Genomic DNA, 57671 nt, shown 5'->3' with positions numbered 1-57671 from the left:
AGATGTTATCGGTGAAGAGGAACTCCAGCGTATTGTCGTCGACCTCGTATACTTGCTTGACCTTACCGGTTCTGACCAATTTCATTCTGGTCTCACTCTCGCCCCAAAGTAACAGGAAGGGATGACTTATCACTTTTGGTCCGGCGGCATACCTGTCAGCGATTATTCGTCGTCTTTCACGAGGATGCGTACAAGGCCCCAACGGCCATGTCGGCGGCCTGCAGCCCGCCGCGCGAGGACATAAACGCGGGCGGGCGCGCTTTTTCTGTCGCTGAGGATGTATCTAGGTCGATTTTCAAACGGATAGAGTTATATCATGTTTATCCAATCGTTAAATCCACATGGGTGTCGAGATCGAAGAGATCCGGACAGTCGACAGACTTTCCCGCCTTGCCGAGGAGTGGGAAGAGGTCCTTGCGAGCAGCGGGGGGGATCCCATTTTCCTCGGGCTTCCCTGGCTGTTGTCCTGGTGGAGCACCTTCGGAGAGAAGAGGGAGCTCATGGTGCTCCACGCCATCGAGGGCGGCCGATCCGTCGGTTTCGCTCCATTCATGGTCACCCAGAGGGGGAGGCTATCGTGCTGGCGGAAGATGGAGTTCGTCGGCTCCGGACCGTCCGACAGGCTGGCCATCATTGCCCGGGACGGGCGCCTGGACGTGCACCGTGCGATCTGGGACTATGTGAAGCAGAAGGACGACTGGGATGTCATCGAGCTGAGGGAGATGACCGCCGGGGAGGCCACCGAGGTCGTCGTCCGGGAGTGCTACCCTCATGCCGAATACATCCAGGCGCTGTCCCCGCACATTCTTCTTAATGGCGACTATGAGACGTACTTGAGCGCGCTGTCCAAGAACATGCGCTACAACCTCGGCCGGAACCGTCGCAAGCTGGAGGAGTCCGGGGCGATCTTCCGGACCTTGCGTACTCCCAAGGAGGTGGCCGAGGGCGTGCATTACCTCCGGAAGCTCAGCGAGGCCCGATGGGACATCGCCAGCGTGCTGATGATGCCGAATATGGTGGAGTTCATCGAGCTGGCTGCGACCGAGCTGGCCAAGAGGAGAGAGATCGTCTTCCACACCATCGAGCATCACGATGAGCCGATCGCCATCACCATGGGGTTCGACACCGACCACCGGTACATGTATTATCTGTCGGGCTTCGATCCCGAGCATTCCAAGACCTCGCCGGGATCGGTCCTGCTCTCGAAGATCATCGAGGAGTGCTGCGCAAAGCACATGACCGAGGTGGACCTCCTGCGGGGGACGGAGCAGTACAAGTACCGCTTCAACGCCGTGGACCGGGTGCTCTACCACTTCCGTGCCTTGAACAAGGGGCTGTGGCGGTCCGCCCGGTGCGTGGTCCGCGAGGAGCCGCTGAACTAACGGTAGAAGGTGCGCAGCAGGCTCGACGACGGCAGGTACAGGAACGCTTCGGCGTAGCCGTCGATAGCCATGCTCGCGGCGCGGTATCCGTTCAAACCCTGGCTCGACCGAGTGTAGTCGATCTCCCGCACCTGGGTCCCGTGGTCCCTGATCGCCGTGCTCTTCCGCTCCCACACCCCGGTGACGGGGACGAGGAGGTTTGGCATCAGCGCCCCCCATACTTCATACATGATGGCATCCGGCCCGTCCCCGCGCCCCTCCACCGCCCGGAGGAAGGACTCGAAGGTGCGGATGTGCTCGTTATGGTTCTCGAACGGGGAGGGCATGAACACCGCGTCCGGCTTAAAGGCGGATATCTCCTCGTCGATGGTGGCCGCCGCTTCCTTGGGAGATGGGAAGACGGCCGATTCCCTTCTCCGTACGTCCTTCACTCTCAGATGAGCCAGGGCGGCGTCGATCTCCTTCCTCCTGTCCTCGGGAGTGAAGTTGCCCTCCTGCATAGAGAAGTACACCACCCGGACCGCCTTGCCGGCGTCCAGCAGTTTGATGATCGTTCCGCCGCAGCCCACCGCGTCATCGTCTGGATGGGGGGACAGGACCAGGAACCGCTCCCCTGGGGGAAGGTCCATTACTTTGGGGCTCCACGCCGTTCCCTCCAACCGGTCGGGGACGGTAAAACGGTTCCTCATCTTCTCGGCGATGAACTTGAGTTCTAGCCTCGCTGCTTGGATTGCCACGAGGAATATTATGTAATGATAACTAGATTAATGTTCACGACACGACAGATGAAGGTTGCACTGCTCTCGTTCTACAGCTTTGATCAGGTCAAGGGCGGGACCGAATTGTATTCCGAGTACCTGAGGAAAGCCTTCCCGGAGCTGGAAGTCTTCACCTACCGGGACTTCAAGCACAGCGGCCTTCCCATATTGGAACGGCTCAACCTGCAGCAGCCCAGGATGGGCTTTTCCATGAGCCAGCATTTCCACCGGGAGATGAAGATCAAGGACTTCGACCTGGTCATCTGCAACTCCACCGCCGGGTGGTGGCTCTCCGTCCGCCGGCCCGAAATCCCCATGATGAACGTTTTCCACTACACCTCCATCGGCCTGTCGGAGGGCACCTTGCAGAGCACGCCTGGATACCTCCCGTCGAGGTACATGATCCCGGTGTTCGAGAAGGTCGCGGCCAGACGGAAGGAGAACATAGCCGTCAGCGCCAAGGTCCGCCGGGAGCTGGACGAGTACTACCACATCCACTCCACGGTCATCGAGAACGGGGTGGACCTGGAGAAGTTCCGCCCCTACGATCGCATGGAGTGCCGGGAGCGGCTGGGGATCGACCATGAGGGCCCGCTCGCCATCTTCGTCGGCCGGGCGGACCATACCAAGGGCTTCGAGCTGGTGCGCGAGATCGCTGCCCGCCGGGACGACCTCAAGATACTGTGCGTGACCTCCGGCGAGGTGCAGGGTAAGAACTTCATTACCAAGCGGAACGTGGCTAACGAGCTCATGCCCATCCACTACTCGGCCGCCGACCTCATGCTGTTCCCCTCCCGCTACGAGTCCTTCGGATACGCCCCGCTGGAGGCGATGGCCTGCGACGTGCCGCTGGTGGCGTCGTGCACCGGCCTGATGGAAGATCTGGACGACCCCCGGGCTGGGGAGGTTGTCCTTAAGTATGATGCCGACCTGTACATGGAGGCCATCGACCGGGTGCTGGCATCCGACCTACACCCCCGCAGAGTGGTGGGCGAACGTTATTCCCTGGATAGATTCGCCAGAGAGTATCGTGAGGCGGCTGAAAGGATCGTAAACGAATGAAGCCTAAAAACCTCGAAAAACGGACGTTTTTACTATTATCTACTTAGATTCGCAATCACGGGAACATAATTAATTTATAGTCAATAACCCAACAGGGGTGCGGGCGTAAGGATACCTCACTTTGAGGAAACCTTGCATCCGAAGACCGGGCAAAGGTCCGGTCGCCTGCCGCGGAGCGCGAGTTCCCGGCCGGTGCAACGTCCCCCAAATTGCGCCTACGGGTGGGGGGGAGTTCAAACCCAACATTGGAGGAAAAGTATGAAAAAGAAGAAGTACTGCACCTGTGGAGAGAATAGTCTCCCCACAATAGGGCAGCAGTTGCCAGAGGTGGACGCGTTCTACCGCCTGGCGAGGTTGGCATGACCATCGCTCCAGGGACCGGGGGGCCGGTCGGGGTGATCGGGGCCGGACTGAAGCGAGCTGGAAGGAAGCTGAAAAGGACCAATGTCGTCCTCCTCATCCTGATTCTCACCGTTAGCTCGCTCATACCGTTGCTCCTTGACGGGAACGGAAGCCGAACATCGGGCACCATCATCAACAGCGACAATACTGTTGCCGGTGGCTCATCTGATTCTTCCAGCAACCCGGACACATCCACGAACCAGACCTCGGACTCGAGCGACCCGACCTCCACACCTGATTCTAACTCTCCGTCAAGCGGCACTACCGAGGCGACAGACACACCATCTTCGACCACCTCGGTGCCGAACCTGAGCGGAGAGGGATCGATGGCACTTGGAGTGTCCTCGTCCAACCTGACCGTTGTCAACAATGCCGGCACCTACACGGCGTATTCCGAGAACTACAAGATCGTCGTGGCCCAGTCCGGGAACGCGGTATGCTACGTTATCAAGCCGTATTTCACCAGCGATGTCATCGAGTATGGCCGTCTCAACCCCCTCACCGGCAACGAGGGGACGGTGGATCAGTACGGCAACGACCTGAACTATGTCACCACGACCATCACTTCCTGGGGACAGAACGGCAACTGCGTCTGGTTCGTCGAGAGCTGCTCGCAATACAGCATCCGGCACGAGTTCACCATCTATCGTGACTACTTCGAGCTGGACGTGACCTACACGCCCGGGGCTTCGAAGGTCATCACCACCTACGCCATCAGCCTGAACTCGGCCAGCGGAGCCTACTATGACCTGTTCAGCGATGGGAAGGACCACCGGTACATACCCGGCACGCCGTTGAACACTCCCAAGACCAACGGGATCGGGGGCTGGTATCCCTGTTACTACATGTACGCCCCGGCCTTCGACATGAGGGTCCCGGGACGGTCGCTGGGCGTGGAGTGGGGATTCTCCGACGAGGAGGCTTACATCTACTCCCCGACTTGGATCTCCGGCAGCCCTGTCGACGGGGCCTCGGTGTTCAGCGTTAAGTACACCTCCAGCGCCGGCGTGCTGCCCGACCCCGCCCTGGGCACGGCCAAGACATTCCACATGTATGTCCGGCCGTACCAGTACACTGACGGTGAGGCGAGGGGACATTGCTCCGGGTATGCCGACTGGATCGGCCCGCAGATTGCCTCGGAGTGGACAACTGTGAGCACCCAGCAGTTCCCCCTGTCGTTCTACGACTTCGGGAAGACCATCAACGGGGTCGGCGGGCAGTGGGACTCCTCGTTCCGCAGCTTCATCGAGTCCTCCCCCATATTGCTGGCCCAGCTTTCCACCAACCCGGATCAGGTGAACTGGCACTACAAATCGGCCCAACAACTGGTCGGAGGTACGGGCACGATGCCCACCGAGTGGCAGCTGTGGAGCTCACCGGGCACCCAGTACTACCTGTCGAATGGCCACCCCGTGGCCACGGCGTCGAGCTCGGCCTTCCGCAACTACCTGATCTATCAGGACCCCAGCAACGACTGGTGGTGGTCGAGCACGGGCGTCTTCTGGGATGAGATGAACAGCTGGTACGGGGAGAACAATCTGCCCCGCAGCGACTACAACCACGAGACGGGGGACTTCATCCTCGAAGGATACATGAAGCTGGTCGAAGAGACAAGGGCCTCTGGCTACTTCTCCTTCGTCATCACCAACCCCTACACACCGTCGATCCACCTGTCAATGGTGAGCGACCTGAGCGTGTTCGAGGGCTTCGAGCCGGTGTCCTACTACGGCAACGATCTCACCGGAACGGTGGAATCGACCATGCTGTTCGTCAACGAGATGCCGTCCCAGTACCGCCCCCACCTCGTGGCGTACCAGAACTACAACGCCGACAGCTCGAGCGACCAGCTCGCGGTGTACTCGGCGCTGTTCAACTCCGCCCGGTACGGCTTCGATGTCGACCTGCTCTCCTACGAGAGCTACTCGTCCCAGATGCATAACCTGAACATGGCCATATCCATGTATACGGCCATGGGCGCCAGCCGCCACCAGGATGTGACCAACTGGCCCGCGACCATCGACCTGAGCTCGGAGGGCAACAGCCTGACCACCAACCGCCAGATGGTGGCGGCCACCGGATCGGGCACGCTGTCGGTGACCTTCACCAGCACCTACGACAGCTACACCGTCACGAACCTGTACGGTTCCGCCCTGAACGTCCACCTGACCCTGCCCGACGGCAGGACCATCTCGGGGACGGTCGCCGCGGAAAGCACCGCCAGCTTCAAGTGAGGGTGGCCCGGGAGGGCCAAAACATCTTCCCCATTTTTCCCTTTTTATGAGTGAATTCAAGACCGGCGGGCGCTACCGCCGTCCCGCCAGCCCCGGAAGATGCCCATGAACTCGGAGACCATGCCGACCATGACGAAGAACCGGGGCATGGGCTCCTCCTTCTTGGCATCGTTGTTGGGAGCAACGGCCCCGCCGGGCGCCCGGCGCTGGACGAATCCTCCGACCTGCGCTCCTATGTAGCCGGAGAACCTCACCCGGTCGCTGAAGTGCTTCCTAACCAGGTAGGCGGTGTTGCGGCCCCACATGTATCTTAGGCGCAGGTACCACTTGATGCGGTCCTTGCGGTACGATCCCTCGCACCACTCATGCCACACCACCGCTCCCTCGCGGTACTCGATCCGGTACCCGGCATGGAGGACCCCAAGGCAGGCGTCGGTCTCGTCCTGGTGGTAGCGGAAATAGGAGTCGAAGCCGCCGATCTTGACCAGCGCCGCACGGCGGAAGGACATGTTGCAGCCGACCATTACCTGAGAGAGGCCTTCGGTGCTCTCCCCCCGCGACTCGTCGAACCACCGGCCGTCCGGAGCCACGGCGTTCTTTCCCATGGTCAGCTTTCCGGTCATGTCCATGACCGGTCCGCCCACCCCGCCCACGAGCGGGTCGGTGTACGGCGACAGGATGGACGATAGCCAGCCGGGCTGGGCTACGGCGTCGTCGTCGATATAGCACACCACCTCGCCCCTGGCATTCTCCAGCCCCATGTTCCTGGCCGAGGAGATGCCGTCCAGCTTGGCCTGGCGCACCAGCACCACTTCGCCCTTCTTCTCCAGCTCCTCCAGCATCTCCCGGGTTCCGTCGGTCGAAGGGCCGTCGACCACCATGATCTCGTCCGCCCGGACCTCCTGCTGCTTCAGCGAGCGCAGGCACTTCTCCAGCCACTGGAGCCGATTGAAGGTGCATACGATGACCGTGACCGTCGGCCTAGGCGCCGGTCCGTGAAGCTCGTTGTCATTGCTCATCTTCGAAAGCACTTCCATGGTTCGCGTTGATTTATTGAATACCAGCTATTAATTTACTCCTATTCCCAACACGATGAACGAGATGACCATCCAGGTGTCGGTGAGCGCGTGAACGGTACCCACGTACATAAGGCTACGCGACCGGAGGTAGAGGACGCCCATGAGCCAGCCCAGAGCGAAGGAGAACAGGGCGAAGGGCAGGGAGCCCCACAGCAGCATGAACGCGGCGTACAGGAAGGATGAGAGCAATAATGCCCCGCGGGTACCCAACAGGGGCACCGACGATCGGAGCAGGACGCCCCGGAACAGGCCCTCCTCGATGAAACCCCAGGCTGCCAGCATGGGCACCAATAAGATGGTCGAGGAGCCGATGTGATAGCTTTCCCAGAACCGCAGGCCCAGGAACAGGGATTCGGCCAAGGCCAGACCGATAGGCAGGAGGAACACCACCGCCACCGAGCTCTCCCTCAGCCGGGTAAGGCCGATGGTGGGCATCTCCACCTTCCGCAGGTACAGCAACACCGCCCCCCCGGCGGCGACCACCATCGCCGCCTCGTCGGCGTAGATCAAACCTGAACTGGGGAGCAGGACGATTAAGAACGCCACCGACAGCACCAGGGCCACCGCCGAGGCCGAGGCCGCCACCTCTTCGCGCTGGGGGAAGAGGACCAAGGTGGTGCAGGCCAGGAGGCCGATCATGAGGAACGCAAGGGCTAGAGCCACCGCCGTTCCGGACCCCGACAGTCGGAACAGGTAGACGGAGAGACATCCTAATACTAGAGGGGCGACGAGCGTCCCCAGCACCGGCCATAAAAGCTCGCGATGGACCTCGTGGGACGTCTTCCCCTGGTAGATCAGAACAGGACGTTCCAGAGCATCAGCCCCCACAGGATGATGATCAGCGACAGCAGGCAGAGGCTGGCGGGGGCCATCTTACGGATGTTCCCTTGAGACATGAGGCCCAGCACCACCAGCCCGAACAGGCATGCCATGCTCACCACGAGCGCGGGAGCGATGTACGATGACCCGAGGCCCATCGGCGGGATGATGGCCATTGAGCCTAGGTAATAGTCAAGGGAAGCCAAAGGGTCTTCACCTCCCGTCCGTCGTTCAGGGTGAGATACAGGGTCTTCTCCCCCGTCACCGGAATAACAAAGGAGATCACCGAGTCCCACCTCTCGCCATCGTCGAGATTGAAGGAATACGATCTTGGCTGGCCGGTGGTGACCGTCACCTGTTGGGAGGGATCGAAGATGGTGCCCGTCCCCGAGGTGTTCTCCAGGGACAGCGTCAACTGGAAGTTAGCCGACGTTCCCATGTGAGAGATCACCGTGACCTTGATGAGCCCTGCCTGGTTCCTCGCCAGCACGCTGGGAAGATGCGACAGTTGGCCGTCCGACCCGGTCACCGCGAACTCCGAGTAGGGCTCCGAGGTAGCCCGGGCATTCAGTCCGTTCACGAGGACGACCGAGAGCACCATCACCGCAGCGATGATGATGACCGCCACCCCCATCTCCGCCGCCGAGTACGGCATGCGCTTCTTAATATGGGTGACTATCGCAAACTGGTCCCCCCGGGGAAGGCTGGAACGGCGCAGCAGGGCGATAAGGGAGGCCACGAAGGTGATGAGCACGGTCTCCACCCCCACCACCGTCTCGGTGAAGTTCAGAATGCCCCGGGTCAGGATCGTCCCGGCCAATGCCATGATCGCGGCGGACAGCCCGACCCCCAGCACGACGCGCTCCAGGAAGGTAATGTCGAGCAGATGCTCCTCCCGGCGCACGATGGTGGTCTGGGACAGCAGTGCCTTTCGACCGGGGAAGAGCGCCGATACGATGGCGTAACCGGGACAGAAGAACACCGCCAGGAAGGCGATGGTCCACCTCAACGGGCCAGCCGTCCCGGTGATCGACAACAGCATCGCCGCTACTACCAGCAAGCAGACGATAAGCAGGTCCCATGGCCTACCCGGCCCTATGATGACCCTCCCCGCCTTCATTACCATTTCTTCACCGTCCTTCAGCCATTGATACGTTCTAGTTATGAACTTGTCGGTCCTTGGACAGGGACGTCACCAACGAACGCAAGCGGGGAGCGACGACCTCCCAGGAGTACGAGGAGGCCACCAGTTCGCGGCCCTCCCGCCCCAGCCGCTCCGCCCTCGGGGGATCCTCCAGCAGGGCGATGACCTGCCGGGCGAAATCCTGGTGGTCCTTTCCCACCAGGCAGTTGGTCCCATGCTCCAGCTCGGGGATGCCCTCCAGAGCCAGGGGGCTGACCACGGTGGCCCGGCCGGCCGAGAGCATGTCGATGACCTTGGTGAGTATGCCGACGCCTTTCCACATGGGGGCGATGCAAACGTCCGCGGCGGATAGCCACAGGTACAGGTCGGGAACAAAGCCCAGCATCCTGACCCCGGCTGGGGCGTCCTCGCCAAGCTTCCCGGAGCCGGCGATGAACACTTCCACTCCCGCGACCTCGGCCGCCACCTGAGGATACATCTCCCGGGCGATGTATTGGGCGGCGTCGAGGTTGGGCATGTACTTGAGGGTTCCGAAGAAGAGGACCAGCTTGACATCGTCATCGACACCCAGGGCCTTCCGGGCGTCCTTCCGACTATGCATCCGGGAGTCGACGAGGGCCATGTCTGCGCAGGTCGGCAGGACCTCGAACTTCGAGGTGTCGAAGCCCAGAGCGCGGTAGGCCTCGACCTCCCGCCCGGACACCACCAGAACCTTGCTGGCCAGACGCACCAGGAAGCGCTCCAGGAGAAGGTTGCCCCGGAGGAAGAAACGGCTCTTGCCCAGGGTGGCAGAAAAGTCCTTGATGTTGCCATGGTTGTCCCAGATCATAGGGACGTCCAGTATTCTAGCCGCCAAGCCTCCGGCGAGCGAGTAGTAGGTGCCCTCGGCGAACACCGCAGACACGCCTTCCTTCTTACCCTGGCGCAGAGTGGACCAGGCGATGGCCATCTCGTTGAGGACGAACATGATGTAGCGGGAGAAGCGGTTACCCGACTGATCGAACACCTTCTTGTCCAGCGCGCCGGTCGCCACGGGAAGGACCTCGAACCACTGCGACAGCAGGTATAACAGCTTGGGAGTGCGCTCCGAGTTCACGGGGTCCACCTCCACCTTCGGTATGAACGCGATCTTCATTCCATCCCCTCCGAGTATATGCTTACCAGCCGGTCAGCTCCGACCTCGAAGCTGAAGTCCTTTAGCGCCAGCTCACGGGCCTTCGAACCCATGTGATCGAGCCGAACGGGGTCCTCCAGGAGGCACAGCAGGTCGGTGGCCATCTGTTGCGGTTCGGGGGACAGCATGGCCCCCGCACCGTGGTCCACCATGTCGCTCTTCAGCCCGCGGGCGAAGGAGGTTGCCACGGGCACCCCGCAGGCGATGGACTCGATGGCGGTGAACGGGAACAGGTCGGTGCGGGAAGTGATGGTAAGCAGGTCCGCGCAGTTGTAAAGCTTGGCCATATCTGCTTGGTCCAGCCGGTCGGTCATGATGCGGACGTTATCTATGAGGTCGAGATCCCTGACCATCGCTCTCAGGGCATTCTCCTGAGGTCCGGTACCCTTGAGGATGAGCAAACACTCCGGATCGCTGGCCTGCAGCCGGGCCATGGCCTGTACCAGCAGATCCATGCCCTTGTTCTCGTGCATCCGGCCGATGGACAACAAGACGTTGCGGTCCTCGTCTATGCCGAAGCGGGCGCGGGAGTCGCCCTTGTGGAGCGGCCGGTAGACGGCGGTGTCGACGCCGGAGTGGACGACGGGGGCGATGCGGTCCGCGGGCACCCCAGCCTGGCGGAGGTGGTTCGCCGCTGAGCAGGAGCGAGGGATCAGCCTGCGGCAGCCCCTCACCACCGCCTTCCCCAGGGTGCGGTAGAACTGCTTCTGGGCCCACCCCATGGGACCCTGCATGTAAATATCCAGCTCCTGCCAGATATACATGCCCGGACCGTCCCGGGAGGCCTTCCAGGTGAGCACCGTGCCCGGCTGGAAGATCTCTCCCGACTGCACCACGTCCAGTCTCATCCGGGGGATGTCCTTGAGCAGCGAGGGGGTCAACGGGGCGAGGGATGGCGGGAACACCCTGGCCAGGCGCGTGGGGATATATTCGATCCTGACCCCGCCGAGGTCACCGCTCCGCTCTGGACGGTACGTATCGGCGACGAAGACGGTGACGTCATGACCGCGCTTTACCAGTCTCCTCCCGGTCTCCACGATGTTGAGGTCGGTGTCGGTACCAGGACGGAGGCCCTGCGTTCGCATCACCGAGGCGTCGGCTTGGACGTCCGCGGTCTTGGTTATGAGGTTGACCAGTCCGATCTTCATCGCGCTACCTCGCCACGTACATGGCCCAGTACATCCCATTATCATATACCTTGTAATGATCAGGCGCGGTCGAGGCATAGTAGGTGTAAACATCATGTGTGCCCCATTGACGATACCACATCTCGGTGGTGTTGTCGAACAGGAACACTCCGCTCCCCATCCACGAGACGATGTTCTCGGGCGTCTGGTTCCACAGCGAGATCATCTTCACCCGGTTGTAGCTTTCACCATGGGCGCTCCACACATCGATGGGGTAATACCCTCCGGCGACCCACAACGGGTCCAGCTGTGAGAAGTAGTCAGCCGCCTTGATGCCCCGGTCGTTGGTGATGTACAACGCCTCCTGATAGAACATGGTCGAGGCTGCCGCCACCACCACTATGGCCACCAGCACGCCCAACAGGGGACGGACGTAACGCTGCCTCTTGGTCATGAGGAGGGGTACGAACACCATGGGGGCAACCAGCACGATGTACATTATACCCCGATCGTACAGCTGCCCATTGAGCAGGACGATGTCCAGGGGAATGATCGCCAGGGCCAGCAGGAACAGGGCCAGGATGTTGCTGGGCATCGGCACCGGTCCCTTCCTGCGCTGAATGAGGAACACCAGGAGGGCCAACAGCGTCAGCCCGATGAACGCCATCATCATGTACGTCCGGATCTGAGGGTATATGGGATCGAGGATGTTCTCAGAGGTCGTCCTCATCGCCACCTGTTGCTGCACCCCCTCATTGATGTTCATCAGCTGATCCAAACGCAGGGTGATGAACTCGGCCAGGTTGAGCGAGAACGATGACGCTCCGGTGAAGAACCATCCCAGCCAGATAAGGATGAACACACCCACCGGCCAGGGCCGGCCCCACTTAATGGGATGCTTGCGGGCCACCGCCACCCGGATGACCCGGGCCACGATCTCCTTGAGAGCGATGGCACCCAGGACGAAGATCAGGGTGGTGGGGTGAGAGATCACGACGTAAGCGAAGAGGAACAGGGCGGCATACAGCCACTCCTTGCCCTCCCGCTCGAGGCAGACGAAGATCAGCAGCCCGGCCACCAGGCCCATGGACTGGGGGGAGTAGTTGAACTGCAACCAGACGTTGGGAAAGAGGGCGAAGACGAACGCCAGCCGGTAATCGAGCTTGGGCACGTAGGTGCGAGCGAAGAGGTACAGGGAAGCCATGGTCATGACCGCGGCGAAGACCGGGTACAACTTCAGGAACAGCAGGGGGTCCGGGCTGCCCAGCAAGATGTACGAGGCCCCCAGGACGAAGAATCCGGGATAGTTGAAGGCGTAGGAGTTGGCATCGGTGTTCGACAGGATCCCGTTGTGCACCAACTGCAGCGAGGAGTTGTAGTGCACGTAAGAGTCCCAGACCGTGGGGTATTTCGAGAACATGGCCGGGGCACCCCATAAGGCTACGAACAGCAACATGGCCTGGACGAAGAAGACCGTCTCCGAGTTGGAGCGCAGCCCGATGCCCAGAGATATGGTCATGAAGATAATGCCGACCCAGTAGGAGAACGGCAGCAGGCCGAAGTAACCGAACGGTGTCCCTAGGGGCACCGTTTCGATCGAGTAGCCAAGGGAGGACAGCAGGCAGATAGCCATGCCTAGAATGCTCAATGCATAGAGGAACGACGGACGGACTTTTCCCTCATCTTTGCTCATTTGATATCCTCGTCGGGCAAAGTGCCGGACTATCCAAACATGGCCCATATATATCTACCTTCTTTAAGGAGTGGAAAAAACGGCCACTATTCAGTCCGGCTCGCACGAAAGAGAAGAAAAGGTTGAAATGTGGGGGCGGACCATAGACCCCGCGGCCGGGGCATGACGGCCATCATATGGGTGTCATCATGTGGTTGCCGGGCCATGTGGCTTTCTCGTTCCTCATCTGTCTCCCGTTCATCGTATATCTGAAGCGGGAGAGGGCTCTCGCCATCTCCTACCTGATGGTCTTCGCCCTCCTGCCGGACTTTCTGCACCTCGGACCTCTGAGATATCTCTCCCATTCCCTCGTAGGTCTGGGAGTGATGCTGCTGATCGTCCTGGTGCCGCTCGTGGCGATCTCTCGGCCCCGCCCGGCACTGCTGCTGTTGGCAGTGGTCGCGGCGGGCAGTCATCTGCTGGGGGACGCCTACATCGGCTCCGTGGCGCCCTTCTACCCGTGGTCTCTGGAGTGGTTCCAGATCAACGAGTTCAACAGCGCCTACGACATCCGCATGGAGGTGGTGTTCTTCACCATCGCCTTCCTCATCACGGTCATCGCCCTGCGGCCCTGGACCGCCATCCGGGACATCTCCCGATACACGAAGCGGGAGCGGAGGGGGCTCATGATCACCTCCCTCCCAGTCTGGGCGTTGTCTGGTCTGGAGGGTGTCTACTTCATCATCGTGTCCCAGGGGCCGGGGCTTAGTGGCTACCGGGCGGTTCTCCTGGCGTGCTTCGGAGCGATATTCATATTATCTACGATATTCCTTGTGACAAGTGTAAGACGATCGGACATAAAGTGTCAGACAGTGTCAGTATAGAGAATGATATGACTTAATCTAGACAAAGCTTGGCCAGTCAAAAACAAAAATTTATATATGCCTTATGACAAATAAATCCTTCGCGCGAATAGAAATCGTTGGAGCTACTGGCAAAGTAGCCATAGGGGCAACGAGAGTGAGCAGAAACGCAACTACCAGGACCAAGACTATTAGAGCTAGCACAGTGTATACGGGGATGAAATTGTGACCGCGAGCAAGATAGTGGTAATGATCCCGGCGCTCAACGAGGAGCGCAGCATCGGGAAGGTTATCGACGATATTCCACGCAAGGAACTGATGAGCAAGGGATTTGAGGTTCGTGTTGTCGTGGTCGATGGACAGTCGACCGACAGGACCCTCGCCATCGCCCGGGAGAAGGGCGCTTACGTTCTTGTCCAAAAGGGGAAGGGCAAGGGATTGGGAGTACGGCAGGCAATTGCATTGTGCGATCCCCGCGAGGTGGTACCGAAGGTCCTCGCCCTGACCGGCGGCCTGTGCGCCAAGTTCTCTGACCTTGCATCAATGCTCGACGCCAAGTACATGATCATGATCGATGCCGACGGCACCTACCCGCCCCGGTACATACCTGACGTCATTTCCGCCCTAGAGGGCGGGGCCGACGTCGTCATGGGTTCCCGCTTCAAGGGGAACATCGCCGAGGGGGCCATGACTCCCCTGAATCACTTCGGCAACATCGTGCTCAGCGACGTCGCCACACTGCTATACCAGCACCCGTGCACCGACCTGTGCACCGGCATGTGGGGCTTCAACGCCCATGCCCTGCGGACCCTCGAGCTGGACTCCAAGCACTTCGAGCTGGAGGCCGAGATGTTCGCCGAGTCGGTGAAGAAGGGGCTCAAGCTGGAGGAGATCGCAATCAACTACCTGCCTCGGGCGGGGGAGACCAAGCTGGTGCCCCTGAAGGCCGGTGTCACCATCATGACCAAGCTGATGGAGAGGCGGTTCTGGAGCGCTCATGGCGAGTTCGACATGAAGGTGGTCAGGCGGGCCGAGAATGCCGCGTCGCGGCTGTCCGCCCACCACATCTAGAGGCCCATAGATGCGCGTGGCCATGGTCACCCCAGAATTTCTCAGCTGGGGAGGGATAGGGAGCTATGTAGTGCAACTGGCCAAGAACCTGTCCCCGGACCATGAGGTCCACGTTATCTGCTTGGGCAAGGAGGGCGAGACGCCGACAGCGGATAACGTGACGGTGCACACCCTGGGCACGGCCAAGGACACCTTCATGTACAACAACCAGTTCCAGATATCTCTCTGGCGCTCCTTCGCCCAGCTCAACGATGCCTACCATTTCGACCTTCTGCACGCGAACCACGCGCAGATGTCCGACCTCATGTTCAAGGTGCTGGGAGAGAGGATCCCCTCGGTGACCACGGTGCACAGCACCATCGGATCGCAGCGCATGGGGACCAGATCGTCCGATCTGCCGCTCAACAAACTGGAGGCATCCGAAAGGATGACCTACCTGATGCTGCCCCTCCTGAAGACCATCGAGAAGGTGTACATCCGCCGGTGCAGCTCCCTCATCTTCGTGTCCGACTTCATTCGGGGGTGGTGCCAGGACCAGCTCAGCGCCGACTGCCGGGCGAGAGTGATCCACAACGGGATCGACACCTCAGTGTTCTCGCCCAAGAGCGTGGATGAGTGCCTGCAGCGCTTTCCCTCGCTGGAGGGGGTCGACAACATCGTCCTCTTCTCCGGCCGCATGATTGCGCTCAAGGGTATCCCCACCGCGCTGAAGGCGGCTACCATGGTGGACCCCGCTCTCAAGCCGACCTTCGTGTTCGCCGGTAACGGGAACGCCGACCAGTGGAAGATGATGGCCAGCGAGCTTGGCCTCCCGGCGGAGAGGTGCCGCTTCATAGGCGGGGTGCCCTATCATCAGATGCCTTACCTCTACCCCCTGGCCTCGGCGTTCATGCTCCCCTCCTACTCCGAGAGCTTTCCCATGACTTTGCTAGAATCGATGGCCTCGGGCACGCCGGTGATCGCCACTCGAGTGGGCGGGGTCCCGGAGATGATCGAGCATGGCTCGACCGGCTTGCTGGTGCCCCCCAAGGACGCGGGGGCTTTGGCAGAAAGCATTAATACCGTGCTGGGAGACCACCGGCTGGCAAGATCGCTGTGCATGCGGGCCCGCGACCGGGTGCTGGAAGAGTTCAGCGCCCGAGTGATGGCCCAGCGCACCGCGGAAGCGTACAAGGAGACAGTGGACGGATGGCATTGAAGGTCCTACTCATCAACCCTCCCCGGTTCGAGGGTATATCGGTCATTCGCGAAGAGCGATGCGAGATCACTGAACGCTACTCGGTTCTGGAGCCATACTCCCTCCTGCAGACCGCAGCCCTGCTGCGCGGCGCCGGCCATCAGGTTGGCCTGGTCGACCTCAACGGCTGGGAGCTGGGATACCAGGACCTCGAGCAGAAGGTCAGGGAGTTCCGGCCGGATGTCGCGATGTACCGCTTCACCCCCACCACCTTCGACTGGGACCAGAAGACCGCGGCCACGGTCAAGGGAGTGGACAAGGACATCACCACGGCCGGCATATGCTGGACGCTGCACACCATGCCCAAGCAGGTGCTGAACGAGGCCCCGGACCAGGACATCTACATCCGCCAGGACTATGAGGTGGTCGGTCCCGCGCTCATCGACGCCCTATCCGCCGGCAAGCCTCTGGACAGCGTGGCTGGCATCGCCTATCGCCAGGGCGGCGAGGTCAAGATCACCGCCCCGTCAGCCCCGCTGAAGGACTATGACACGATGCCCCTCCCGGCCTACGATCTGCTGCCGGATCTCAAGCCCTACTATGTCACCGCCCCCGCGGGACGGCCGTTCACCATCTTGTACACGAGCAAGGGGTGCCCGTTCAAGTGCTCCTTCTGCACCGTCGCCGGCACTCCCTGGAAGATGAGGACCGCACCCCACATCCTAGAGGAGCTCAGGTACCTCAAGGAGCACTTCGGACTGCGGACCGCATCGTTCTTCGACGAGACCTTTACCTTCAACCGCAAGCGTGTGGAGGAGATCTGCCGCAGCCTCATCGAGGAGGACCTCAAGATAAAATGGTACTGCAACACCCGTGCCCACCTGGTCGACAGCGAGCTGCTGAGCCTCATGCGCAGGGCCGGGTGCAGGGGTATCTCCTTCGGCATCGAGTCCGGGAGCCAGCGCATCCTCGATTCGGTGGAGAAACATGTCACCGTACAGCAGGCCAAGGACGCCATCCTGGCGGCCAAGGCCCAGCGCCTCAAGGTGCTGTGCTCGTTCATCTTCGGGCTGCCGGGAGAGGACTGGGACAGCGTGGAGGAAACCCTGAAGTTCGTCCGCGAGACCCTGCCGACCTCGGCCCAGTTCAACGTCGCCGTGCCGTACCCGGGAACCCGGCTGCATGAACAGATCTACGGGCTGCCGGGGCTGGAGGAGCCTGATTTCCGAAAAATGTACCAGCATGCCTCCGTCATCGGCACCGAGAAGATGTCACCCGAGGACCTGGACGAGGCCAGGAAGAAGGCATACAAGACCCTTTACACTTCTGGCAGGTGGTGGCTGTCGAACGTCAAGCACTTGGTCCAAGACCCGTCCGACCTGTATCTGGCGACCAGGTACGCGCTGAAGATCACCAACAACTACGTCTTCCACGGAATGAAGGACGCACACTAGGTTTACCATGGAGACGGAACGCATAGTGATGACCTCGACATTCTATCCGCCCTACCACCTGGGCGGGGACGCGGTGCACGTCAGGTACCTGGCCGAGGAGCTTGTTCGCCGCGGGCACGAGGTCCATGTCATCCATAGCCGGGACGCCTACGCCCTCAAGGCCAAGGGGAAGGACCCGGCGCCCATCTCCTCGGACGTCGTGGTCCATCCGGTGAGCACCTCGCTCGGGGCAGGGTCCGCCCAGCTGACCTATATCAGCGGGCGGAACCGGGCCGCGGAGAGGGAGCTTCGGAAGGTTATCGGCGAGGTCCATCCCGCCTGGGTCCATCACCACAATATCTCCCTGCTCGGCCAGGGCGTGCTAGATATCGGCAGGCCTCAGCTGTTCACCGCCCACGACCACTGGCCGGTGTGCCCTCGCAGCGACCTGGCGTACCTCGGCCGGGATACCTGCGATCGCGACCGGTGCCTCACCTGCTCTCTGCGGACCGGCCGACCGCCCCAGCTGTGGCGGGGCAACGGGTTCAAAGGGAGGCTCATGAATATCGATAAGGTCATATCTCCCTCGGAATACATGGCCCGGTTCCTGCGGGAGCGCGCCGGGCTGGAGTCCGTGGTACTGCCGAACTTCGTCCCCCCGCCCGGGCCGGTGGACGGCAAGAACGCTCCTCCGCACTTCGTATTCGTGGGGGTGCTGGAGAGGCACAAGGGCCTGGACCTCCTGCTGCAGGGGTACGAGCGCAGCGGGGTGAAGGCCGAGCTGCACGTCCTGGGCAGCGGGAGCCTGGAGCCCGAGCTCAGGGCCGTCACCGAGCGCACCGGGGGCCGGGCCCGAGGCCTCGGATTCCTGTCCCGCAAGGAGGTTCTGGAGGAGGTCGCCTCGGCCATCGCCCTGGTCGCCCCCTCGGTTTGCCAGGAGAACTCCCCCCTGTCGTGCATCGAGGCGCTGTCGGTGGGCACCCCGCTGCTGGTCTCTCCCAACGGCGGCCTGCCGGACCTCGTGGCCGGGGGATGCGGCCTGACCGTGGAGACCACTCCCACCGCCATCGGGGAGGCCATGCGCCGAATGGAGGAGGACCGCGGGTTGCGAGAAGAGGCTTCGCGCAGGGCGCTGGAACGGTATGCCAGATATCACAGCCCGGATAGCTACCTGCACTCCTACCTGGAACTGGGGAGGAAGGCGGGATGACGGCCCTCCGCACCTCGTTCTCATTCTCTGCATCATCAGGCAGGAGGAACGGGCTAATAGAGGGACCTTGCATATCGACGGGAGTAGGAAAGGTGAGCGGCCTGCCCGGAGCGTTCGACGCGGACCCTAGCGCGAAGCACGTGAGAGGCTGCGGCCTCGCTGAACCGGTGACGGACGAAAGACGCATGGGGGACCATTGATGCTCAGGACGTGGAGGCTGGACCAGACCGTCGACCTGCAGTCCATGCAGGCGGAGTGGGAGGCGGTAAGGAAGAGTACTGGAGGTTCGATCTTCACCTCCTTCGACTGGGCCATCGAGTGGCTCCGTCACTTCGACAAGGTGGCATCGCCCCGTGTGGTGTTCGTGGAGGAGTACGGCCAGGTTATCGCCATCGCTCCCTTCGTGCTCACCGAGCAGAAGTCCATGGGCCTCAGGCTCAAGAAGCTGTCCCTCATCGGTAACGGCGCCGGGGTGGCCGAACTATACGAGCTCGGCCTGCTGGTCGACGAGAACCGCGAGGACGTCCTCGAGCGCATCGTGGAGGAGATGGATAAGATCGAGTGGAACGTCCTTCATCTCAACGAGATGAGCGATGGGGCGGTGGCTCAGAGTCTGTACCGCAAGGTCGCGGAACGCTGGGAGACCGATGAGCTCGTCCACACTCCCTGCCCGGTCATCGATATCCCTCCTGAGGGAGATGTCATGGAAGTGCTATCGTCCCGCACCAAGCGCTCGCTGCGCAAGATATCCAACGGGCTGGAGGCAGAGAGCCGCATCCGGTACCGCTGCGTGGACCTGCCGAAGGAAGCGGAGGAGGCGGTGTCGATGTACACCCTCCAGCACCTGGCCCGGTGGGAGGACAAGGGCGGCAGCATATTCTCCAGCGAGAACCTCTCCAGCTTCCTCAAGCAGGTCATGACCGCCACCGTGGCCGAGGGACGCGGCATGATCTACGAGGTATGGATCGACGGATCCCTGGCTTCACAGATGCTGTGCCTGGAGGACGGGGACATCATGCGCGCCTACCGGGTGGGTATGAGCAACAAGTTCTCAGAGTTCTCCCCTGGCAACCTCGTGTCATTATACGCACTCACCGAGGCGCAGAAGGCCGGCTTCACCAAGTTCGACTTCGGGGCCGGGCCAGAGGAGTACAAGTATCGCTTCGGGGCGAGGGACGTTCCCCTGCTGAGGATCCAAGCCAAGCGGGGGACCGTGCGGGCGATGTCCAAGATCACCTCCCTGCCCGTGGTCAAGCAGCTTGTGGACCGGTCAGGAGTGAAGGACCAGGCACTCAAGGCAATGCACGAGTGAGGTCATCCACGCCGTACCTCAACTGGACCAGGCCGTCGGAGAAGGTCTCGCAGCTCACGAGGCGGAGCGGTCGCTCCGGGCCCCGTCCGAAGAGGGGGATGCCCTCTCCCAGGAGGCGGGGCACTACCGTGATGATCACCCGGTCGACCTCCCCGGCCGCCAGGAAGCTCTGCGCCAGCCGGGCCCCTCCCACCAGCCAGATGTCCTTCCCCGGGGCGGAGCGAAGCTCGCTGGCGAAGGTCTTGACGGCGCCGCTGACGAACCTCACGTTCGCATCCTGCCCCCGACGGCGGGAGGTGAAGACATAGCCTTCCATTCCTCGGTAGGGGTAGGGGCCGAAGGTCAGCAGCTGCTCATAGGTCGTCCGGCCCATGACCACGGTGTCCACGGTGCTTAGGAATTGCGCGTAACCGTGGTCTTCAGGTCCTTCGGTCGGCAACCAGTCGACGCTGCCGTCCCGCCGGGCGACGTGGCCGTCCAGGCTGACCGCGAGGTACAACACCACGTGGCGGTCGTTCTCGCTCATCGCACCCACGTGCGAGCTGCTCGCCCTTGACCTTTTCTAGAAGGCATCGGCCGCGGCGTGGACCTCGATCCCCTTGGCGGTGATGGCGTACGGCTTCACCCGTCTCGAGTGGGCGATGCGGCGCATCTTCATCACCCGGACCGTCAGCTGGACCTCCCCGCGCTCCTTGTTCTCCTCGTACCGCAAGGCGATGACACCATCCACCGCGTACTCCACCAGACCGTCGCGGGAGGCGTTGGGGTTGCTATCGTTGACCTCGGCGGTCATGAGGCATGTCGCACCGGTTTTTTTGATCATCTGGATAAGGTTGAACAGGTTCGAACGCTTCTCGTGGTCGGCGTCGAAGAGGAGGTTGAGAAGGGACACTGAATCGAGCACGATGCGCGACGCCCCGAAGCTCTTGATGAAGTCCGGGAGCTCGCTCCGGATGCGGGTGATGGTCGTCTTCGCGTCGGTCGGCTCCAGCTTGACGATGGCCAGGCTCTTCTGGTCGATGAACGGCGCGAGGTCCCACCCGAACGAGCGGGCAGCGGACAGGATCGACTCCTGGTCCTCCTCCAGACTTATGAATATGCCCTTCTCTCCCTGCTTCAAACCCTGCTGGATGAACTGCAGCCCGAAGGTGGTCTTACCCGTACCGAAGGAGCCCATGATCGCAACCGCCTGCGACTTGGGGAGGCCGCCTTCCAGCATCTCATCGAGCCCGTCAATTCCCGTCTTCACGCGATCCATTTCCACCATCATCCTATCCTTTCTGTGTCGATGACCACCAGCCCGCTCTGTGCCGTCACCACGGTCGCGAACCTGGCGATCCTTTCCTTGTCCAGGTGAGGCAGCAGCGAGATGAACTTCTCCACGTACATGTACCGCTGGCGCTTGGACGAGTTCAGGTATCGGCTCCACTCGAACACCAGGGAGCCGTCCACGCTGTCCATGAGCATGCGCTGTTTCTTCTCGTCCAGCACGTTGTTGGTGAGGACCAGGTAGATGATGCCCCCCCACCGCTTGGCCACCCGCTGCATGCCCCGCATCACCGCCACCAGGTCGGTGATCTCGATGTTGGCGCTGACCACCAGATCGGTCAGGGAGTCAATGACGATCATCGATCCCGGGGCCTTCTCCTCGAGGTAGTTGACCAGGCCCTCCAATACGCTCTCGTTCGAGCTGTCGGAGGAGAATATGGAGGTCGTCTCCCCCGTCCAGGACCGGGGCACCATGGTCTTGCGGAAGTACGCCGGCGAGAAGTCGCGGAACTGCACCACCCGCTCGAAGGCCGCGTAGAAGTCGGCGTTGAACGCCGTCTCCAGCTCCTGCAGGACCTCGTCCTTGGAACGGGAGAAAGTGATGTAGCATATCTGATCCGGCAGGCGGGATTCCTTTCCCGCTCCCAGCAGGAACGCTGCTGACTGAGGAGTCTCCTTGACCATGGCAAGCTTGGCTGCGGAGGTCAGGGCGAACTCGGTCTGCCCGGCGCCCAGGTCGCCCACTAAAAGAATGACCGAGCCAGCGGGGAACCCGCCCTTGATGATCGAGTCAAAATCGGCCACTCCCGTAGGTATCGTCTTCGCTGGCTCTCGCATCCCATTCACCTGACTCACGGAGTATCAGGCGCTTGCATAAAGAAAGTTTGCTCCTAAGATGGCCTCGGCATGGCCGTGATGCCGATCGAATCATAGCACAGGACGGCCGGCGACCTGGGGCCCAAAGCCCTAGACACCCTGCGGCGGACCTCCAGGTACATCTCCTCAGGGACGATGACGACCGCCGACAACCCATGGTCCAGCGTTTCCTCGTAGACCCTGATGCGCTCCGGCCGGAAGGAGGACACCTCCGACTCCACGTACTCGAAACCTATCACTTTGCGACCCTCGCTGATGGTCAGCACCCCCCAGTCATCGTTGATGATGGCCCATTCGATGTCCAGCTCCGGGTTGCTGGCCGACAGCATGGCGATGCGGCTCAGGATGACGCTCTCCAGCCGGTCGGTGGTCATGATACTAGCTGAACACTTATGCGATATGAAGGTTGGCAACATACCCCCGGCCATTAAAGATGCAGGCGGTACGATCATCGAAGGTGAATCGATGTCCGTATTGAAGCGCGGGCCGAGACCATGTGGGGCGGCCGATGTCGGGGTCATCATCGAGACCTCATCTTCGTCCTCAGCGGGGTCGCCGCCGGCCTCTCCTTATCTCGAGGGTTCTCTCGTAGGGCGACCTCAGGATACTGGTCAGGGCATACAACTGCGAGACCTTGCTCACCTTCCTGTTTATCTTCCGGCAGTCCCGATAGAGCGGGATTTCTGTTCACGAAACCTACTGGCTTGAGCCTGTTTTGAACCACTTACGGTTCACCGCCCCCGATAGAGAGTTGTTGAAGAAGTAAACCAAACCTCTTACTCTCTTTTTTTATGTTTGCTACAAGAGGGACGCTCTTTATCCCCATAACTCATTAACTGGCGATGGTCGGGGAGTGTTAGATCAATGCCGATCAAGATAATTAAGCAAGGGAACGACCTGTACACGGCAGAGGTGACTCTCCCGGAGGGGACCTGGAAATCGCCTCACCCCATGCCGAGCTCCGCATTGTACCGTAAGCTGTTTCGCATGGGGTATGACGCCGCACCCGATGTGTACGGTTATGTCGCAGAAATAACTCGACCGTTCTTGCAAGAGGCATTGGCAGGAGAGCGAGAGGTCCCGGAGCAAGAACCATTATTCACCGAGGCGTGGTTGACTGACGCCCTCTATTACTATGATAGGATGCTCCCGCTACGGGATGTCCTCGAGTCGGCTGATGCCCTCGAACATGCCATCCCCGATTACGACGAGATCTCATGGGCCTTCCTGCGTCTCAGGCGGCGTGGTTGGTTGGCGATAGATGGAGAAATGTATGGCCTGACGCCCGAGGGCCGTCGTGCCGTTAAAAAAATAGCGGACCGATGGGAAAAATTGTCTTGGTTGCTGGATCGGGTGGGTAACTCTAGTATGCTAGATCGGGTGAACAAACTTGAGAAGTGGTTCTCAAAAAATGCTCCACCAAGCGACGAATGAACGCTTAGATTATGGCTGAGTCCGACAACAGAGAATGGTTAGCTCTAGGAAGTAATCACAGGTGATTTTGATTCTTTTTAATTATAACAAACTTTATAATGAAAAATTGCCCATAATTCTTCGATAAATATGTTGGTGGGCATCGAAGCTGGAATCATAATCATCATTATCGGCATATTCGTCGCGTTATCTGGTTTAATGCAACGCGGCAATTATGCCAAGCGCAAGCTGATGGGTGTGGAACTAATCGGCACTGGGATATTCGCTATCGTTCTGGTGTCGCTAGTTTAGACGATAGCGGGTGATCAACGAAGAAATATTGTTCTTCATGTTCATCGAATGCGATCTAATATTCACATATGCTAGATTGTATCCAATCGGTCGAATATTGCGAAATCTAGCTAATACCGAATAATATGTCAGTTGGCATGATGGGAAGTATTTTGCTCTTTTAATAATCGGATAATGATGCGAGCGCGTTCTTCAACCATTTTTCATGTTTCTTACCAAACAGGGCCATGAACTGGAGAGGACGGACCGGGCGATCAGCCTAGCCGGGAGGCGATCATGCGCAGCGCATGCTCGGCCGCGGCGGCCTTGACCGCCTTGCGGTCGCCTTCGAAGACCACGCGTTCGGCGCGCACCTCCCCGCGGACGTCCAGGGCGAAGTACACGAGGCCCACGGGCTTGGTGGGCGTGGCCCCGCCGGGACCGGCGATGCCGGTTACCGAAAGGGCGACATCGGCGCCGGTGGCCCTTCGCGCCCCGGCCGCCATCTCCATCGCCACCTCCTCGCTCACCGCCCCGTGCGCGGCGAGCGTTTCCTCGCTAACCCCGAGCAGCCTGACCTTGGACCGGTTGTCATAGGTAACGAGGGAGGCCAGGAAGTACTCCGAGGATCCCGGGACGTCGGTCACCAGGGAAGCGATGAGTCCGCCGGTGCACGATTCGGCCAGGGCCAGGGTGAGGTTGTTCGTTCTCAGCGCCTCTCCCGCCCGAGCCTCCGGCCTCATATGGTGGCCTCGGGGGAGTGGTCCCGCATGATGTCCTGCAGGCGCTCGTCCCCTTTGACCTCGTGAATCGTCTCGGCCACTCCCCGGGGCACGAGCTCTTCCCACTGGCCGTTCTGCACTATGCGGCGACGGACCTCGGTGCCGGAGTAGATCTCGCGGTTGAACATCGGGGCGTTCCTGACCTTGAAGCCGGCCTCGATGAACAGCCTGCGGGTGAGCGGGTTGTTGGTGTATACGGCATCGAACGGCGGCACCAGGGAAGCAACATGGGCGACCCAGATGGAGTAGCGGTTGATGTCCATGATGGGCACCAGAAAGAAGTTGTCCAGTCCCTCGTCGTGGAACGCCCTTGACATCATGAGGTGTCTCTCTCCGGCGGTGAAGGGATTCTCGAAGGTATGAGAGAGCTGCGCGCTCCCTATGCCCACGATCAGCCGGTCGCACTCCTTGGCGATTGACTTGACCACTTCCAGGTGACCATTGTGGAACGGCTGGAACCTGCCGATCAGGAGCGCGCTTTCCTCTCTCTTCCTCATTTTCGACCTCGGAGCGGAGAGGCAACCCTAGCTAATCAAAATTACGCACTGGGAAAAATAGGAAGGAGGAAGGGGTTTACTGCGGGGCGATGGTCGTCCGGCCGGCGGGATAGACCGACGGCTTTCCATTGCCCTTCTCCACCAGGGCCGAGAGCTTCCGGAGGAGGCTCTCCTTCTTGGTGCCGCCCACGAGGGCCTTCTCCAGCACCTCGCCCAGGGTCTCCACCGGCACGACCTCGATCTTGCCGATGTAGCGCTCCTCGAGCACCACGTCGTTCATGTTGGCCTTGGGGATGAGGACCTTCTTTAGCCCGGCCTCGCAGGCCGCCTCGATCTTAGCGGTGACCCCGCCGACCGGAAGCACCTGGCCGCGCACGGACAGCGAGCCGGTCATGGCCAGAGTCTGGTCCACGGGGACCTCCTCGAATGCGGAGATGACCGCCGTAGCCACGCTGATGGATGCGGAGTCGCCCTCCACGCCCTCGTAGGTGCCGATGAACTGCACGTGCACATCGTGGTTGGAGATATCCTCCCCGGTGTACTTCTTGACCAGCGCGGAGACGTTCTGGACCGCTTCCTTGGCGATCTCCCCGAGCTTGCCGGTGGCGATGATGCGGCCGCCCGACTTGGTCTGCGCCGGCGTCACCTCGGCCACGATCGGCAGCACGATGCCGGAGTACTCGGACATGGAACTCTCGGTGTTGAGCGCGGCCAGCCCGTTGACCACTCCGACCTCGTCGCCCTCGGTCATGAAAGTCTTGTACTCCTTGCGGGACTCCAGGTACCGGTCGGCGATCTGCTGCTCCAGGCTGCGGGCGATGCGCTTGGCCTCGACCACCATCTCGGCGGTGACCAGGGGGCGCTGCTTTTCCCTAGCGATGTCCCCGGCGACCCTGACCAGGCCGCCCAGCTCCCTGAGCCTGAGGGTCAGCCGTCCGTGACGGCCACCCCGCCTCTGGGCCTCCTTGATGATCTCCCCCACGGCCTTGCGGTCGAAATGGGGGATCTTCTTGTCCCTGGAGACTTCCTGGGCCACGAAGCGGATGAGCTTCATGCGGTTCTCGTTGGTATCGGGCATGGTGGAACGCATGAACACCTCATAGCCGTAGCCGCGGATACGCGACCTCAGCGCAGGGTGCATTCCCTGGATGGCGTCAAGGTTACCGGCGCACACCAGGATGAAGTCGCAGGGCACGGCCTCGGACTTCACCATCGCCCCGGATGACCTTTCGCTCTGCCCGGTGATGGAGAACTTGCCCTCCTGCAGGGCGGTCAGCAGGCTCTGCTGGCTTTCGACCCTGAGCATGTTGATCTCATCGATGAACAGCACGCCCTTGGACGCCTTGTGGATGGCGCCGACCTCCAGCCTCTCGTGGGCCGGGGTCTCCAGGCCTCCGCTTTGGAACGGGTCGTGCTTGACATCGCCCAGCAGAGCGCCGGCGTGGGCCCCGGTGGCGTCGATGAAGGGCGGCTGGTCCCCGTCCTCATGAGTCACCAGGAGCTTGGGCACCAGATAGTTTTCCTGCTTGGTGCCGGAGTAACGGGTGGCGAAGAACAGTATCGCGACCACTATGAAGCCGAGCAGGAGGATATTGAGGTCCTGATCCACCGTTAAGAACAAGGCGAAGGTCACCAGCAGCACCATGAATATCATGAACGTGATCATGGTGCCCTTCTGCTGCTTCTTGACCATGGCCTCCTTCTTCTGGGCGGTCACGATCTCCTTGCCTTTGCCAGCCGGTACGATCCGGATCTTGGGCTCGTTGGGGTCCTCCGCATTGTGATAAGCTATGACGTCCTGTAGCTCACCCTTGGGCAGGTACTCGGTCATGGACTTGGCCAGCATGGACTTGCCGGTACCAGGTTCGCCGATGAGCATGACGTGGCGCTTCTGCTCGGCGGCCTTCTTGATGACCTCCACAGCTGCGTCCTGACCGATGACCTGATCGGCTAGCTTATCAGGTATCTTTATGTCCGCGGTGGTCTGAAAACTCTGACTCTCGATCCATTCATCGACATCAAGAACAGACTCCGCAGCAGATGAGTTATTACTCATGATACACCTGCACTTATCTCTATTTTTATACCATAAACGTGCCACTAGTTAAGTGTTTCCCCAACTGTGAAATTTCTGGTATTGAGCCAGCACACGTAATGCGAAAGATGCTAACTCCACGTACAATCGGGTGAGGGCGCGAACGGGTCATTTCCCTATCGGCCGTTTCCGGACGCGTGTTCACCGGCGAGCTCCATGCCGGCGGGCACGTGCGCCCGGTGGAAATCTCTAAATTCCATCATCCTTTAGCGAGAGCTAAGGTACTTTCATGAAGGTCTGCGAGCTCGATCTGCCCGAGGGAGTGGCCGAGGTGCTCAGGGAAGAGGGCATCGTCGAGCTGTATCCCCCGCAGTCCAAGGCCGCCCCGCTGGCCCTCGGCGGCCGCAACCTCATGCTGGCCATCCCCACAGCCTCGGGCAAGAGCCTCATCGCATACCTCGCGGCTCTCAAGCATGTACTGGAGCGCCGAGGCAAGGTGCTGTACATCGTGCCCCTGCGGGCGCTGGCGACCGAGAAGTACGAGGACCTGAAGCGGTTCGAAAAACTCGGGGTCAAGGTCGACATGTCCTCGGGGGACCTGGACTCCCCGGACCCCCAGCTGGAGAACTTCGATATCATTGTGGCGACCTCGGAAAAGGCTGACTCCCTGCTGCGGCACCAGGGCCACTGGCTGGGCCATATCTCGCTGGTGGTGGCGGACGAGGTCCACCTGCTCCACGATCCCGGCCGGGGTCCGACCCTCGAGGTGACCCTGGCCAAGTTCCGCAAGTTCAACCCCGAGCTGCAGATCATCGCCCTCTCGGCGACCATCAAGAACTCCAAGGAGGTCGCCGACTGGCTGAACGCCGAGCACGTGGCCTCGACCTGGCGGCCGACACCCCTGAAAGAAGGGGTCTACCTCGACGGCATGGTGTACTTCACCGACAATTCCAAGCGGGCCATCCCCAACGAGAAGGACCCGATATGGGGACTGGTTAAGGATTCCATCCTGGAGGGCGGGCAGTGCCTGGTGTTCGTCAACACCCGCAAGTCCACCGAGACCCTGGCCACCAAACTGGCCCCCCTGATGAAGGAGGTCATGCCCGAGGGCGCGGTCGAAGGGGCCGACCTGCTCATCGACGACCAGGGCGAGCCGACCACTGTGGGAAAGCGCCTGAGCGCCTGCGTTAAGCGGGGGGTCGCCTTCCACAACGCCGGGCTGAGCAATGAGCAGCGCAGGTTCGTGGAGAACAACTTCAAGAGCGGCAGGATCAAGTGCATCGTGGCGACGCCGACGCTAGCCGCGGGGATCAACCTGCCCGCCAGAAGGGTGGTCATCCGCGACGTGCATCGCTACGAGAACGGCGGCAACGTCTCCATCCCGGTGCTGGAGATCAAGCAGATGTGCGGCCGCGCCGGCCGTCCCAGGTACGATCCGTACGGGGAGGCCATCCTCCTGGCCAAAGAAGAGGAGGAGAAGTACTTCCTGATGGACAACTACCTGCTCAGCGAGCCGGAGGAGATCTACTCCAAGCTGGGCAGCGAGCCTGTGCTGCGCTCTCACGTTTTAGCGACCATCGCCACGGGGACGGCGTCCTCGCGGGACTCGCTCATGGACTTCATGAACTCGACCTTCTTCGCCCACCAGACCACCATGGTCGGCCTGGAGGATGCCACCGACAACGTGCTCGAGTTCCTTGAGCAGGAGGGCATGGTCCGGACCGAGGAGCATCGCATCCAGGCGACCTTCTTCGGCCGCCGGGTGTCGGACCTGTACATCGACCCTCTCACGGCGGTGAAGCTGCGCGACGCGCTGCGGGAGTATAAGCCGGGGTCCTCATACTTCGGCCTGCTGCATGCCGTGTGCTCGTCCCCGGATATGATGACCATGTACCTCAAGCGGTCCGACTATCAGTGGGTCGAGCAGGTGCTGGTCACAAGGGAGGAGGACCTTCTGCTGAAGCCGCCCGAGGACCTCGACCAGTACGAGTTCTACCTCGCCGAGCTGAAGACCGCCTGCTCGCTCGATGACTGGGTGCAGGAGATGGAGGAGGACGACCTGCTGAAGAAGTACGGTCTGGGGCCGGGGGACCTGCGCAACAAGGTCGATGTCGGAGAATGGCTGGTGTACTCCATGAGGGAGCTGGCGAACATCTTCAACAAGGATGCATACCCCGGCCTCACCGAGCTCATGATTCGCATCCGGTATGGGGTGAGACCGGACCTCCTCGACCTCGTGCGGCTCAGGGGGGTGGGGAGAGCCCGCGCCCGCTCCATGCACAACCACGGCGTTAGGAACGTGGAGCAGCTGCGCCAGGTCGACCTCGTCAAGCTGGCCCGCATCCCCAAGATCGGAGACTCCCTGGCCAAGAACCTGAAAGATCAGGTGAGCTCGGCCAAGTTCACCCCCAAGAGCGAGCGGCCGGCGGAGGACCAGGCGGTCGAGGTCGGCCGGGGGTCCACCAAGGACGAGCCCCGCGAAAAAAAGCAGAAGAGCCTTTTTGACTTCTAGCCATGCTAGGGGGCCAGGCCAGAAGTCTTCGGCTCCCTAGGGGTTTTTCCTCAGGCAAGGACGACCGTCGGTTGCCCCCGGATGACCTCCACGAACACCGATATTCCATAAACATCCTCGATGGCCTCGGGGGTGAGGACCTCCACGCCTCCGGCGGCATAGATGCGACCTCCCCGCAGCAGGATGAAACGGTCCGAGTAGCGGATGGCCAGGTTGAGGTCGTGCATGGTCATGATGGCCGAGATACCGTTCATCTTGACCATATCCCGGACCGAGGACATTATCCGGCACTGGTTGGATAGATCCAGGTTGCTGGTGGGCTCATCCAGGAGGAGCACCTTGGGCTCTTGTACCAGCGCTCGGGCTATCTGCACCTTCTGGAACTCCCCTCCGCTAATCTCCTGCACGTAGCTCATCGCTATCGGAGTGAGGCCCAGCAGGTCGATCATCTTTCCGGCCAGCTGCACGTCCTTCTTGGAGATGTCCCAGCGGATGTGAGGCTTCCGCCCCAGCAGCACCGATTCGAAGACCGTCACTCTGCCGGAGTCTCCCCTTTGCGCGACGTAGCCGATCCTCTTGGCCACGTCCAGTTTAGACATCCGACCCAGGTCCTCCTCGTCCACCAGGACCGTCCCGTCCTTGGCCTTGAGGATACCGTTCATGCACTTGAGCAAGGTGGTCTTGCCCACACCGTTGGGCCCTAAGATGGACACCACCTCGGCTTTGCCCGCAGAAAAGGTCACGTTGTCAAGGACCGGCACGCTCCGGTACTTGAATCCCACTCCATCGACGTCCAGCATCATTTTCTATACCCCTTGACCAGAAGATAGATGAACAATGGACCGCCCAGGAACGCGGTTATGACTCCCACAGGGATGACCAGGGGAGAGATAACCGTCCGGGCCACAGTGTCCGAGCCCATGAGCAGTATCGCTCCAACCAGCGCCGAGCCGGGGATCAGGAAGCGGTGGTCCCCACCGATGATCCTCCGAGTCATATGCGGCGCCACCAGTCCGATAAACCCGATTATGCCCATGAAGGACACCACCACCGCCGCGAGCAGCGAGGACAGGAGCATACCCACCATCCTCATGCGCTTGGTGTTGACCCCCAGGCCGTTGGCGGTCTCCTCCCCGGCATCCATGGCGTTGTAGCTCCAGCGGTTGTAGATGAAGTAAAGGAGCAATGGCACCAGCACCGCGGCCAGGATCCCACACTGCTCCCAGGTCATCCTTCCCAGATCTCCAAAGGTCCAGTACACCATGGTGGACAGCTGTACGCTGTCGGCGAAGAACTGCAGGGCAGTTATGCCCGCTTGGAAGATGGCGGCGATCGCCACCCCCGCCAGGATCATGGCCTCGGGGGAGACCCTGGTCAATGCCGAGAGTGCCATTATCAATAACGTCCCCACGATAGCCCAAACGAAGGCCATCATCGTGACCACGTAAGGGTTGTTGATCATCACCGCGGTGGTGGTGCTGGCCATGGTGGACCCGGCCCCCAGGAATATTATGGCAAAGGCCGCCCCAAAGGCCGCCGACTGGGATAGCCCCAACGTATATGGGGAGGCCAGAGGGTTCCGGAGAACGCACTGCATCACCGTGCCCGCCAGGGCCAGGGAGGCCCCCGCCAACATGCCGGCGATTATTCGCGGCATGCGGATGTTCCAGATGATATTGTAGTAGGTGCCTTCATGGCCCAGCAGGGCGTTAATCACATCACCCAAGGGCATGGAGAAGGTGCCTACGGTGATGGAGACCATCATCAGCAGGAGGAGGATGATAATGCACGATCCCAGGAACACGAACTTCCGGGCGGTGCTGTGCAGGTACATCCTGGCAGTCTCGTTCCCTCCGTCCTGGGCGCTCCCAGGCTCCGCAAGGGGTTTTTTCAGAGGGAACATTCAGGCACCGGCTTCCTCATCACGGTGATGTCCGACATGCTGTCCATGGGCCACCTGCGCACCACCTGGAGGCCCGCCTCCACGAGCTTAGAGTTGAACTCATCTATGGACAGGGTGGTCGGTCCGGAGAACCTCCGGCGTGGCCGGCGGTCGCCGTCGGGGCTGACAAAGTTCCAGCCCAGGTTCATGAGCGCATCGTTCCTGGCCTCCTCGGTGAACTGACGCACCACCAGCCATCCCCGGGGGGCCAGAGCGGCCTCCAGGAGGGGGACCATGGCCGCCTCCGAACCGCTGGGGTTGAAGGATGAGAAGATCAGGTCGTACCCGGAACCGATGTCGTCCTGGGTGAAGTCCCCGGCCATGACATGGACCTTGTCGGCACGGTAGTGCGCTATGTTCTCCTCGGCCACCGGGACCATGCCCGGAAGGTCGAATACATATATGTCCATCTCGGGGTTCCGGGCGGAGAAAGCGATCGAATACAGCCCGTGTCCGCCGCCTAGGTCCAGCATCTTCCTCACCGATCGGAGGTCGACGACCTCGGAGACCTCAGAGGACACTTTCTGCACGCTTCCGCAGAGGGCTGTCGCCGCAATGCTCTGGATCCACCGACGGTCGAAGAGGCTCGACCGGTCAACGGTCCGGGGCCCGTCTCGGAGGACAACGCTCAGGTCGTGCCAACCGTCGATCTCCCGCAGAGACCTCTCGAACGAGCCTCTCAGGCTGGTGGGGGATGAACTCATCAGATAGGCGGCCGATATTGGGGAGCTCATGTACTCCTGGCCCATCTTTACGAGAAGGTCGTCGGACAACAGCGCCTCCAAGAACATACGGGTCATGGAGGGATCGGTGCCCATTTCCTGGGAGAGCGCTTCCACGCTCTTAGCGTTGGCCAGGCGATCAAAAACGTCCAGTTCTAGGGCCTGACGGAGGAGATAGGCCCTCCGCATCCCGTTGAAGGCGGTCTCGATCCGTTCCAGCATCGGCCCGGCATCCGGCCGGGGAGGTTCAAGAATGTCAAGGGGAGTCATAGTATGTACCATCCGAGTGAAATATGGGAAGGGAAAGGGTTTCAAGAGGCTAGGGATATCGGGCCGAAGGTCCCTCCAGTGTTCTGGACGACCTGATCGTATATGGCTGACCCCAGCATCTCCGTGTAGATCTCGTTAGCCTTCTCGCCGATGTTAACATCCGCGAACTGGTCGGGGTAGAGCACCTTGCCCACGAAGTAACAGGATGCCAGAACAGTATCCCAATTGCTGGCATACCAGTTGGTCTGCAGGACGCCGTACACATGGCCGTCCTTGAAGGCGTTGATCTCGTCCAGGGAGGTCTTGTACTGAGCGTATTGCTGCTTGGCCAGCGACAGTCCAGCCAGGTCTACGAAGACATAGTCTGGGTTCTTCGCCCATATCTCCTCGACGTTGATCTGCCCTGTGCCGGTGGACAGGAGGCTGGTGGTTATGATATTGGTGGCGTTCAGATATACGAACGGTACGTAATTGGTTGTGGTCCAGTCCAGGCCGTGGTTACTGCCGTAGGACAATCCGCCGACGTACACCGTAGGCCTGTCCGCCTCGGATATGCTGGCCACTCTGGACTTTAGGTCACCTATCACCGAATCGACGTACTCCTTTAGCTCGGTCGCTCTGGGCTGAGTACCCAATACCTCGCCCACCAGGTCCAACTGGGCATAGAACTTGTTGATATTAGTGGTCAGGTCCACACTGGTGATGAGTCCTACTACAGGTATGCCCAGGTTTTTCTGCAGAGCGTCACAATCAGACCCCTGCTGAGTTTTGGGAGAGTAGATGATCACCTCAGGGTTCAGACGAGCCATGAGCTCCGCATCCCCTCCGAACTGGGGACCGACGCTGGGCAGGGACGCATACTCGGGATGGGCTATGGAATAGGTCCTGCCACCCACCGCGGCCGCCGAGGTGTTCTTCTCAAAATCCTCGACCCCGATGACCCTCGCCGATCCATTCAGATAGCTAACGAAGCGCAGGGCCGAGGTACCGGCGGTCACGACCGTCTTCACGTTCTTAGGCACCTCTACGGACCGGCCGAACATGTCGGTGACGGTGATCGTTCCCTGTTCGTCCTTATCGCCTCCATCCTTGGAACTCCCCGCGCTCATGACCGCATAGAGGCCGGCCACGATCAGCACCGCCACGATGGCGACGGCTCCTACGATAGCATAGGTGCGCTTCATCGGCTCATGCCCCCTGAGCGTGCTCGAGGACGAAAGCGGTCAGTTCGGATATGCCGTCCACGGGAGCATCCAGGGGCTGCCCGACGAGCCCTCTGTGCTCAACCTCCCGGTCCCGGGGGATGATCGCGATGACCTCCTTCCGATCTAGGACCTTCAGGATCTGGTCCGCGGCGTCCTTGTCCGCCTTGTTCAATATGAAGTAGGCCGGCTTCCCGGCCTCCTCGGCCATTCCCCGGATCTTGGCTGAAAGGCGGATGGACTCGAATGAGGGGTCCAGTACCGCTATGACCAGGTCCGCTCCCTTGGCCACTCCCCGGCCGAGATGCTCCACCCCGGCCTCGGTGTCCACTATGGCGATGTCCTTGGGTCCCAGCCGGAGATTCTTCAGAAAGTCCCTGGACAGGCCGCCCATGGGGCAGGCGCATCCTTCCCCGAAATGCTTGACCTTGCCTACCTGCAGCAGGTTGAGGTCCCCCTTCCGGGACAAGCACTCCTCAGGTATCTCGTCAATGCTCCAGGACTGGTCAAATATGGGAGCGACGGGCTCCTTGATATCCTTGGCGAACGCGGCCCTCATCTTATCCCCAATCGCTTTCTTCCCGCCCAGATGTTCCATCAGCTCCTGGGAGTGCTCCATGCCAAGCAGGGCTTCGAGACCATAGTTCGACTCATCGGTGTCCACTATGAGGGTTCGATAGCCCCTGCTTATGAGATCCATAGCCAAGAGGGAAGAGATCGTGCTCTTCCCGCTGCCTCCCTTTCCAGATATAATTATTTTCATAGTATCCCGCTTGTCTAACCTTCTCTCTTAAGAGGTGTTAGGAGGGATAACATCGTTACTAATTAATGTTACGAATTTTTAATTCGTATTACTTTGCTTTCGTTCTCATCGATACCGCTCCGGGATGAACTCTCGATGGCTTGACCTAACGCTACTGATGATGGTGACGATCAAAGCACAGCTGCGGACGCCATATAGCGGCAGTACGGACCGGCATGGCCGTGCCGAATGCAACAGGGCAATCGGGATAAAAGACGCCCCGAGGAATGGCCGGGGCCGCGGGACGATGCGACGACCAGCGGGCTCTGCCCCCCATCGGAGCGGGCCACGGCAATGAAATGGCGACCCCCGTTCAACCTTTGTACATCTTTTCCAGAGGGTCCCTGTTCGTCGAGAACATGGCGCCGAACGATTCGAAATGGCCGATCTCCCTGATGGTGCAGAAATGCATTCCATCGTCGGACCCGGTCATCATCAGAGGTCTCGCCCCTTCCACGTCCAGATGGCCGTCCTTTCCGTACACCGAATCTTCCACCTCCAGGCGGACCACCTTGCCCATTATGAGGACATACTGGTCCTCCTCATATAGCCGGTCCAGCTTGCACTCCATCCAGGCGTAGCAACCCATGATGCCGGGAGCTTTGATAGACTTGGAGGGATGTTCGTCGAGGCCGGCCACCTCGAACTCGTCCTCCTCCGGAGGAGAGTACCTAGCGGTCGGGACCACCTTGTCCGAAAGGCTCGCTCCCGGCAGGTTGATGACGAACTCCCCCGTCTCCCGGATATTGTCCAACGTGTCCCGCCGCTTGGCCGTGGCCACGCAGACCAGGTCAAGCGGCCTTAGCACAGTGGTCACGCACGAGTACGGCGCGATGTTTCTCACTCCATCCTTGCTGATGGTCGATATCAACGTCACCGGCAGGGGCATCAGCGATTCCCGTTTGAACGGCTTGAGTTCCATGTTTACCGGAAGGTCATGCGTATCACGAAATATAAATTCGTGCTACTGCGAGACGGAGGTCTCCGGACCATCGAGAGACCGCGGGCGCGGTCGGTCAGGCAATGACCCGCTGGACGTCCTCGACCGTAGGCTTGGCCTTGAGGATCTCGGCGCAGGACCTCATTACCGTGTCGGGGTCCTTGAGGACGTTGCCGGTGCAGATGCACACCACCCTCTCGTCCCTGGCCACCACGCCCTCGTCGACCAGCTTGATAAGCCCGGCGATGGATGCCGCCGACGCCGGTTCGACGCCCACCCCCTCCGTTCGGCCCAGGAGCTTCTGGGCGTCGAGGATCTGTTCGTCGGTGACGTCTGTCGCGCAGCCTCCCGTGTCGTAAATGGCCTTCAGCGCCTTCTTGCCGCTGACCGGGTTGCCGATGCGGATCGCTGTGGCTAGGGTCTCGGGGCTGGCCTCGGGCTCGAAGTCCCGCCGGCCCGCGCGGAAGGCCCTGACGAGCGGTGCGGACCCGGCCGCCTGGATGCCGGTGAGCTTGGGGATGCGGTCGATCCACCCCAGCGCCTTCCACTCAGTGAACGCCTTGTGCACCGCGCTGATGTTGCCGGCATTTCCCACGGGCAGGATGATGCGGTCCGGCACGTCGAAGTCCAGCTGGTCCACAATCTCGAAGGCCACGGTCTTCTGCCCCTCCGGGCGGAACGGGTTGATCGAGTTCAGGAGATACAGGACGCCCTCCCTCGCCAGCTGCCTTGTTACCCGGAGGGCATCGTCGAAGTTGCCGTCCACCATGACCACCTTGGCGCCGTAGAACATCGCCTGGGCCAGCTTACCGGCGGCGACCTTGCCCGACGGCAACAGCACGATGCATGTCCGCCCGGCCTTCGCCGCATACGCGGACAGCGAGGCGGAAGTGTTGCCGGTGGAAGCACAGCCCACCGTCCCGCACCCCAGTTCCACCGCCCGGGTGACCCCCACGGTCATCCCCCGGTCCTTGAACGAGCCGGTGGGGTTGGCGCCCTCGTACTTGACGTGGACGCTCTTGACGCCTACCTTGGAACGGAGATCTTGGCAGTCGTACAGCGGGGTGCCGCCCTCCAGGAGCGACACCGCCTTGGACGGGTCCACCGGCAAGAACGGAGCGTACCGCCATACCCCCATCGGCCTCCGCCTCAAATCGTAGGGGCGCATCCCCGAGGCCTCGTCCAGGTCCATCTCGATGGTCAGCAGCCCGCCGCACTTGGGGCAGGAATCGACGAACGGGTCGTCGACCTCGCTGCCGCACTCGAAGCACCGTACCTTGTACATCTCACAGCCTCCTGCACCCTTCGCCCCAGGTGGTCACCCAGCTGTCGCTCTTGACCCCATTGTCGCCGTACACGGCGCGGACCGCCTCGGCGATGGCCTCGCCGTCGACCTTCTTCCGGTCGTAGACGGCGATGACACAGGGACCCGATCCCCCCAGGAATGCCCCGGCCGCCCCGGCCTTGACCGCCGCGGCTTCCGCTTCTCTCAGGTGAGGGTTGAGGGGCGCGCGGGCCGGCTCCACCACCTGATCGGCCATGCTCCGGCCGATCAGATCGATGTCTCCCGTCCACATGCCCAGCATCAGCGAGGCGGCGTTGCCGACCTCGAAGATCATGCTCTTCAGCGGTATGCTGGTGGGCAGCACCTTCCTCGCCTCGCGGGTGTTCACCAGGAAGTCAGGCATGGTGACCACCACTCCCAGGTTCGCAGGCGGTTCGGCGCGGTGGATCTCGAACGGGTCGTAGGCCCGGATGACCGTGAACCCGCCCATGACCGCTGGGCCCACGTTGTCGGCGTGGAAGCTGCCGGAAGTGACCTGCTCGGCTCGGGCGGCGCAGTGGACCAATTCCTCGGACCGCAGCGGCTTGTCGAGGAGCATGTTAGCGGCACAGGCCCCCCCGGCCGCCGAGGCCCCCGAGGAGCCGATCCCGGAACACGGGCGAATGCCCTTTTTAATGCGTAGGGCGATTCCGGACACCGAGCCGGACCGCTCCAGCACGGCCAGGGCAGCGATCCCCGCGGAGTTCTTGGCCGCGTCGGTGGTGATGCTGGAAGCTCCCGGGCCTTCGACCGCCTCGATGATGACCTCGCGTTCCGGGATCATCCTTGCCTCCACCACGTCATACGGCTCCCTCAGCGCTAGCCCGAACACGTCGAAACCGGAGCCGAGGTTCGATAGGGTCGCCGGAGACCTCACCGTCACCTTGTCCATGACCATTCCGTCCATGGCGATGCCCTGGGCACCGCCCTTCGCGCCATCGGGACCATCGTATTATAATATTTCTGACCGGACAATGCTGGCCGCTACGAACCTCGAGGACCGGCCGAGCGCAAACATCTTATGCCCAGGGAGGGATGCCCGCGGAGATGGCCAAGGTCGACGTGGTGGGCGCCAAGGGAAGTGTGAACGATCCGGAGGCGTTGATAGCGGCGCTGCGCTCCATCGAAGGCGGGGAGGGTGCCGCCCTGGACGCGGACATGGTATGCGGCCGGGATCACCTGTGCTCGGCAGCCATGCACGCCCTGAGGGCGTTCGATCGCGGGGACCGTATCTCCTCGAGCCTGGCGGTGGAGACCGTATTGTTCGCTTCGGGGGAGCGACAGATCTCCAAAGCATTCAAGAAAGTCGGCCTCAGGGCCGGGGCGGAACGCGTGGCGCTAGTGTTCTTCGATGTGAACGACGTTGAGGCAGCCCTGCGTTCGCTCGGCCTGGTGAGGGACGACAATGTCCTGGCCCCCTCAGTGGAGAAGGCCAAGCGCTTCGGCATCACCGGGTCGGAGCTCGGGGCGGTGCCGGCCGGCAAGTACCAGGAGCTCGTGCTGGAGCGAGTGGCCTTCGCCGGGCTGCCTAAATAGCCCAGACCGATTTTCAGGACCAAACCCTTAAGAATCGACCGTTCGATGGAACGCGACGCGTCAGTGACGCCCAGGGATTGGGATTGACCAGCGATTACCTCAAGCAGCTCCAGCTTACCAAGCAGCTGGAGCAGAAGGCCAAGGAGGCCGCCAAGAACCGCAAGCTAGCCGAGGAAAGGCTGACTCAGGCGGACGGCGAGGTGGCCAGGGCCAAGAAGATGGGCGCTGAGACCAAAGCCCTGGAGGAGGAACACAAGGAGGCTCAGTTGGCCTTCGGCCGGCGCGAGTATGCGGCCGCGTTGGACCTCTCTGACAAGGTGGCCTTGGACGCCAGGAAGCTCCAGGCAGATAAGGTCGAGGAGGTGCTGGAATCGGCCTACGGCGTGGTCGCCATGGTCGAGGACAAGGGGGAGGACCACCGCGCCGTCGAGGTCCTCCTCGATCGGTCCAGGCAGCTGATGAAGGAAGGTCGGACGGAGGAGGCCATGGCCGCGGCGGTCGACACTCGGACCGCTGCCGAGCAGTACGCCGACCGCCGGATGTCGGAGATGTTTGTCCAGCTCGCCCACCTCATCGATGTCGGGGAGAAGGAGAAGCTGGCGGTGGCCGCCCGCAAGCAAGCCCTGGCCAAGGCCATCAAGCTTCATGAGGAGGGGGACCGGGCGGGTTCGCTGTCCAAGGCTGTCACCTGCTTCAAGGGCCTCCAGGAAGCGTTCTCCAAGCTGGCGGAGACCAGAGCTAACTCGATCATGGAACTGGTGGAAGGAGCCATCGAGGGCGGGGACATGTCCGTCGTCACCGGGCTGGTGGAGAGGTCCCGCGAAGCCATGGCCCGGGGCCGTATCGAGGAGTCCTTCCAGATACTGGATGAGGCCCAGGCGGCCATCCGTCCCGTCCTGGCCAATGCAGTAGAGGTCCTGCTCGCCCGCCAGCGGGAGAGGAATGAATGGCTCAACGCCCACGGATTCAGCGCCGTGCGGTTCGCCCCAGCCATCAAGAAGGTCTCCGAGGCTTATGCCGCCGGGGACAGCGAGGAGGCTCTGGAGCTCCTCCGCCGCTCGGAGAAGACCCTCCGGGAGAGCGAGATGGAGATCGTGCTCAATCATATCGAGACCCTGCGCCCCCGGATGGTACTGGCCAAGCGGACCAACCTCAACATCGATAGAGTGGTGACCCGCCTCGAGGAGGCCCGCACCGCAACCGTCTACGGCCGAGCCGGTGAGGCAATGGACATCGTGGACGAGGCTTCGGCCGAGCTCGACGACGTCCTCGCCCCCTTCCGCCGGGTGGAACGAGAGTTGGACACGACCCGTAAGGCCTTCCTGCAAGCCCGTCGCATGCATATCGTGTCCACCGAGGCCAGCCAGCTGGTGGCCAAGGCCCGCGAGGACGCCCTGGCGGGAAGGCTGGGAGACAGCTACGACACCCTGGCGAAGGCCAGGGGAGTCCTCACCCGCATCGTCCAGGAGCGCTGCGCCCGCCAGGTGTTCAACGGCCATTTGATGGTCGCTGCAGGCATCTCTATCGGAGCGGACGTCGAGGACAAGGCCGAGGATCTGGACGATGTGGTGGAAGATCTCAAGGAAGGCATCCTGGACGGCATCTCCGCGCGGCTGGCAGCGCTCAATCTGGAGCTAGAGGCGGCCCTTATCGCCGGCACCTTGGCCGAGCTCCGGCGGGCTACTCAGGCCATGGAATCGGTGCCTACCGACACCGACCTCTCCGCGGCCCTGGAGATTAAGCGACAGGCCCAGGAGATGCTGGACAGGAAGGACTGGTACAGCTCCCGTACTCTGGCCGAGAGGGTGAGGGAAGAGATCGAGAAGGCCCGGCGGACGACCGTGACGGCCCGCAAGGCCCAGGCCCGAGCCTTGATCGGCATATGCGCTCAGCTGAAGACTGAATCCCAAACCCTGGTCGAGCGCATGGCCTCCATCGAGCTGGAGCGGGGGACCGACGATGAGACGATCAGACAGGTCGATGAGATCATCATGTTCGCCAAGGCCCTCGCCCGGGATGAGGTCGCCCGGGCCCTGGCCCAGGTCGTGCGGTCCTCAGCCGCGGCGCGCAAGAAGGGCGTCTCCACCGCCCATGTCGACCGCCTGACCGAAGAGGCGTCCCGGTCGCTGACGGATGATGATCTGGAGAGAGGATTCACCGCCTACGAGGGAGCGAGAAAGGAACTGGAGAAGACGACCGCGATGCATAGCGAGGTATACGACCTCATCGTCCTCCTGTCCCGCCTTAGCGGGGAGCTGCACCTTCCGGCCGACAGCAAGGTGCCCCAGCAGCTGCTGGAGACGAAACGCTTGTTCGAGGCCGGATTGTATGATGGGGCACGGACCTCGGCCCGGGCATGCTACAAGGAGGCGGAAACGGTCGGAGCGGCCATCCTGGCCCCCCGGGCCATGCAGGAGGCCAAGGCTCTGTTGCCGGTGATAAAACAGCTCGGGATAAGCACCGAGGCTGCCGAAGCAGCCCTGGCCGCGGCCGCCGAGGACCTGCGGAAGGGGGAAGCCTTCACCGCCCTGGCCTCGGCGAAGGAGGAGCGGCGTAAGATGGTCGATACCGCCACCGAGAGCATCCAGGCGGAGATCAAAGAGGTCCGTGGGATGCTCCAGGAGTACGGCAGCCAGCACGTGGCCCTCACGGTCATGGACATAGTGGAGAAGGCCGAGAGCCTGCTGGCCGACCAGCGATTTGCCGACGCATTGCAAGCTGCCAGGTTCGCCCGCAACGAGGCCGGCCAGTTCCTGAACGCCCGCGCCTCGGCCGGCCATGAGCTGAGCGTTGCCGACGCCGGCATCCGCGCCATCGAGTCCCTTGATATCGATGTCAGCGAGGCCAGGGAGATCTTGGACCAGGCTCGGAAGCACCGCATCGGAGGGCGGTGCAACCTGGTGGCGGAGATCGCCCGCAACGCATTGCAGGGCGCCCGGGTCAAGGCCGAGGAGGCCATCCTTGCCAGCCTGGCCGGGATAGAGCAGGAGACAGATCTCCAGGACCTGAAGGGCAAGGACCTCGGGCGAGGGCCCAGGACGGCCCGCGATAATATTCTCTCTGACCTCAAGGAAGGAAGGTACACCGCCGCCCACATGGGGCTGGATGTCTACCGTGACAGCCTGACCGAGCTGAGGGAGGTCCGGGAGACTTGCATCACCTCCCTGTCCAAGCTGAGCGAGAGCATGGTCAGGCTGCCGGTCTCGCCGTACAAGAGCGAGGCCGAAGCCCTGCTCACCAGGGCCCAGAAGGCCTTCCAGGAGGGGGCTTTCCACGACGCCCTGGCGCTGTCCGGAGAGTGCCGAGCGGCCGGTAGCTCGGCCTTAAAGCGCCACCAGCTGGCATCCATCCGCCTGGAAGAGGCGCGCGGTAACGTGCTGGAGGGCGAAGGCAGGAAGGCCATAGTGCCGGAGGTGGCCGACCTACTGGAGGCTGCCGGGAAGGCTCTGGCTAACGGACGCTATGAGAGCATGGACACTCTGTTGCTGAGGGCGCTGAGAATACACTCCCGGGAAAGGTCCAAGGCCAACGCCCAGGCCATCGCCGATCTGGTCAATACCGCCGCCCTTTTCGCGCGGGCGGGCCTGCCCCTGGACGACCTCCCCCTGGAGGCCAGAAGCCTGCTGGACCGGGGGACCTGGAACATCCTGGAAGTGAGGAACCTCCGGGAGACGACCGCAGAGGTGCACCAGAGAGTACGCAAGGCGGTGGAGGAACGTTTGACCAGGACCAAGCGGCTGGTGGACCGCGGCCGCGGTGAAATGGAGGCTGCCCGATCCCTGCTCGCCTCGGCCTCCAAGGCCCTGGCCGACGACAGATTGGAGCCAGCGCTGTCGCTGGTCACCGACGCAGAGCGGGCCATCGGAGCCACGGTGGCCGACGTTCTGGAGGCGCGGGAGCTTACCCGGCGATATCGCGAGCAGGCCGGGCTCGCTCTGGCCCTGGGGGGCGAGCAGGCGGGCATCGACAGCTATCGCCAGGCACTGGCGGCCAGCACCCTGACGGTGTCCCTGGGCCATCTTCGCAAGGCAGTGACAGCGATTGAGGGCGCCAACGCCCGGTTCCTGCCGGATCTCCAACTTAGGGCCGCCCGGGTGGTCAACGCAGGGCCGGCCCCCGCTATCTTGGTCACCGTGAACGGCGGCCGGGATGGGGAATCGACCATCGCCCCGGTGCTGTGGCCCGAGCGATCGGTCAAGCTCCCCGGTCCCCCCAGCAATCGGATCACGGTGGTCTACCGCACCCTCTTCATGCCCCGATCCTCGGTGAAGGAACTGGTCCGGGAAGGTTCAGCCTGAAAAGTGTAGCCAACGTACGAAGGCGGCCCTGCTCATTAAAAAAGGAAGATGTAAAGGGTTTTCACGGGGCGGGGGCGACCACGGGCATGAACTTGTAGCCGTAGTGGATGATCCCCGATGGTCCCTCCTCTCCGAGCTTCCGTATCACGGCCTGGACCTTCATGCCGATGACCACCTCGGCTGGGTCGCAGTCGATGACCTGGCCGGTGACCCGGATGCCTTCGTCCATCTGGATGATGGCGATGACGTACGGCTTCTGCAGCTCGAACTGCGACGGGGCGTCGTGGACCACCGAGAAGCTCATGACCTCTCCGGTGCCCTTCAACTTGAACGGCTCCATCTTCCCTATGCTCTTACGGTGGCAGATGGGGCACACCGTCCTCGGCGGGAAGTACAGACGGCCGCAATTGCCGCACTTCGCTCCGGTAAGGTTGTACCTCGGCTCGTTCTCTCTCCAGAACCTTGCAACCGCCATTTAGTTCACCCTCCCCAGGACGTTGACGACCGCGGTGGCACCGGTACCGCCGACGTTGTGCGCCAGGCCTGCCGTGGCGTTGGCCACCTGCCGCTTGCCCGCCTCGCCCCGTAGCTGGGTGACGAGCTCGACAACCTGGGCGATGCCGGTGGCCCCCATGGGGTCGCCGCGCGCCTTCAGCCCGCCGGAGGTGTTGACCGCCAGCTTGGCGCCCAGGGCAGTCTGTCCGTCCTCGGTCGCCTTTCCCCCGGCACCCTTGGGAAAGAACCCCAGGTCCTCGATGGCCAGGATCTCGGAGATGGTGAAGTTGTCATGCACCTCGGCCATTTGCACGTCGTTGGCCGTTATCCCAGCCTGCTTGAACGCCCGCCTGGCGGCCAGGGTGGTGGCGTCGAAGCGGGTTATGCTCTCCCGGTGGGCAAGGGCCAGGGTGTCTGAGGCCTGGCCGGAGCCCAGGATCTTCACCGGAGTGTCGGTATACTTCTTGGCCTTTTCCAGCGGGCACAGCACGACCGCCGCCGCGCCGTCGGACATGGGGGCGCAGTCGAACATCCCCAGCGGCTCGGCCACCGGGGCGGACTTGATCACTGTGTCCAGCTTGATCTCCTTCTGGAACTGGGCCTTGGGGTTCAGGGAACCGTGCTTGTGGTTCTTCACCGCCACCGCGCCCAGCTGCTCCCTGGTGGTCCCGTACTCGAACATGTGCCTCCGAGCGATCAGGGCGTGGAGCGCCGGGAAGGTCGCACCGAAGGTGGTCTCCCACTGCTGGTCCGCCGCCGTCGCCTGGATCTCGGTCGACAGAACGTCGCCGACGTCGGTCATCTTCTCCGCCCCGCCGACCACGACGATGTCGTGGATGCCCGAGGCCACAGCCATATATCCCTGCCGGAAGGCCAATCCTCCGGAAGCTCCGGCGGCCTCCACCCGAGTGGCGGGGATGTGGTCCCTGGCCATACCGGAGTAGTCGGCGATGAGCGCCCCGATGTGCTCCTGCTCGATGTACTTCCCGGCGGACATGTTGCCGACGTACAGCGCATCGATCTCCTCACCCGTCAGGTTGGCGTCGGCGACCGCGGCCAGCCCGGCCTGGATACCGATCTCGCGGAACGACATGTCCCACAGTTCGCCGAACTTGGTGTCCCCTATGCCGATGATGGCGACCTCTCTCATTCCGCTCCCCCCTTCATCCTGATCTTGCCGCGATATTTGGCGTAGGTCGCGTAGTCGAGGAACTTCTTCTTCTCGACCAGGTCCTTGACCGACGGGGCGGCGCTCCGTCTCAAGTTCAATATCTCGTCCGTCACCGTGATGTCAAAGGCGTCTGACCCCGCGCCCGAGCCGTAGGCCACGGCGAAGATGCGGTCGCCCGGTTTGGCAACGTCAAGTACAGACGCCAGCCCCAGGGGCACCGCGCCGGAGTAGGTGTTGCCGATGAACGGCGTCAGCAGCCCAGTCTCGATCTGCTTTTCGGAGAAACCCAGCTGCTTGGCCACCCGCACCGGGAACTTGCCATTGGGCTGGTGGAAGATGGCATGCTGGTAGTCGGCGGGCTTCGTCCCCATGGCGTCCAGCAGGTTCTTGGCAGCGGCCATCACATGCTTGAAGTACGCCGGCTCGCCGGTGAACCGGCCGCCGTGCGACGGGTAGCACTGGCCTTCACGCCTCCAGAAGTCCGGAGTATCGGTGGTGAAGGAGCAGGTGCGGTTGATGCGGGCCACGACCTTCTCGGCGCCGATCAGGTATGCCGCCCCGCCGGCGGACGCGGAGTACTCCAGCGCGTCCCCCGGGGCGCCTTGGGAGGTGTCCGCGCCTATGGCCACGCCATAACGGACCATGCCCGAACCGACCAGTCCCATGCACGTCTGGATGGCCGCGGTCCCGGCCTTGCAGGCGAATTCATAATCGGCGACGGTGAGGTTGGGCGACGCCTCGATGGCCTCAGCCACCACCGTGCCGGTGGGCTTGACCGCATAGGGATGCGACTCCGAGCCGACGTAGATCGCGCCTATGTCCTTGGCGCTCACATCGCAGCGGCGCATCATGTTCCTGGCCGCCTCGATGGCGATGGTTATGACATCCTCGTCCGGCGAGGGGACGGACTTGGAGAAGATCAGGAGGTTGCGGCTCATGGCCTCCCCGTCGGTTCCCCATACCCGGCCTATTTCCTGTGGCGCTATCCTGTACCGGGGCAGGTAGGCCCCATAGCTGACTATACCTACATCCATTCTGTTCCTCCTAGGTGAGCTTCTTCAGCCGTTCGACCATGGTGGCGATCGGCATGTCGATCTTGATAAGCGGGATGTTCTCCAGCGTCGCCAGTTTGATGGCCAGCTGGTCCACGTGCTCCGGGCGGTGGTAGCCGACGATGCTCGGCTTGAGCGGATGGGCCCGGATGGCGATCATGGGAGAGCGGCCGAACTTGACGCCAGAAAAGATGAGGGCGCGTTCCGACGACCATCCGTAGATCTTGAGGTAATCGAACGATGACAACGAGGTGATGGCCTTGATGGAATCGATGACCGTGTAGCCATGGATGTGCCGGTCGAGGGATATCCCCTGGTTCAGGGGCTCCGCCTCGATGAGGTCCATGAGGTCCTGCGCCGAGATGCTGGTGCGGAACTCGTTGATGCTGATGATGCAGTCATGCTTCTCCCCCAGGTCATACCTCTTCAGGACATTGGAGCCGGACGCCTCGTCCAGGTCGATCAGGCCGTCCACCATTCGGCGGATGATCGCGATGCCCGGAGAGCGTCGCCGTCCGGACTCGTAGTCGCTGATGACCGACGGAGAGATGTCAAGGTGCCGTGCCAGCTCCTGCTGGGAGATACCGAACTCCTCCCTCCACTTCCGAATAGTCTTGCCCGCGTCGGCGGAGAGGGTGATCTCCCCGGCGATCTTTTCGCGCAGCTGCTCCCTCATCGCACCGGCACCAGCTGGCTGCATATTTATATCTGTCGTAGGGACTATACGACAATATTTGAAAAAGAGAAAGCTGGGTCCGACAATCGTCGTGAAGGTTTCGCTACCGAGCCGAGAACGCGATCATCCACGCCGCCCATGAGGGCGGCGGGCAGGGGAGCGGGGGCGCGAGGATCGGTTTGAGCGTTCTCTGCCGTTCGGCCGGACGCACGGTCGCCTCATCGCCCATGAGGTCGGTGACCGACCTACTGCCGTCCGGCACGCTCCCGGTGGTACGACGTCCACGAGGAGAGCAGCAGAACGAACAGGCCGATGTTGGCGACCAGGCAGACAATGCCGGTGATCTGAAGCACCGGCATAAGGCCCAGAGGGTAAGGCGATTGCTCTGTCGATGAGGTCAATTTGACGGTTTCCCCGGCATCGTGGCTCATCACTACCACCTGACTGTTATGTGAGATCCGGAACTCCCTGACGACGTGCGTGGTGTTCATCGCCGAGTACTCGGACTGGAAATCGAACGGCTGATCGCTCCTCGCCGCCCGCAGGCCGTCGAGGTCGGTGAGATATACATCGAGGGTCCGGCCGTCGGTCGAGGAGACCTCGAACTTCACATAGTTGCCCTTGTCCAGGTCGAGGGGGATGTTGTAAACGTCGAACCCCTGCCCGGCCGAGGTGCCCCAGTTACCAGAATATGAACGATCCTGGACCGCCTTCTGCACATACCACCCGACGGCCGAGACCGCCAGGAGCATAGCTATGATTCCCACCACCCGCCACCGTTTCATGGACGGAGGGGGATTAAATTGTCAGATATATGCACTTGTCCCATCGTTGCAGAGGATGCGTCACCAACCACGATGGAAACAGGTGATGAGACTATGTCACGATGGAGCGATGGGGATGTGTATCGGACGCTGAGACTGAAGCTCATTCTGACCGAGGAGCAGAAGGCCGCGCTCCTCAGGACAGAGTGATGCGTGCGATGAGGCGTTCGACCTCGCGACACGGTGGCCAGGAATCGGGCAGGTGACAGCGAGGAAGCGTGATCGGACATATTGCAGGCGATTGACGTTCTTTATCTCTGGACGTGACGAGTTGAATGTATATGCCGTAAAAGCATTTCTCACAATCTCATCTTTTTGCCAGCCATGCGATAGCCTTATAATATTAGTCCATATTAGCCCAACCAACCTACGGGGCCGTGGGCTAGCTTGGTAAACTCCATGGTTCGGGACCATGGGTCTCCGGTTCAAATCCGGACGGCCCCACCATTTTCCAATTCTGGCTTGATCTGTTCTTTGTGTCACCACATTGATCTGCGGACCCGTCCGGGCCCCCGCGTCCCGCCGCTCCGCGAGCTCTCCTCGCTCCCCAGGAGAAGTTACTTCTCTTTCCACCAGAGATAGGCATCAGGCATGAAGGGACCAAGAGATCAGGATGAGGTCGAGGGGCAAGGCACCGTCCCCCGTCGCCCCCTCGGCCGCACGGGCGTCGAGGTCTCGGCCATCGGCCTGGGAGGTTACCACATCGGCATTCCCGATCTGCCGGAGAAGGAGAGCGTGCGCATCATCCGCACCGCCATCGACAGCGGCATCGACTTCCTGGACAACAGCTGGGACTACAACCAGGGGGAGAGCGAGAGGCGAATGGGCGTGGCTCTCGAGGACGGCTACCGGGACCGGGCCTTCCTCATGACCAAGATCGACGGCCGCGACCGACGGACCGCAAGACGGCAACTCGACGAGTCCATGGATCGACTGCGCACCGACATCGTAGACCTCTTGCAGTTCCACGAGATCATCCGCCACGACGACCCTGACCGCGTGCTCGCTGCCGGAGGCGCGTTGGAGGCGGCACTGGAGGCTCGTGACGACGGCCTGGTCCGCTTCATCGGCTTCACCGGACACAAGAGCCCAGACATGCACAACCATATGCTGGACCTGGCGGACGACCTGGGGTTCCGGTTCGATACTCTGCAGATGCCGCTCAACCTGCTCGACGCGCACTTCGACAGCTTCGAACGACAGGTCCTGCCCCGGGCGGTGGAGAAGGGGATGGGGGTCCTGGGCATGAAGCCACTGGGCGCCGGAATGGTCCTGGAGAGCGGTGACGTCTCTCCGACCGAGTGTATACACTACGCCATGAGCTTGCCTACGAGCGTGGTGATCACCGGCTGCGACTCCGTGGACATTCTGAAGCAGGCGATCGCCGCCGGACGCACGTTCCGGCAGTTCGACGAGGAGGAGCTGGACGGCCTTCGCGCCCGCACCGCCCGCGTGGCCGCGGGGGGTTCGCTCGAGACCTACAAGACCGGCGATCGGCACGACAGCACGGTGAAGAACCCGCAATGGCTGGGGTCGGTGAGAGAGACCACGGTCAGGAGGTGAGCGGCAGGTTTATGGCTGTCCGCGCGGTGGGGCGAGTCGATGCCAATACGTCCTCTCGTCCCTTCCGACCTGCCCGAGGTGCTCGCGGTGCAGCGCTCCGCCTATCCTGAGGTCTTGCTTGAGTCATCGGCATCCTTTGACCGGAAGATCAAGCTATGGGGACGAGGGGCGTTGGGGGGTTTCGACGATGATGTGCTGGCAGCATACCTATTCTGCCACCCCTGGGCCCTCGGCGAGGTGGCGCCGCTGGACGCCCGGAACATGGTGCTGCCCGAGCGCCCCGACTGTCTTTATGTCCACGATCTAGCGGTGTACGCCGACCACCGCGGCAAGGGATGGGGGGACCGCCTGGTTCGGGAGGCCCTAGCCATCGCTCAGGAGCAGGACCTGGGGGCATGCGCGCTGGTAGCGGTGCAGCGGTCCCGGCCGTTCTGGGAAAGGCACGGATTCCTGGTGCAGAGGGATCTCCAGTACGCGGCGGGGATCGACGCCCACTACATGGTCAGGCGGGCCAGCACGGGCGATGGACGCAATAAGGGCGAAGACCAGCGCCCTTCCAGCGGGACGGGATGATGGCCAGCATCGGCCCTCAGAATGATGAAAAAACGCCTTTCCTTCAGTATAATAAGTAGTGAACGGACAACCCTTTTAAACCACCGGTCGGCACCTGATTACGATCAACATGGCCAACGGAACGGGTTACATCGAGGTGGAGCCGGGCGTGGAGATCCACGTTCAGGACTGGGGAGAGGGCCGGCCGATCGTTTTCATCCATGGCTGGCCGCTGAACCTCAGGATGTTTGACGCGCAATCGCTGGAACTGCCCGCCAGGGGGATCCGGGTGATCGCCCTGGACCTGCGAGGGTTTGGCCTTTCGACCAAGACCTGGGAGGGCCTTGACTACGATGTCTGGGCCAGCGATGTGGGCCGCGTCATCTCTATCCTCGGACTGAACAACGTCACCCTGGCGGGCTTCTCCATGGGCGGGGCCATCGCCGCTCACTATGTGGCAACGTCGAAGGACCCCCGGGTGTCGAAGCTCGCCCTGCTGGCGGCGGCCGTTCCCCGGCTACAGGCTAGCCAAGACTTCCCTGAGGGAGTGCCGGCGGAGGCGATCACGACGATCCTGGACGGCGAGCACGCGGACATCGCCAAGGGCAAGAGCGACTTCGGGAAGAACTTCTTCTCCACAGATGCCAGCCCGGAGCTGCACCGGTGGTACGACCAGATGGGGCTGGAGGCGCCGCCCCGATCCACCATCAGGGGGTTCGAGGAGCTGAGGGATCGCGATCTCAGGCAGGAGATGGGGCACATCGACCTTCCCACCCGGATCTTCCACGGAGTCAACGACCACATCGTTCCCTTCGCCCTGGCACAGGCCCAGAACCGCCTGATCAAAGGCTCGAAGCTCGTCAAGTTCGATGTCGGGGGGCATGCGTTCTGCTATGAGGAACGGGACCGGCTGAATGATGAACTGGAGAAGTTCGTGATGGAGGGAGAGCCGGGGGTCAGGGACCGGACGATGATGAGGACCCTGGTGTAGTCGCCCCCGCCACAGCCTGTGATCACGCCCGGCCCCGGGCCAGCTCCTTGGTCCTCGCCAGACCCTGAGCCAGGAGCTCCAACGTCCCGCATCTCCGTTCGTACCTCAGGTGGAGGTCGGCGGCGAACCGGCGGGACATGGTTTCGAACTCCTCCATATTCCCCAGCCCATCGTCGATGAACAGCACCCGCTGATAGCCGTCGAACATCGTCCTCAGGTACCAGTCCAGGTCCAGGCCTACCTCTCGATAGTTGGGCATCTGCTCACTGAGCTTGCGCTCGAACCACTCCCGGCCCATCTTGGAGAAGTATGGGGTGTGATACATCGTCCCCGCGCAGATCTTGCGCTCGCGGGCGTACTCCTCGGGGGTGATCAGCACGCCGATGCAGTCGTCGCCCACCAGCTGGACCGTGGGCACCCGCATCTCGGCGACAACGTCCTTCAGGGAGTTACATATGCCGTAGCCCAGCAGCACGGCGTCCACCTTGCCTTCCAGGGAATTGACCTTGTCGATGACCACTCGCTTGAGATCCTCGGGGTACTCGTGCAGGCCGAACTCCAGATACTCCTTGTATACGATATCCTCGTCGCCCTGGATCAGTTCCTCGAGGCCCCGTTCAAAGGTCTCGCACGCGATTATGCCGATCCTCATGATCTCTTCCTGGCCGGGCATGCCGCGGCACACCCGTCGCCGCTTGTTGCAAGGGCCATCGTAATATTAATGTATTTCTAAGTCATACTTTTCTATTACGGTGTCCGATGAGCAGCGACGAGCTGAAGGAACAAATCGAGGCCTTGCGGTCCGAGGTGCGGCAGCTGAACGACTCCTTCACCAGCCTGCGCGACGAGGACATCCGCAGGGTTTTCGCCCAGCAGGTGCGCTCGGTGCTGGTGGAGAGGATCGACCGGGGACTGGGATGGCCCGGCGTGGCTGCCAGCGGCAGGTGGCGGGACGCACTGGTGGAGTGGTTGAACGAGACTCTCGAAGCCTTCGAGCAGGGTGGACGGGAAGAGGTATTCCGCGCCCTGGCACGGAGGAGCGCACGCCAGGCGGTGAGGGGAGCCGATGTACCTGACGTGGACATGCTGGCTGACAGCCTGGAAACCCAGGTGAGATCATATCTGGACACCTACAATCTCGCTCTAAGCTCATCACGAAAAAAAGGGGGGCGGAACGGATCGCTCGAGGAGCTTAGACCGGAAGAGGTGGAGGTGGCCCTGGGACCCCTGTCCAACGCGATCCGCATCGGCATCCTCCAGCATCTATCCCAAGAGGACGACAGCCTGGCTTCGATCTCCCGGATCAAGGGTTTGCAGAAGGGGCACCTCCAGTTCCACCTGCGGTCATTGCTGGAGGGCAGGTACATAGGCTATGACAAAAAGAGCCGCCTGTATTCCCTGAGCCCGCGAGGGCGGAGAGCCCTCGACGGCCTGACCAGGCTCATGGCCGAACTTGAACGATAATAAAAGATATTGGGCGCCGCCGTCACCGGATGATGCCCATCCTCAGAGCCATTCCAGCCAGACCGAACAACCCGCCGACGAACACCATACCGCCGTCGTAGCCGATGCTGCTACCGAACATCGCCGCCACCCCCCAGAAGAGGAAGATGGCCGACAGGCCGAGCACGATCAGGTCCATCATATGGGCGATGGGTTTCAACAGATGGGGCATGATGATCATGCCCAGGAACAGCAGCCCACCCACGATGGCGAACAGGCCGAGTAGCACGTACTGGGCGCGGGCCAGATAGGACAGCGAGGCAAAGTTATCGAACCCTGCCACCAGCAATAGGGCCGAGGAAATAAGGAATAGTACGTCGCCTAGATGGACGTTCCTGACCGTCGCCACACGGGGAGGGCGGAACAGCTGGGCAGGGTAGGGCGGGACGTGAGGGGGCGCCGCTTGTCCTCCCGGCGGGGCTACCGGGGCGGCCGGCGCCGTATCACTGACGGGGACCATCCGGGCCCCGCACGCCATGCAGAAGGTCACTCCTTCGGCGTTCTCGTTACCACAATTTTCGCATCTCATATCTTCCCTTCCGTCCAGATAACACCTGCGGCCAGGTATAATACTTGGCTTTAAATCTCGGTCCATCAATAATGAGGCCCTTGGGTCGGGCCGAGGTCCGGTGCGTGGGCTACGGCCTCAAGTCCGCGAGGGCATAGGCTCTTGAACCTCCCTGGCCATGATAGATGTATGCGGGAGAGGTTTTCGATCGGCATCGATATCGGCCGCAGCAACGTGCGGGCGGCTCGGGTCGAGGGGGGCCGACCAACGGAGATTCTCAGGGAGCGCACCGATGTCCCCGGGGGGCCGCAGGGGGTCCTGGACCAGGTCCGGGAGATGATCATGCGGCTGGACCTCGGGATGCAGGCGCCGGTCGGGGTGGGGATCGCTGGTCAGGTCGACACCGGGCGAGGGTTGGTGCGCTGCGGGCCCAACCTGTTCTGGCCGGACATCCCGTTCCAGAACATGCTCGCCGAGGCCGTAGGAGCTCCAGTGGTTCTGCGCAACGATGTAGTGATGGCCACCGTCGGCGAGTGGAAGCACGGGGCCGGGCGGGGGGTCGACGACCTGGTCTGCCTTTTCGTGGGCACAGGCATCGGGGGCGGGGCGGTCGTCGATGGCCGTCTGCTCGAGGGTGCCACCGGTTGCGGGGGCCACTTCGGCCACATCTCGGTGCAGTTGGACGGTGCCGATTGTACCTGCGGTCGCCGGGGGTGCGTGGAAGCTTACGCCGGAGGCGCCAGCGTCGAGAAGCGGGTGCGGAGGGCGGTGGCAGAGGGCACCGGTGGGGATATGCTTCCCATGATGTGCGCCGGGTACCCGGAGGTCATCGGCTGTCCGATGGTGGCGACCGCCGCGGAGCGGGGAGACCCCTTCGCCCTGAGGGTCCGCGACGAGATGGCCGCGGCGCTGTCGTCGTCGGTGGCCAGCGTAATCAACTCATTGAACCCGAAGAAGGTCGTGCTGGGCGGAACGGTCCTCTTCGGATTCCCCGGCCTCTTTGACATGGTGATGCAGGGGGCGAAGACCCAGTGCCTCCGGCCGGCGGCCGACGGGTTGACCGTGGAACCGTCCACCCTGGGCGACCTGGCCGGAGTGGTAGGGGCAGCGACCCTGGCCTTGGAGATCTACGGTTGATTCCGACGCCGGGAGGCTTCCGCGTCGATGGTGGCCAGCAGCATCTTCAGCCTCCGGCCTTTGAGCTGAAGCTCGCGACCGTCTATGCTGCGAGCTTCAGGGCACAGAGCATCGATGAGGACCTCTCCGTCCTGGTCGACGTTGACCGGGTACAGTGCACACCCCAGGGGCCGGGCTTGGTACTCGCGGCAGCGCTTCCTCTCCGGATCGTAAAAGAAGCACCACACACCCACGTTGCGGAGGCGGGGAATGCCGTCTACCCCCACGTAGGAGAACTCCGAGCGGCGGTATCCCCGACGCTCCAGGCGAGCCATGTCCGCCTCGCTGAGCTCCATTATGGTGTCCTGACAGCACTTCTGACAGTGGGAGCAACGCATGACACCCCTACGCCCGTCCTTGGCTTAATGGTGATCGGCGCGGAGCAGGCGGGCATTGATCGCCACCACGATGGTCGATATGCTCATCAGGGCCGCCCCCGCGGCCGGGGTGAGCACCACCCCCTGTGAGGCCAAAATGCCGGCGGCCAGCGGTATGGCTACGGCATTGTACCCGGTGGCGTAGACGAGGTTCTGCACCATCTTGGAGTAGGTCCGGCGGGAGAGGGTGATCACCCGGGGCACGTCCCGGGGATCGCTGCGTACCAGTATGATGTCCGCCGAACCTACCGCCACGTCCGTCCCCGCGCCGATGGCGACCCCGATGTCCGCCGCCACGAGAGCGGGGGCGTCGTTCACCCCGTCCCCGACCATTGCCACCACGTGCTCGCGCCGCATCTCCCGTACGGCCGCAGCCTTGCCGGCCGGGGGCACGGAGGCTCGGTAGCCGTCCATCCCCAGCTCGCCGGCCACCGCCTCCGCCACCTCGGGGCTGTCCCCGGTTATCATCACCGACCGGACCCCTCTTCGCTTTAGCTCGGCCACCGCCTCCCGGGACTCGGGGCGCACGCGGTCGGCCAGGGCGAAGGCTGCCAGCGCCCTGCTCCCCGCGGCAAGGAGGACGACCGTTCGCCCGCCCCGAGAAAGGGCAGCGATGTCCGGGATGTCATTGGTCACGCCGAACTCCCTCAACGCCGAGGGGGACAGCATCATGCGCTCGGCACCGTCGACGACCGCCCTCGCCCCCCTCCCGGGAATGGCCTTGAAGTCCTTGACCGCCTTGTCTGCGAGCCCCCGTTCTCTGGCCGAGGCCACGATGCCTCGGGCGATGGCGTGCTCCGAACCGGACTCCACCGCTGCGGCAACGCTGAGCGCCTCGTCCTCGCTCATGCCTGGAGAGGGTGCGATCTCCAACACCCTGAAGTTGCCCTCGGTGAGCGTTCCGGTCTTGTCGAAGACCACGGTGTCCACGTTCCTCGCGCGCTCGAAGGCATTCCTCTCCCGGACCAGAAAGCCAGAACGGGCCGCTAGGACTGTGGATGTCGCTACCACCAGAGGGATCGCCAGGCCCAGAGCGTGGGGGCAGCATATGACCATGACCGTCACCGCGCGCTCGACGGCGAAGCCCCCGCCCTCGCCGACCGCCAACCAGGCGGCCAGGGTGAGCGCGCCGCTAGTGAGGGCGACGACAGTGAGGATGAGCGCGGCCCGATCAGCGAGGTCCTGGCTCCGGGAGCGGCTCTCCTGGGCCCGACGGACGAGGTCGATGACCTGGCTGAGGTAGGCGTCAGCCCCGGTGCGGGTGACCCTGACTCTCAGGGCCCCCTCGCCGTTAAGGGCCCCGCCGATGACCTCGTCCCCCGGCCCCTTGGCCATCGGGCGGGATTCCCCGGTCAGCAGCGATTCGTTCACGTCGCTTTCGCCCTCTATCACCTCACCGTCGGCGGGGATCTTAGAGCCGGGGCGTACGATGACGATGTCGTCCGGCCTGAGGTCTCCGGCACTGATCCTCACCTCCCTGCCATCCCGGACGACCTCGGCATCCGCCGGGAGCACCCGCGCCAGCTCCTCCAGGGCCTTCGACGCGCCCTGCACCGAGCGCATCTCCAGGTAGTGGCCGAGCAGCATGATGTCGATCAGGGTGGCCAGCTCCCAGAAGAACACCGCTCCGCCGAGGAAAAGCACGGAGGCGGCGGAGTAGAGGTACGCCACGCTGATGGCCAGCCCGATGAGGGTCATCATCCCCGGGAGACGGTCCCTCAGCTCCCGCACCAGGCCAGTAAGGAAGGGCCACCCTCCGTAGGCGAACACTACTGTCGACAGCACGAGCAGGGCGGGTCCCTCGAACGGCAGGTCCAAGGTCGCACCGAACAAATGCTGCACCTCCGGAGTGAGGGCAAGGATAGGTACGGTGAGAACGGCGCACACAATGAACCGCCGCAGCATGTTCCTGGCCATTTCCCCGTGCCCCCGAGGCACCATGACGCCTTTGCCGTGGTCGTTGCCCGGTGGGCCTCCTTGACCATGACCGCCATGATGATCCATGGATCATCGATTGCACCGGGTGGCCGATGAACCTATCTCTGCCCGGGCAGGGAAAGGCGGGGGTGCTCAAGCTGATCGACCGCTTCCTGGTCTTCTATGTGCATTATCACCGGGACGAACATGGAGCCCAAGGCGGTGATTATCATGACCGCGCCTCCGACCAAGAACCATGCCTGGATGCCGACGCTCTCGGAGATCGGGCCAGCCAGCAAGAGGCCCACAGGGCTCATGGCCGCCACCCCGCTGCCCAGGAGCGCGAGCACCCGGCCCTGGAGGCCAGCGGGGACCCCGCGCTGCATGATCGCCACGATGGTCCCGTTGATCACCGGGAGGGAGAGGCCGATCAGCAGGCAGCCCAGGATCGCCAGGAGGTAGCCATCGGGAGGAAGCAGACCGATCAGGGCGACCCCCACACCACATGTCCCGGTGGCCGCCATGCAGGTGACGATCTTCCTCGAGGTCCCGCCCCAGACGCCAAGGGTGATACCCCCGACGATCATTCCCAGACCGGCAACGGACTCCAGGGCGGCATATTCGATCGCTCCCCCGCCAAAGTGCTTAAGGGCGAGCAGGGATAGAAGGGAGAACGCGGGATTGATGAGAAAGTTGATGAGCATGAAGATGACGATCAGCCAGACCGCCCCCTGCCATGCCCGGATGTAACTGAGGGCCTCTCTGAGGTCGGTCACGACCGATACGTTGACCTTTTCGGCGGCACGGTGAACCTCAGGGATGCTGACGACGGCCACCGCGAGAATGGCGATGGTGGCGGTGATGACGTCGAAGGAGAGCACGGCCCACATCGGGAGGAAGGCGATGAGCACGGCTCCCAGGGGAGGAGCGGCGATGGAGGCAACCCCCCGTATGGCCTCGTTGAGGCCGTTGACCCGGGCCAGGTAGGCCTTAGGCACCATGAGGGAGGTGGAGGCCTGCATGGCCGGCCAGTGAAACCCGGAAAAGATGGACCGGAGCAGGAGCACGGCCATGATCTGGACGATGTCCACGGTGCCCAGGGCGAACGAGAGCATAAGCAGGACGGTGACCGCGGCGATCATACCATCGGCGGCGATCATCACCTTCTTGCGACTCCAACGGTCCACGTAGGCGCCGGCGAAGGGCGTGATCACCACCTGGGGCAAGATACCCATGACCGAGGCCAGGGTGAGCACGATGGCCGAGCCGGTCTCCACCGTTAACCACCACACCAGGGCGAACTGGACCAGCTGGCTGCCGATCAGGGAGAACGCCTGACCGGTCCACACGGTGAAGAACCTTCTGGCCCAGCTGTCCCCGGCGTCCATGGCTCCCGCTCCTGCTACTGGTTCTCCGTCCGCTTCCCTCGACCCTGCGTCCCACGGCCCGGGAACAAGGGGCCGAGGCCCCCGCTCATACCTTCCCGCCGCACTCCGAACAGAACCTGGCCCCGGGCGGGTTCTGAGCACCGCACTGGGAGCACTTGGGCATTCCCATCGGCGCTCCGCAGTTATTGCAGAACTTACCCTGGCCCGCCGGCTTTCCGCACTTCGGGCACATGGCCTGGCGCTGGTCGATCTCGCCGGTGAACACCTGGGTCTGCTCGGCCTTCTGGACGATGTCCTTCTTCATCTTGTCGGCCCGGGCCGCGGCCACCTCCACCGACTCCAGCGGAGCATCATCCACGCACAGCGAGGCTTCCTCGTTCCAGTCGTTGTCGCACACCCACTTCTGGCAGCGCGGGCAGCGGTGGAAGTGCCCCTTGGCCTCATTCTGGGCCTCCTCGAAAGCGACTTCGTGCTCCTTGTGCCACGCAGGCGACTGGCCCTCGAACTTGGAGCTCATGATGTCGCTGCCGGCATTGCCGGCGGTGGATATCCGGTAGTTGCCGGCGAGCGACCCCGCGGCGTTGGCGAGCCTCCCGATGTTGTCGAAGAACCCTTTCTTTTTATAGGTCTTCGAGGCGATGAACCTGGTCTTGTATCCTTCACCGCACTTGTCGCAGAAGAAGGTGAAGGTGAATCCGGCATCCGTGCTGTCGTCCGAGTAGTTGTCGTTGAACGCTATCATATTGCTCATTTCTTACCCCCCGAGATCGGTTTTCCGCATTTGGAACAGATTGGTCCTAGAGGAGGCTGCTCGAAGCCGCACTTCCTCTGCTGGCATTTCACCATGAGCC

At 62.1% G+C, this 57671-nt stretch carries 56 protein-coding genes and 1 tRNA gene (2 of these 57 running past the window's edge); 20 read left to right on the top strand and 37 right to left on the bottom strand.

Annotated elements, in window-relative coordinates; genetic code table 11:
- Positions 1-85: the 5' end (the start) of a phosphoribosylaminoimidazolesuccinocarboxamide synthase gene (locus SA339_08165; protein ID MDW5563187.1), read on the bottom strand. Its footprint begins 821 nt before the window's first position; only the first 85 of its 906 coding nucleotides appear in the window; the start codon lies at positions 83-85; its stop codon lies beyond the left edge, outside the window.
- 256 nt (positions 86-341) lie between these two features.
- On the opposite strand from SA339_08165, the gene SA339_08160 reads away from it, so the two are divergent.
- Positions 342-1382 (top strand): GNAT family N-acetyltransferase, encoded by a 1041-nt coding sequence (locus tag SA339_08160; GenBank protein MDW5563186.1) that lies wholly within the window; start codon positions 342-344, stop codon positions 1380-1382.
- Here the strand turns inward: SA339_08160 and SA339_08155 are convergent.
- Entirely contained in the window at positions 1379-2119 is a 741-nt protein-coding gene (locus tag SA339_08155) for a PIG-L deacetylase family protein (protein MDW5563185.1), read from the bottom strand. The two genes, SA339_08160 and SA339_08155, sit on opposite strands and share 4 nt — an antisense overlap.
- Before the next feature lie 48 nt (positions 2120-2167).
- Between SA339_08155 and SA339_08150 the strand changes: the two genes are divergently transcribed.
- Together SA339_08150 and SA339_08145 are read left to right on the top strand one after the other, a co-directional pair.
- A complete protein-coding gene (locus SA339_08150) occupies positions 2168-3202 on the top strand; it encodes a glycosyltransferase family 4 protein (protein ID MDW5563184.1) in 1035 nt (344 codons plus the stop codon).
- 359 nt (positions 3203-3561) lie between these two features.
- Positions 3562-5835, top strand: coding sequence for a hypothetical protein (locus tag SA339_08145; protein MDW5563183.1), 2274 nt, complete (start codon positions 3562-3564; stop codon positions 5833-5835).
- 56 nt (positions 5836-5891) lie between these two features.
- Here the strand turns inward: SA339_08145 and SA339_08140 are convergent, their stop codons facing one another.
- From SA339_08140 to SA339_08110, 7 genes are read right to left on the bottom strand one after another with little or no spacing between them, the layout of a single operon-like run.
- Entirely contained in the window at positions 5892-6872 is a 981-nt protein-coding gene (locus tag SA339_08140; GenBank protein MDW5563182.1) for a glycosyltransferase family 2 protein, read from the bottom strand.
- Positions 6873-6902: 30 nt separating this feature from the next.
- Complete coding sequence (locus tag SA339_08135) at positions 6903-7742, bottom strand: CPBP family intramembrane glutamic endopeptidase (GenBank protein MDW5563181.1); 840 nt, start codon at positions 7740-7742, stop codon at positions 6903-6905.
- The gene (locus SA339_08130) at positions 7709-7939 is read right to left on the bottom strand and encodes a hypothetical protein (GenBank protein MDW5563180.1); all 231 of its coding nucleotides are present in this window, start codon (positions 7937-7939) and stop codon (positions 7709-7711) included. Before SA339_08130 ends, SA339_08135 begins: the two co-directional genes overlap by 34 nt.
- A complete protein-coding gene (locus SA339_08125) occupies positions 7915-8859 on the bottom strand; it encodes a DUF1616 domain-containing protein (protein ID MDW5563179.1) in 945 nt (314 codons plus the stop codon). The genes SA339_08130 and SA339_08125 overlap by 25 nt, the downstream gene beginning before the upstream one ends.
- Positions 8860-8890: 31 nt before the next feature.
- On the bottom strand, positions 8891-10012 hold the full coding sequence (locus SA339_08120; protein MDW5563178.1) for a glycosyltransferase family 4 protein: 1122 nt from the start codon (positions 10010-10012) through the stop codon (positions 8891-8893).
- Positions 10009-11199 (bottom strand): glycosyltransferase family 4 protein, encoded by a 1191-nt coding sequence (locus SA339_08115; GenBank protein MDW5563177.1) that lies wholly within the window; start codon positions 11197-11199, stop codon positions 10009-10011. Before SA339_08115 ends, SA339_08120 begins: the two co-directional genes overlap by 4 nt.
- A 4-nt stretch (positions 11200-11203) precedes the next feature.
- The gene (locus SA339_08110) at positions 11204-12871 is read right to left on the bottom strand and encodes a hypothetical protein (protein ID MDW5563176.1); all 1668 of its coding nucleotides are present in this window, start codon (positions 12869-12871) and stop codon (positions 11204-11206) included.
- A 176-nt stretch (positions 12872-13047) separates the two neighbouring features.
- On the opposite strand from SA339_08110, the gene SA339_08105 reads away from it, so the two are divergent.
- The 7 genes from SA339_08105 (at position 13048) to SA339_08075 (ending at position 19916) form a co-directional block, all read left to right on the top strand.
- Positions 13048-13734 carry a hypothetical protein gene (locus SA339_08105; GenBank protein MDW5563175.1) on the top strand — a complete coding sequence of 229 codons (687 nt, stop codon included), beginning with the start codon at positions 13048-13050 and terminating at the stop codon, positions 13732-13734.
- A gap of 204 nt (positions 13735-13938) precedes the next feature.
- Entirely contained in the window at positions 13939-14784 is an 846-nt protein-coding gene (locus SA339_08100; protein MDW5563174.1) for a glycosyltransferase family 2 protein, read from the top strand.
- 10 nt (positions 14785-14794) lie between these two features.
- On the top strand, positions 14795-15982 hold the full coding sequence (locus SA339_08095; GenBank protein ID MDW5563173.1) for a glycosyltransferase family 4 protein: 1188 nt from the start codon (positions 14795-14797) through the stop codon (positions 15980-15982).
- Positions 15973-17415, top strand: a complete 1443-nt coding sequence (locus SA339_08090; GenBank protein MDW5563172.1) for a radical SAM protein — start codon at positions 15973-15975, stop codon at positions 17413-17415. The genes SA339_08095 and SA339_08090 overlap by 10 nt, the downstream gene beginning before the upstream one ends.
- Positions 17416-17422: 7 nt before the next feature.
- Entirely contained in the window at positions 17423-18604 is a 1182-nt protein-coding gene (locus SA339_08085) for a glycosyltransferase (protein ID MDW5563171.1), read from the top strand.
- Entirely contained in the window at positions 18601-18804 is a 204-nt protein-coding gene (locus tag SA339_08080; protein MDW5563170.1) for a hypothetical protein, read from the top strand. The genes SA339_08085 and SA339_08080 overlap by 4 nt, the downstream gene beginning before the upstream one ends.
- Positions 18804-19916 (top strand): GNAT family N-acetyltransferase, encoded by a 1113-nt coding sequence (locus SA339_08075; GenBank protein ID MDW5563169.1) that lies wholly within the window; start codon positions 18804-18806, stop codon positions 19914-19916. The genes SA339_08080 and SA339_08075 overlap by 1 nt, the downstream gene beginning before the upstream one ends.
- On the opposite strand, the gene SA339_08070 is transcribed toward SA339_08075, so the two are convergent.
- The 4 genes from SA339_08070 to SA339_08055 are packed head-to-tail and all read right to left on the bottom strand — an operon-like array spanning position 19897 to position 22435.
- On the bottom strand, positions 19897-20442 hold the full coding sequence (locus SA339_08070) for a dihydrofolate reductase family protein (protein MDW5563168.1): 546 nt from the start codon (positions 20440-20442) through the stop codon (positions 19897-19899). The two genes, SA339_08075 and SA339_08070, sit on opposite strands and share 20 nt — an antisense overlap.
- Positions 20443-20478: 36 nt before the next feature.
- Positions 20479-21174, bottom strand: coding sequence for a KaiC domain-containing protein (locus SA339_08065; protein ID MDW5563167.1), 696 nt, complete (start codon positions 21172-21174; stop codon positions 20479-20481).
- Between the two features lie 8 nt (positions 21175-21182).
- Positions 21183-22022, bottom strand: coding sequence for an ATPase domain-containing protein (locus SA339_08060; protein ID MDW5563166.1), 840 nt, complete (start codon positions 22020-22022; stop codon positions 21183-21185).
- 53 nt (positions 22023-22075) lie between these two features.
- Positions 22076-22435, bottom strand: coding sequence for a hypothetical protein (locus tag SA339_08055; protein MDW5563165.1), 360 nt, complete (start codon positions 22433-22435; stop codon positions 22076-22078).
- A 490-nt stretch (positions 22436-22925) separates the two neighbouring features.
- Here SA339_08055 and SA339_08050 point away from each other — a divergent pair, with 490 nt between their 5' ends.
- Positions 22926-23495, top strand: a complete 570-nt coding sequence (locus SA339_08050; GenBank protein ID MDW5563164.1) for a hypothetical protein — start codon at positions 22926-22928, stop codon at positions 23493-23495.
- Positions 23496-24040: 545 nt separating this feature from the next.
- Here SA339_08050 and SA339_08045 read toward each other — a convergent pair.
- The 3 genes from SA339_08045 to lonB all read right to left on the bottom strand — a co-directional run bounded on the left by SA339_08045 (position 24041) and on the right by lonB (position 27100).
- Positions 24041-24508, bottom strand: coding sequence for a CinA family protein (locus SA339_08045; protein MDW5563163.1), 468 nt, complete (start codon positions 24506-24508; stop codon positions 24041-24043).
- Positions 24505-25044, bottom strand: coding sequence for a nicotinamide-nucleotide adenylyltransferase (locus SA339_08040; GenBank protein MDW5563162.1), 540 nt, complete (start codon positions 25042-25044; stop codon positions 24505-24507). The genes SA339_08045 and SA339_08040 overlap by 4 nt, the downstream gene beginning before the upstream one ends.
- 76 nt (positions 25045-25120) lie before the next feature.
- Positions 25121-27100: an ATP-dependent protease LonB gene (gene lonB, locus SA339_08035; GenBank protein MDW5563161.1), complete on the bottom strand. Its 1980-nt coding sequence runs from the start codon at positions 27098-27100 to the stop codon at positions 25121-25123.
- A 268-nt stretch (positions 27101-27368) separates the two neighbouring features.
- Between lonB and SA339_08030 the strand changes: the two genes are divergently transcribed.
- Complete coding sequence (locus SA339_08030) at positions 27369-29591, top strand: DEAD/DEAH box helicase (GenBank protein MDW5563160.1); 2223 nt, start codon at positions 27369-27371, stop codon at positions 29589-29591.
- A 50-nt stretch (positions 29592-29641) separates the two neighbouring features.
- On the opposite strand, the gene SA339_08025 is transcribed toward SA339_08030, so the two are convergent.
- The 8 genes from SA339_08025 to SA339_07990 all read right to left on the bottom strand — a co-directional run bounded on the left by SA339_08025 (position 29642) and on the right by SA339_07990 (position 37700).
- On the bottom strand, positions 29642-30394 hold the full coding sequence (locus SA339_08025) for an ABC transporter ATP-binding protein (protein MDW5563159.1): 753 nt from the start codon (positions 30392-30394) through the stop codon (positions 29642-29644).
- A complete protein-coding gene (locus SA339_08020; GenBank protein ID MDW5563158.1) occupies positions 30391-31494 on the bottom strand; it encodes an iron ABC transporter permease in 1104 nt (367 codons plus the stop codon). The genes SA339_08025 and SA339_08020 overlap by 4 nt, the downstream gene beginning before the upstream one ends.
- Positions 31482-32525 (bottom strand): class I SAM-dependent methyltransferase, encoded by a 1044-nt coding sequence (locus SA339_08015; GenBank protein MDW5563157.1) that lies wholly within the window; start codon positions 32523-32525, stop codon positions 31482-31484. The genes SA339_08020 and SA339_08015 overlap by 13 nt, the downstream gene beginning before the upstream one ends.
- Before the next feature lie 41 nt (positions 32526-32566).
- Positions 32567-33709 (bottom strand): ABC transporter substrate-binding protein, encoded by a 1143-nt coding sequence (locus SA339_08010; GenBank protein MDW5563156.1) that lies wholly within the window; start codon positions 33707-33709, stop codon positions 32567-32569.
- A gap of 4 nt (positions 33710-33713) precedes the next feature.
- Complete coding sequence (locus tag SA339_08005) at positions 33714-34490, bottom strand: P-loop NTPase (protein ID MDW5563155.1); 777 nt, start codon at positions 34488-34490, stop codon at positions 33714-33716.
- Positions 34491-34842: 352 nt separating this feature from the next.
- Positions 34843-35451, bottom strand: a complete 609-nt coding sequence (locus SA339_08000; protein ID MDW5563154.1) for a flavin reductase family protein — start codon at positions 35449-35451, stop codon at positions 34843-34845.
- A 94-nt stretch (positions 35452-35545) separates the two neighbouring features.
- A complete protein-coding gene (gene thrC / locus SA339_07995; protein MDW5563153.1) occupies positions 35546-36754 on the bottom strand; it encodes a threonine synthase in 1209 nt (402 codons plus the stop codon).
- 1 nt (position 36755) lies between these two features.
- Positions 36756-37700, bottom strand: coding sequence for a homoserine kinase (locus SA339_07990; protein MDW5563152.1), 945 nt, complete (start codon positions 37698-37700; stop codon positions 36756-36758).
- A 128-nt stretch (positions 37701-37828) separates the two neighbouring features.
- On the opposite strand from SA339_07990, the gene cgi121 reads away from it, so the two are divergent.
- Both cgi121 and SA339_07980 read left to right on the top strand, forming a co-directional pair.
- Entirely contained in the window at positions 37829-38329 is a 501-nt protein-coding gene (cgi121, locus tag SA339_07985; GenBank protein ID MDW5563151.1) for a KEOPS complex subunit Cgi121, read from the top strand.
- Positions 38330-38412: 83 nt separating this feature from the next.
- The gene (locus SA339_07980) at positions 38413-42627 is read left to right on the top strand and encodes a hypothetical protein (GenBank protein ID MDW5563150.1); all 4215 of its coding nucleotides are present in this window, start codon (positions 38413-38415) and stop codon (positions 42625-42627) included.
- Positions 42628-42688: 61 nt separating this feature from the next.
- On the opposite strand, the gene SA339_07975 is transcribed toward SA339_07980, so the two are convergent.
- The 6 genes from SA339_07975 to SA339_07950 form a co-directional block, all read right to left on the bottom strand.
- Positions 42689-43102, bottom strand: coding sequence for a Zn-ribbon domain-containing OB-fold protein (locus SA339_07975; GenBank protein MDW5563149.1), 414 nt, complete (start codon positions 43100-43102; stop codon positions 42689-42691).
- A complete protein-coding gene (locus tag SA339_07970; protein MDW5563148.1) occupies positions 43103-44272 on the bottom strand; it encodes a thiolase domain-containing protein in 1170 nt (389 codons plus the stop codon).
- Entirely contained in the window at positions 44269-45327 is a 1059-nt protein-coding gene (locus SA339_07965; protein MDW5563147.1) for a hydroxymethylglutaryl-CoA synthase, read from the bottom strand. Before SA339_07965 ends, SA339_07970 begins: the two co-directional genes overlap by 4 nt.
- Positions 45328-45337: 10 nt before the next feature.
- On the bottom strand, positions 45338-46021 hold the full coding sequence (locus tag SA339_07960; GenBank protein MDW5563146.1) for a helix-turn-helix domain-containing protein: 684 nt from the start codon (positions 46019-46021) through the stop codon (positions 45338-45340).
- A 103-nt stretch (positions 46022-46124) separates the two neighbouring features.
- Complete coding sequence (locus tag SA339_07955) at positions 46125-46283, bottom strand: hypothetical protein (GenBank protein ID MDW5563145.1); 159 nt, start codon at positions 46281-46283, stop codon at positions 46125-46127.
- Positions 46267-46806 carry a hypothetical protein gene (locus tag SA339_07950; protein MDW5563144.1) on the bottom strand — a complete coding sequence of 180 codons (540 nt, stop codon included), beginning with the start codon at positions 46804-46806 and terminating at the stop codon, positions 46267-46269. The genes SA339_07955 and SA339_07950 overlap by 17 nt, the downstream gene beginning before the upstream one ends.
- A 410-nt stretch (positions 46807-47216) precedes the next feature.
- On the opposite strand from SA339_07950, the gene SA339_07945 reads away from it, so the two are divergent.
- From SA339_07945 to SA339_07930, 4 genes are all read left to right on the top strand, one after another.
- Positions 47217-47292, top strand: a tRNA-Pro gene (locus tag SA339_07945).
- A 144-nt stretch (positions 47293-47436) separates the two neighbouring features.
- Positions 47437-48408 (top strand): aldo/keto reductase, encoded by a 972-nt coding sequence (locus SA339_07940; GenBank protein ID MDW5563143.1) that lies wholly within the window; start codon positions 47437-47439, stop codon positions 48406-48408.
- Positions 48409-48447: 39 nt separating this feature from the next.
- Positions 48448-48981, top strand: coding sequence for a GNAT family N-acetyltransferase (locus tag SA339_07935; GenBank protein ID MDW5563142.1), 534 nt, complete (start codon positions 48448-48450; stop codon positions 48979-48981).
- Positions 48982-49090: 109 nt separating this feature from the next.
- Complete coding sequence (locus SA339_07930) at positions 49091-49951, top strand: alpha/beta hydrolase (protein ID MDW5563141.1); 861 nt, start codon at positions 49091-49093, stop codon at positions 49949-49951.
- Positions 49952-49973: 22 nt separating this feature from the next.
- Here the strand turns inward: SA339_07930 and SA339_07925 are convergent, their stop codons facing one another.
- Positions 49974-50624, bottom strand: a complete 651-nt coding sequence (locus SA339_07925) for a DUF1638 domain-containing protein (protein ID MDW5563140.1) — start codon at positions 50622-50624, stop codon at positions 49974-49976.
- Between the two features lie 86 nt (positions 50625-50710).
- On the opposite strand from SA339_07925, the gene SA339_07920 reads away from it, so the two are divergent.
- Positions 50711-51415, top strand: coding sequence for a hypothetical protein (locus tag SA339_07920; GenBank protein MDW5563139.1), 705 nt, complete (start codon positions 50711-50713; stop codon positions 51413-51415).
- 22 nt (positions 51416-51437) lie between these two features.
- Here SA339_07920 and SA339_07915 read toward each other — a convergent pair whose 3' ends face one another.
- Positions 51438-51983: a zinc ribbon domain-containing protein gene (locus SA339_07915; GenBank protein MDW5563138.1), complete on the bottom strand. Its 546-nt coding sequence runs from the start codon at positions 51981-51983 to the stop codon at positions 51438-51440.
- A 168-nt stretch (positions 51984-52151) separates the two neighbouring features.
- Between SA339_07915 and SA339_07910 the strand changes: the two genes are divergently transcribed.
- Positions 52152-53099: an ROK family protein gene (locus SA339_07910; GenBank protein MDW5563137.1), complete on the top strand. Its 948-nt coding sequence runs from the start codon at positions 52152-52154 to the stop codon at positions 53097-53099.
- Here the strand turns inward: SA339_07910 and SA339_07905 are convergent.
- The 5 genes from SA339_07905 to SA339_07885 all read right to left on the bottom strand — a co-directional run.
- Positions 53090-53476, bottom strand: a complete 387-nt coding sequence (locus SA339_07905) for a YkgJ family cysteine cluster protein (GenBank protein MDW5563136.1) — start codon at positions 53474-53476, stop codon at positions 53090-53092. The two genes, SA339_07910 and SA339_07905, sit on opposite strands and share 10 nt — an antisense overlap.
- Before the next feature lie 24 nt (positions 53477-53500).
- Positions 53501-55432, bottom strand: a complete 1932-nt coding sequence (locus tag SA339_07900; protein MDW5563135.1) for a copper-translocating P-type ATPase — start codon at positions 55430-55432, stop codon at positions 53501-53503.
- A gap of 119 nt (positions 55433-55551) precedes the next feature.
- Positions 55552-56820, bottom strand: coding sequence for an MFS transporter (locus SA339_07895; protein ID MDW5563134.1), 1269 nt, complete (start codon positions 56818-56820; stop codon positions 55552-55554).
- Positions 56821-56905: 85 nt separating this feature from the next.
- Complete coding sequence (locus tag SA339_07890; protein MDW5563133.1) at positions 56906-57571, bottom strand: zinc ribbon domain-containing protein; 666 nt, start codon at positions 57569-57571, stop codon at positions 56906-56908.
- Positions 57568-57671, bottom strand: partial view of a zinc ribbon domain-containing protein gene (locus tag SA339_07885; protein MDW5563132.1) — the 3' end only. It continues 238 nt past the right edge of the window; only the last 104 of its 342 coding nucleotides appear in the window; its start codon lies off the right edge, out of view — the gene reads right to left on this strand; its stop codon occupies positions 57568-57570. Before SA339_07885 ends, SA339_07890 begins: the two co-directional genes overlap by 4 nt.

Origin of the sequence: Methanomassiliicoccus sp. (assembly GCA_033485155.1) — an archaeon.
GTDB lineage: Archaea > Thermoplasmatota > Thermoplasmata > Methanomassiliicoccales > Methanomassiliicoccaceae > UBA6.
This window is presented reverse-complemented; position numbering and strand designations above follow the sequence as displayed.

Bases quoted from the DNA above. Each gene is read 5' to 3' on its own strand.
- SA339_08060 (MDW5563166.1), bottom strand. From the start codon at position 22,022: ATGCGAGAGCCAGCGAAGACGATACCTACGGGAGTGGCCGATTTTGAC.
- SA339_08095 (MDW5563173.1), top strand. From the start codon at position 14,795: ATGCGCGTGGCCATGGTCACCCCAGAATTTCTCAGCTGGGGAGGGATA.
- SA339_08115 (MDW5563177.1), bottom strand. From the start codon at position 11,199: ATGAAGATCGGACTGGTCAACCTCATAACCAAGACCGCGGACGTCCAA.
- SA339_07905 (MDW5563136.1), bottom strand. From the start codon at position 53,476: ATGCGTTGCTCCCACTGTCAGAAGTGCTGTCAGGACACCATAATGGAG.
- SA339_07930 (MDW5563141.1), top strand. From the start codon at position 49,091: ATGGCCAACGGAACGGGTTACATCGAGGTGGAGCCGGGCGTGGAGATC.
- SA339_07900 (MDW5563135.1), bottom strand. From the start codon at position 55,432: ATGGCCAGGAACATGCTGCGGCGGTTCATTGTGTGCGCCGTTCTCACC.
- SA339_07940 (MDW5563143.1), top strand. From the start codon at position 47,437: ATGAAGGGACCAAGAGATCAGGATGAGGTCGAGGGGCAAGGCACCGTC.
- SA339_08150 (MDW5563184.1), top strand. From the start codon at position 2,168: ATGAAGGTTGCACTGCTCTCGTTCTACAGCTTTGATCAGGTCAAGGGC.
- SA339_08090 (MDW5563172.1), top strand. From the start codon at position 15,973: ATGGCATTGAAGGTCCTACTCATCAACCCTCCCCGGTTCGAGGGTATA.
- SA339_07915 (MDW5563138.1), bottom strand. From the start codon at position 51,983: ATGAGATGCGAAAATTGTGGTAACGAGAACGCCGAAGGAGTGACCTTC.
- SA339_08040 (MDW5563162.1), bottom strand. From the start codon at position 25,044: ATGAGGAAGAGAGAGGAAAGCGCGCTCCTGATCGGCAGGTTCCAGCCG.
- SA339_07890 (MDW5563133.1), bottom strand. From the start codon at position 57,571: ATGAGCAATATGATAGCGTTCAACGACAACTACTCGGACGACAGCACG.
- SA339_08030 (MDW5563160.1), top strand. From the start codon at position 27,369: ATGAAGGTCTGCGAGCTCGATCTGCCCGAGGGAGTGGCCGAGGTGCTC.
- SA339_08000 (MDW5563154.1), bottom strand. From the start codon at position 35,451: ATGGAACTCAAGCCGTTCAAACGGGAATCGCTGATGCCCCTGCCGGTG.
- SA339_07910 (MDW5563137.1), top strand. From the start codon at position 52,152: ATGCGGGAGAGGTTTTCGATCGGCATCGATATCGGCCGCAGCAACGTG.
- SA339_08120 (MDW5563178.1), bottom strand. From the start codon at position 10,012: ATGAAGATCGCGTTCATACCGAAGGTGGAGGTGGACCCCGTGAACTCG.
- SA339_08065 (MDW5563167.1), bottom strand. From the start codon at position 21,174: ATGGATCGCGTGAAGACGGGAATTGACGGGCTCGATGAGATGCTGGAA.
- cgi121 (MDW5563151.1), top strand. From the start codon at position 37,829: ATGCCCGCGGAGATGGCCAAGGTCGACGTGGTGGGCGCCAAGGGAAGT.
- SA339_08070 (MDW5563168.1), bottom strand. From the start codon at position 20,442: ATGAGCGAGAACGACCGCCACGTGGTGTTGTACCTCGCGGTCAGCCTG.
- SA339_08160 (MDW5563186.1), top strand. From the start codon at position 342: ATGGGTGTCGAGATCGAAGAGATCCGGACAGTCGACAGACTTTCCCGC.
- SA339_08005 (MDW5563155.1), bottom strand. From the start codon at position 34,490: ATGAAAATAATTATATCTGGAAAGGGAGGCAGCGGGAAGAGCACGATC.
- SA339_08045 (MDW5563163.1), bottom strand. From the start codon at position 24,508: ATGAGGCCGGAGGCTCGGGCGGGAGAGGCGCTGAGAACGAACAACCTC.
- SA339_08105 (MDW5563175.1), top strand. From the start codon at position 13,048: ATGGGTGTCATCATGTGGTTGCCGGGCCATGTGGCTTTCTCGTTCCTC.
- SA339_07895 (MDW5563134.1), bottom strand. From the start codon at position 56,820: ATGGACGCCGGGGACAGCTGGGCCAGAAGGTTCTTCACCGTGTGGACC.
- SA339_07960 (MDW5563146.1), bottom strand. From the start codon at position 46,021: ATGAGGGAGCAGCTGCGCGAAAAGATCGCCGGGGAGATCACCCTCTCC.
- SA339_07990 (MDW5563152.1), bottom strand. From the start codon at position 37,700: ATGGACGGAATGGTCATGGACAAGGTGACGGTGAGGTCTCCGGCGACC.
- SA339_07920 (MDW5563139.1), top strand. From the start codon at position 50,711: ATGAGCAGCGACGAGCTGAAGGAACAAATCGAGGCCTTGCGGTCCGAG.
- SA339_07925 (MDW5563140.1), bottom strand. From the start codon at position 50,624: ATGCCCGGCCAGGAAGAGATCATGAGGATCGGCATAATCGCGTGCGAG.
- SA339_08145 (MDW5563183.1), top strand. From the start codon at position 3,562: ATGACCATCGCTCCAGGGACCGGGGGGCCGGTCGGGGTGATCGGGGCC.
- SA339_07950 (MDW5563144.1), bottom strand. From the start codon at position 46,806: ATGAAACGGTGGCGGGTGGTGGGAATCATAGCTATGCTCCTGGCGGTC.
- lonB (MDW5563161.1), bottom strand. From the start codon at position 27,100: ATGAGTAATAACTCATCTGCTGCGGAGTCTGTTCTTGATGTCGATGAA.
- SA339_07935 (MDW5563142.1), top strand. From the start codon at position 48,448: ATGCCAATACGTCCTCTCGTCCCTTCCGACCTGCCCGAGGTGCTCGCG.
- SA339_08080 (MDW5563170.1), top strand. From the start codon at position 18,601: ATGACGGCCCTCCGCACCTCGTTCTCATTCTCTGCATCATCAGGCAGG.
- SA339_08055 (MDW5563165.1), bottom strand. From the start codon at position 22,435: ATGACCACCGACCGGCTGGAGAGCGTCATCCTGAGCCGCATCGCCATG.
- SA339_08140 (MDW5563182.1), bottom strand. From the start codon at position 6,872: ATGGAAGTGCTTTCGAAGATGAGCAATGACAACGAGCTTCACGGACCG.
- SA339_08010 (MDW5563156.1), bottom strand. From the start codon at position 33,709: ATGAAGCGCACCTATGCTATCGTAGGAGCCGTCGCCATCGTGGCGGTG.
- SA339_08015 (MDW5563157.1), bottom strand. From the start codon at position 32,525: ATGACTCCCCTTGACATTCTTGAACCTCCCCGGCCGGATGCCGGGCCG.
- SA339_08050 (MDW5563164.1), top strand. From the start codon at position 22,926: ATGCCGATCAAGATAATTAAGCAAGGGAACGACCTGTACACGGCAGAG.
- SA339_08085 (MDW5563171.1), top strand. From the start codon at position 17,423: ATGGAGACGGAACGCATAGTGATGACCTCGACATTCTATCCGCCCTAC.
- SA339_07975 (MDW5563149.1), bottom strand. From the start codon at position 43,102: ATGGCGGTTGCAAGGTTCTGGAGAGAGAACGAGCCGAGGTACAACCTT.
- thrC (MDW5563153.1), bottom strand. From the start codon at position 36,754: ATGTACAAGGTACGGTGCTTCGAGTGCGGCAGCGAGGTCGACGACCCG.
- SA339_08075 (MDW5563169.1), top strand. From the start codon at position 18,804: ATGCTCAGGACGTGGAGGCTGGACCAGACCGTCGACCTGCAGTCCATG.
- SA339_08125 (MDW5563179.1), bottom strand. From the start codon at position 8,859: ATGGTAATGAAGGCGGGGAGGGTCATCATAGGGCCGGGTAGGCCATGG.
- SA339_07965 (MDW5563147.1), bottom strand. From the start codon at position 45,327: ATGGATGTAGGTATAGTCAGCTATGGGGCCTACCTGCCCCGGTACAGG.
- SA339_08020 (MDW5563158.1), bottom strand. From the start codon at position 31,494: ATGTTCCCTCTGAAAAAACCCCTTGCGGAGCCTGGGAGCGCCCAGGAC.
- SA339_08110 (MDW5563176.1), bottom strand. From the start codon at position 12,871: ATGAGCAAAGATGAGGGAAAAGTCCGTCCGTCGTTCCTCTATGCATTG.
- SA339_08025 (MDW5563159.1), bottom strand. From the start codon at position 30,394: ATGATGCTGGACGTCGATGGAGTGGGATTCAAGTACCGGAGCGTGCCG.
- SA339_07970 (MDW5563148.1), bottom strand. From the start codon at position 44,272: ATGAGAGAGGTCGCCATCATCGGCATAGGGGACACCAAGTTCGGCGAA.